Annotated in this window: 54 protein-coding genes and 2 pseudogenes (2 of these 56 running past the window's edge); 41 read left to right on the top strand and 15 right to left on the bottom strand. The window is 61.9% G+C overall.

The window, feature by feature from the left end:
• Nucleotides 1-1,095, top strand: partial view of a replication-associated recombination protein A gene (locus ACWTU7_RS23635; protein WP_127315873.1) — the 3' portion only. Its footprint begins 216 nt before the window's first position; the window shows 1,095 of its 1,311 coding nt (coding positions 217-1,311); its start codon lies beyond the left edge, outside the window; it ends in the stop codon at nt 1,093-1,095.
• Between the two features lie 7 nt (nt 1,096-1,102).
• Here ACWTU7_RS23635 and ACWTU7_RS23630 read toward each other — a convergent pair whose 3' ends face one another.
• The gene (locus tag ACWTU7_RS23630) at nt 1,103-1,513 is read right to left on the bottom strand and encodes a cupin domain-containing protein (protein ID WP_455840473.1); all 411 of its coding nucleotides are present in this window, start codon (nt 1,511-1,513) and stop codon (nt 1,103-1,105) included.
• Nucleotides 1,514-1,589: 76 nt separating this feature from the next.
• On the opposite strand from ACWTU7_RS23630, the gene ACWTU7_RS23625 reads away from it, so the two are divergent.
• The 6 genes from ACWTU7_RS23625 (at nt 1,590) to ACWTU7_RS23600 (ending at nt 8,070) form a co-directional block, all read left to right on the top strand.
• Complete coding sequence (locus ACWTU7_RS23625; RefSeq protein ID WP_455840474.1) at nt 1,590-2,507, top strand: LysR family transcriptional regulator; 918 nt, start codon at nt 1,590-1,592, stop codon at nt 2,505-2,507.
• 183 nt (nt 2,508-2,690) lie between these two features.
• Nucleotides 2,691-3,068 carry a fluoride efflux transporter CrcB gene (crcB, locus tag ACWTU7_RS23620; RefSeq protein WP_455840475.1) on the top strand — a complete coding sequence of 126 codons (378 nt, stop codon included), beginning with the start codon at nt 2,691-2,693 and terminating at the stop codon, nt 3,066-3,068.
• A gap of 132 nt (nt 3,069-3,200) precedes the next feature.
• Nucleotides 3,201-4,181 carry an RluA family pseudouridine synthase gene (locus tag ACWTU7_RS23615; RefSeq protein WP_455840476.1) on the top strand — a complete coding sequence of 327 codons (981 nt, stop codon included), beginning with the start codon at nt 3,201-3,203 and terminating at the stop codon, nt 4,179-4,181.
• A gap of 50 nt (nt 4,182-4,231) precedes the next feature.
• A complete protein-coding gene (locus ACWTU7_RS23610; RefSeq protein ID WP_455840548.1) occupies nt 4,232-5,107 on the top strand; it encodes a DMT family transporter in 876 nt (291 codons plus the stop codon).
• 11 nt (nt 5,108-5,118) lie between these two features.
• Nucleotides 5,119-5,910 carry an ATP12 family chaperone protein gene (locus tag ACWTU7_RS23605; RefSeq protein WP_455840549.1) on the top strand — a complete coding sequence of 264 codons (792 nt, stop codon included), beginning with the start codon at nt 5,119-5,121 and terminating at the stop codon, nt 5,908-5,910.
• Between the two features lie 270 nt (nt 5,911-6,180).
• Nucleotides 6,181-8,070 carry an MFS transporter gene (locus ACWTU7_RS23600; RefSeq protein WP_455840477.1) on the top strand — a complete coding sequence of 630 codons (1,890 nt, stop codon included), beginning with the start codon at nt 6,181-6,183 and terminating at the stop codon, nt 8,068-8,070.
• A gap of 86 nt (nt 8,071-8,156) precedes the next feature.
• Here the strand turns inward: ACWTU7_RS23600 and ACWTU7_RS23595 are convergent, their stop codons facing one another.
• Nucleotides 8,157-8,351 (bottom strand): DUF2735 domain-containing protein, encoded by a 195-nt coding sequence (locus ACWTU7_RS23595; protein ID WP_287339348.1) that lies wholly within the window; start codon nt 8,349-8,351, stop codon nt 8,157-8,159.
• Between the two features lie 317 nt (nt 8,352-8,668).
• Here ACWTU7_RS23595 and ACWTU7_RS23590 point away from each other — a divergent pair, with 317 nt between their 5' ends.
• Nucleotides 8,669-9,709 carry a glutamine synthetase beta-grasp domain-containing protein gene (locus ACWTU7_RS23590; protein WP_455840478.1) on the top strand — a complete coding sequence of 347 codons (1,041 nt, stop codon included), beginning with the start codon at nt 8,669-8,671 and terminating at the stop codon, nt 9,707-9,709.
• A gap of 169 nt (nt 9,710-9,878) precedes the next feature.
• Here ACWTU7_RS23590 and glnA read toward each other — a convergent pair whose 3' ends face one another.
• On the bottom strand, nt 9,879-11,288 hold the full coding sequence (gene glnA / locus ACWTU7_RS23585; RefSeq protein WP_455840479.1) for a type I glutamate--ammonia ligase: 1,410 nt from the start codon (nt 11,286-11,288) through the stop codon (nt 9,879-9,881).
• A gap of 54 nt (nt 11,289-11,342) precedes the next feature.
• Complete coding sequence (locus ACWTU7_RS23580; RefSeq protein WP_006205430.1) at nt 11,343-11,681, bottom strand: P-II family nitrogen regulator; 339 nt, start codon at nt 11,679-11,681, stop codon at nt 11,343-11,345.
• 398 nt (nt 11,682-12,079) lie between these two features.
• Between ACWTU7_RS23580 and ACWTU7_RS23575 the strand changes: the two genes are divergently transcribed.
• Together ACWTU7_RS23575 and ACWTU7_RS23570 are read left to right on the top strand one after the other, a co-directional pair.
• On the top strand, nt 12,080-13,612 hold the full coding sequence (locus ACWTU7_RS23575; RefSeq protein WP_455840480.1) for an NAD(P)H-hydrate dehydratase: 1,533 nt from the start codon (nt 12,080-12,082) through the stop codon (nt 13,610-13,612).
• The gene (locus ACWTU7_RS23570) at nt 13,609-15,612 is read left to right on the top strand and encodes a hypothetical protein (protein WP_455840481.1); all 2,004 of its coding nucleotides are present in this window, start codon (nt 13,609-13,611) and stop codon (nt 15,610-15,612) included. Before ACWTU7_RS23575 ends, ACWTU7_RS23570 begins: the two co-directional genes overlap by 4 nt.
• A gap of 34 nt (nt 15,613-15,646) precedes the next feature.
• On the opposite strand, the gene ACWTU7_RS23565 is transcribed toward ACWTU7_RS23570, so the two are convergent.
• Together ACWTU7_RS23565 and ACWTU7_RS23560 are read right to left on the bottom strand one after the other, a co-directional pair.
• On the bottom strand, nt 15,647-16,717 hold the full coding sequence (locus ACWTU7_RS23565; protein ID WP_455840482.1) for a M48 family metallopeptidase: 1,071 nt from the start codon (nt 16,715-16,717) through the stop codon (nt 15,647-15,649).
• A 7-nt stretch (nt 16,718-16,724) separates the two neighbouring features.
• Nucleotides 16,725-18,257 (bottom strand): acyl-CoA carboxylase subunit beta, encoded by a 1,533-nt coding sequence (locus tag ACWTU7_RS23560; RefSeq protein ID WP_455840483.1) that lies wholly within the window; start codon nt 18,255-18,257, stop codon nt 16,725-16,727.
• Nucleotides 18,258-18,644: 387 nt separating this feature from the next.
• On the opposite strand from ACWTU7_RS23560, the gene ACWTU7_RS23555 reads away from it, so the two are divergent.
• Entirely contained in the window at nt 18,645-20,048 is a 1,404-nt protein-coding gene (locus ACWTU7_RS23555; RefSeq protein ID WP_455840484.1) for a DEAD/DEAH box helicase, read from the top strand.
• Nucleotides 20,049-20,148: 100 nt separating this feature from the next.
• Here ACWTU7_RS23555 and ACWTU7_RS23550 read toward each other — a convergent pair whose 3' ends face one another.
• Entirely contained in the window at nt 20,149-21,123 is a 975-nt protein-coding gene (locus tag ACWTU7_RS23550) for an alpha/beta hydrolase (RefSeq protein WP_455840485.1), read from the bottom strand.
• Nucleotides 21,124-21,215: 92 nt separating this feature from the next.
• Nucleotides 21,216-22,037: an SDR family oxidoreductase gene (locus ACWTU7_RS23545; RefSeq protein ID WP_455840486.1), complete on the bottom strand. Its 822-nt coding sequence runs from the start codon at nt 22,035-22,037 to the stop codon at nt 21,216-21,218.
• A gap of 214 nt (nt 22,038-22,251) precedes the next feature.
• Here ACWTU7_RS23545 and ACWTU7_RS23540 point away from each other — a divergent pair, with 214 nt between their 5' ends.
• From ACWTU7_RS23540 to ACWTU7_RS23510, 7 genes are all read left to right on the top strand, one after another.
• A complete protein-coding gene (locus ACWTU7_RS23540) occupies nt 22,252-23,286 on the top strand; it encodes a cysteine synthase A (protein WP_455840487.1) in 1,035 nt (344 codons plus the stop codon).
• Nucleotides 23,286-24,029 (top strand): alanyl-tRNA editing protein, encoded by a 744-nt coding sequence (locus tag ACWTU7_RS23535; RefSeq protein ID WP_455840488.1) that lies wholly within the window; start codon nt 23,286-23,288, stop codon nt 24,027-24,029. Before ACWTU7_RS23540 ends, ACWTU7_RS23535 begins: the two co-directional genes overlap by 1 nt.
• Before the next feature lie 35 nt (nt 24,030-24,064).
• Entirely contained in the window at nt 24,065-24,922 is an 858-nt protein-coding gene (sseA, locus tag ACWTU7_RS23530; protein WP_455840489.1) for a 3-mercaptopyruvate sulfurtransferase, read from the top strand.
• Entirely contained in the window at nt 24,922-25,485 is a 564-nt protein-coding gene (locus ACWTU7_RS23525; protein WP_095494886.1) for a GNAT family N-acetyltransferase, read from the top strand. The genes sseA and ACWTU7_RS23525 overlap by 1 nt, the downstream gene beginning before the upstream one ends.
• A 98-nt stretch (nt 25,486-25,583) precedes the next feature.
• Nucleotides 25,584-26,141 (top strand): OmpA family protein, encoded by a 558-nt coding sequence (locus tag ACWTU7_RS23520; protein WP_455840490.1) that lies wholly within the window; start codon nt 25,584-25,586, stop codon nt 26,139-26,141.
• A gap of 247 nt (nt 26,142-26,388) precedes the next feature.
• Nucleotides 26,389-27,195, top strand: a complete 807-nt coding sequence (dapB, locus tag ACWTU7_RS23515) for a 4-hydroxy-tetrahydrodipicolinate reductase (protein ID WP_287331131.1) — start codon at nt 26,389-26,391, stop codon at nt 27,193-27,195.
• 77 nt (nt 27,196-27,272) lie between these two features.
• Complete coding sequence (locus tag ACWTU7_RS23510) at nt 27,273-27,740, top strand: DUF1203 domain-containing protein (RefSeq protein ID WP_455840491.1); 468 nt, start codon at nt 27,273-27,275, stop codon at nt 27,738-27,740.
• Between the two features lie 239 nt (nt 27,741-27,979).
• On the opposite strand, the gene ACWTU7_RS23505 is transcribed toward ACWTU7_RS23510, so the two are convergent.
• Both ACWTU7_RS23505 and ald read right to left on the bottom strand, forming a co-directional pair.
• Nucleotides 27,980-29,278, bottom strand: a complete 1,299-nt coding sequence (locus tag ACWTU7_RS23505; RefSeq protein WP_455840492.1) for an outer membrane protein — start codon at nt 29,276-29,278, stop codon at nt 27,980-27,982.
• A gap of 201 nt (nt 29,279-29,479) precedes the next feature.
• Nucleotides 29,480-30,595 carry an alanine dehydrogenase gene (gene ald, locus ACWTU7_RS23500; RefSeq protein WP_455840493.1) on the bottom strand — a complete coding sequence of 372 codons (1,116 nt, stop codon included), beginning with the start codon at nt 30,593-30,595 and terminating at the stop codon, nt 29,480-29,482.
• 160 nt (nt 30,596-30,755) lie between these two features.
• Between ald and ACWTU7_RS23495 the strand changes: the two genes are divergently transcribed.
• Entirely contained in the window at nt 30,756-31,229 is a 474-nt protein-coding gene (locus ACWTU7_RS23495; RefSeq protein WP_023675099.1) for an Lrp/AsnC family transcriptional regulator, read from the top strand.
• Here ACWTU7_RS23495 and ACWTU7_RS23490 read toward each other — a convergent pair.
• On the bottom strand, nt 31,226-31,828 hold the full coding sequence (locus ACWTU7_RS23490; RefSeq protein ID WP_287114255.1) for a 5-formyltetrahydrofolate cyclo-ligase: 603 nt from the start codon (nt 31,826-31,828) through the stop codon (nt 31,226-31,228). The genes ACWTU7_RS23495 and ACWTU7_RS23490 overlap by 4 nt on opposite strands.
• Before the next feature lie 264 nt (nt 31,829-32,092).
• Here ACWTU7_RS23490 and ACWTU7_RS23485 point away from each other — a divergent pair, with 264 nt between their 5' ends.
• Nucleotides 32,093-33,355, top strand: coding sequence for an NAD(P)/FAD-dependent oxidoreductase (locus ACWTU7_RS23485; RefSeq protein ID WP_455840494.1), 1,263 nt, complete (start codon nt 32,093-32,095; stop codon nt 33,353-33,355).
• A 161-nt stretch (nt 33,356-33,516) separates the two neighbouring features.
• Here the strand turns inward: ACWTU7_RS23485 and ACWTU7_RS23480 are convergent.
• Nucleotides 33,517-34,699 (bottom strand): annotated as a pseudogene (locus ACWTU7_RS23480) (class I SAM-dependent methyltransferase).
• 247 nt (nt 34,700-34,946) lie between these two features.
• On the opposite strand from ACWTU7_RS23480, the gene ACWTU7_RS23475 reads away from it, so the two are divergent.
• Nucleotides 34,947-35,081 carry a hypothetical protein gene (locus tag ACWTU7_RS23475; protein WP_455840495.1) on the top strand — a complete coding sequence of 45 codons (135 nt, stop codon included), beginning with the start codon at nt 34,947-34,949 and terminating at the stop codon, nt 35,079-35,081.
• A 106-nt stretch (nt 35,082-35,187) separates the two neighbouring features.
• Nucleotides 35,188-35,478, top strand: coding sequence for a Dabb family protein (locus ACWTU7_RS23470; RefSeq protein WP_029352314.1), 291 nt, complete (start codon nt 35,188-35,190; stop codon nt 35,476-35,478).
• 28 nt (nt 35,479-35,506) lie between these two features.
• Here ACWTU7_RS23470 and ACWTU7_RS23465 read toward each other — a convergent pair whose 3' ends face one another.
• The gene (locus ACWTU7_RS23465; RefSeq protein ID WP_455840496.1) at nt 35,507-35,695 is read right to left on the bottom strand and encodes a hypothetical protein; all 189 of its coding nucleotides are present in this window, start codon (nt 35,693-35,695) and stop codon (nt 35,507-35,509) included.
• 75 nt (nt 35,696-35,770) lie between these two features.
• On the opposite strand from ACWTU7_RS23465, the gene ACWTU7_RS23460 reads away from it, so the two are divergent.
• The 15 genes from ACWTU7_RS23460 to ACWTU7_RS23390 all read left to right on the top strand — a co-directional run bounded on the left by ACWTU7_RS23460 (nt 35,771) and on the right by ACWTU7_RS23390 (nt 48,994).
• Nucleotides 35,771-36,679: a VOC family protein gene (locus tag ACWTU7_RS23460; RefSeq protein WP_455840497.1), complete on the top strand. Its 909-nt coding sequence runs from the start codon at nt 35,771-35,773 to the stop codon at nt 36,677-36,679.
• Nucleotides 36,676-37,515 carry a 3-deoxy-8-phosphooctulonate synthase gene (gene kdsA / locus ACWTU7_RS23455; protein WP_455840498.1) on the top strand — a complete coding sequence of 280 codons (840 nt, stop codon included), beginning with the start codon at nt 36,676-36,678 and terminating at the stop codon, nt 37,513-37,515. The genes ACWTU7_RS23460 and kdsA overlap by 4 nt, the downstream gene beginning before the upstream one ends.
• A gap of 93 nt (nt 37,516-37,608) precedes the next feature.
• Nucleotides 37,609-37,812: a dodecin family protein gene (locus ACWTU7_RS23450; RefSeq protein WP_029352316.1), complete on the top strand. Its 204-nt coding sequence runs from the start codon at nt 37,609-37,611 to the stop codon at nt 37,810-37,812.
• A gap of 84 nt (nt 37,813-37,896) precedes the next feature.
• The gene (locus tag ACWTU7_RS23445; protein WP_029352317.1) at nt 37,897-38,262 is read left to right on the top strand and encodes a PRC-barrel domain-containing protein; all 366 of its coding nucleotides are present in this window, start codon (nt 37,897-37,899) and stop codon (nt 38,260-38,262) included.
• Nucleotides 38,263-38,664: 402 nt separating this feature from the next.
• The gene (gene eno / locus ACWTU7_RS23440; protein WP_287151778.1) at nt 38,665-39,939 is read left to right on the top strand and encodes a phosphopyruvate hydratase; all 1,275 of its coding nucleotides are present in this window, start codon (nt 38,665-38,667) and stop codon (nt 39,937-39,939) included.
• A 188-nt stretch (nt 39,940-40,127) separates the two neighbouring features.
• Nucleotides 40,128-40,451 carry an FtsB family cell division protein gene (locus tag ACWTU7_RS23435; protein WP_292310349.1) on the top strand — a complete coding sequence of 108 codons (324 nt, stop codon included), beginning with the start codon at nt 40,128-40,130 and terminating at the stop codon, nt 40,449-40,451.
• 171 nt (nt 40,452-40,622) lie between these two features.
• Nucleotides 40,623-41,669 carry a pyruvate dehydrogenase (acetyl-transferring) E1 component subunit alpha gene (pdhA, locus tag ACWTU7_RS23430; protein WP_029352320.1) on the top strand — a complete coding sequence of 349 codons (1,047 nt, stop codon included), beginning with the start codon at nt 40,623-40,625 and terminating at the stop codon, nt 41,667-41,669.
• 15 nt (nt 41,670-41,684) lie between these two features.
• Nucleotides 41,685-43,118 carry a pyruvate dehydrogenase complex E1 component subunit beta gene (locus ACWTU7_RS23425; RefSeq protein WP_287114236.1) on the top strand — a complete coding sequence of 478 codons (1,434 nt, stop codon included), beginning with the start codon at nt 41,685-41,687 and terminating at the stop codon, nt 43,116-43,118.
• A gap of 72 nt (nt 43,119-43,190) precedes the next feature.
• Nucleotides 43,191-43,415, top strand: a complete 225-nt coding sequence (locus ACWTU7_RS23420) for a DUF5076 domain-containing protein (RefSeq protein ID WP_455840550.1) — start codon at nt 43,191-43,193, stop codon at nt 43,413-43,415.
• 9 nt (nt 43,416-43,424) lie between these two features.
• Entirely contained in the window at nt 43,425-44,807 is a 1,383-nt protein-coding gene (locus ACWTU7_RS23415) for a pyruvate dehydrogenase complex dihydrolipoamide acetyltransferase (RefSeq protein ID WP_455840499.1), read from the top strand.
• Between the two features lie 142 nt (nt 44,808-44,949).
• Nucleotides 44,950-45,588: an SGNH/GDSL hydrolase family protein gene (locus ACWTU7_RS23410; protein ID WP_455840500.1), complete on the top strand. Its 639-nt coding sequence runs from the start codon at nt 44,950-44,952 to the stop codon at nt 45,586-45,588.
• 18 nt (nt 45,589-45,606) lie between these two features.
• Nucleotides 45,607-47,070 (top strand): dihydrolipoyl dehydrogenase, encoded by a 1,464-nt coding sequence (gene lpdA / locus ACWTU7_RS23405; protein WP_455840501.1) that lies wholly within the window; start codon nt 45,607-45,609, stop codon nt 47,068-47,070.
• A 96-nt stretch (nt 47,071-47,166) separates the two neighbouring features.
• Nucleotides 47,167-47,424, top strand: coding sequence for a GlsB/YeaQ/YmgE family stress response membrane protein (locus tag ACWTU7_RS23400; protein ID WP_029352334.1), 258 nt, complete (start codon nt 47,167-47,169; stop codon nt 47,422-47,424).
• A 133-nt stretch (nt 47,425-47,557) separates the two neighbouring features.
• Complete coding sequence (gene lipA / locus ACWTU7_RS23395; protein ID WP_029352336.1) at nt 47,558-48,523, top strand: lipoyl synthase; 966 nt, start codon at nt 47,558-47,560, stop codon at nt 48,521-48,523.
• Between the two features lie 12 nt (nt 48,524-48,535).
• Entirely contained in the window at nt 48,536-48,994 is a 459-nt protein-coding gene (locus tag ACWTU7_RS23390) for a type II toxin-antitoxin system RatA family toxin (protein ID WP_095520613.1), read from the top strand.
• On the opposite strand, the gene ACWTU7_RS23385 is transcribed toward ACWTU7_RS23390, so the two are convergent.
• The gene (locus ACWTU7_RS23385; protein WP_455840502.1) at nt 48,970-49,479 is read right to left on the bottom strand and encodes a CinA family protein; all 510 of its coding nucleotides are present in this window, start codon (nt 49,477-49,479) and stop codon (nt 48,970-48,972) included. The two genes, ACWTU7_RS23390 and ACWTU7_RS23385, sit on opposite strands and share 25 nt — an antisense overlap.
• Complete coding sequence (locus ACWTU7_RS23380; RefSeq protein ID WP_455840503.1) at nt 49,476-50,705, bottom strand: bifunctional 2-C-methyl-D-erythritol 4-phosphate cytidylyltransferase/2-C-methyl-D-erythritol 2,4-cyclodiphosphate synthase; 1,230 nt, start codon at nt 50,703-50,705, stop codon at nt 49,476-49,478. The genes ACWTU7_RS23385 and ACWTU7_RS23380 overlap by 4 nt, the downstream gene beginning before the upstream one ends.
• A gap of 237 nt (nt 50,706-50,942) precedes the next feature.
• Between ACWTU7_RS23380 and dusB the strand changes: the two are divergent.
• From dusB to ACWTU7_RS23360, 4 genes and pseudogenes are all read left to right on the top strand, one after another.
• A pseudogene (dusB, locus tag ACWTU7_RS23375) lies at nt 50,943-51,970 on the top strand (tRNA dihydrouridine synthase DusB).
• Nucleotides 51,967-53,109, top strand: a complete 1,143-nt coding sequence (locus ACWTU7_RS23370; RefSeq protein ID WP_029352343.1) for a two-component system sensor histidine kinase NtrB — start codon at nt 51,967-51,969, stop codon at nt 53,107-53,109. The pseudogene dusB and the gene ACWTU7_RS23370 overlap by 4 nt, the downstream one beginning before the upstream one ends.
• Nucleotides 53,106-54,566 (top strand): nitrogen regulation protein NR(I), encoded by a 1,461-nt coding sequence (gene ntrC, locus ACWTU7_RS23365; protein ID WP_029352345.1) that lies wholly within the window; start codon nt 53,106-53,108, stop codon nt 54,564-54,566. The genes ACWTU7_RS23370 and ntrC overlap by 4 nt, the downstream gene beginning before the upstream one ends.
• 175 nt (nt 54,567-54,741) lie before the next feature.
• Nucleotides 54,742-55,394: the 5' end (the start) of an ATP-binding protein gene (locus ACWTU7_RS23360; protein ID WP_455840504.1), read on the top strand. 1,678 nt of this gene lie beyond the right edge of the window; 653 of the gene's 2,331 nt are visible here — the first part of the coding sequence; its start codon is at nt 54,742-54,744; the stop codon falls past the right edge of the window.

The raw sequence follows: 55,394 nt of genomic DNA, 5'->3' as shown, positions 1-55,394 counted from the left end.
CTTGCCGGCGAAACCAGCCTTGCCTTCCAACAGATATCGGCGGTGTTTTCCGGTGTCGCCGACCTGAAGAAAGTATTCGAGGCGGCAAAGCTGCGCCGCACCAACGGCCGTCAGACGCTGCTCTTCGTCGACGAGATTCATCGCTTCAACCGGGCCCAGCAGGACAGTTTTCTGCCTGTGATGGAAGACGGCACAGTCGTGCTGGTTGGCGCCACCACGGAGAACCCGTCCTTCGAGCTGAACGCGGCGCTTCTATCCCGCGCGCGCGTGCTGGTCTTCCATTCGCTCGGTGAGGACAGCATCGCAAAACTGCTGGTGCGTGCCGAGGAGACCGAGGGCAGGGCGCTGCCGCTCGACGATGAGGCGAGGGCGATGCTCATCCGCATGAGCGATGGCGATGGCCGCGCGGCGCTGACGCTGGCCGAAGAGGTCTGGCGCGCCGCCAAGTCAGGCGAGGTGTTCGGCGCCGAGGGCCTGCAGCGCATCGTCCAGCGCCGGGCGCCGATCTACGATAAGGGCCAGGACGGCCACTACAATCTGATATCGGCGCTGCATAAATCGGTGCGCGGCTCCGACCCGGACGCCGCCCTCTATTATCTCGCCCGCATGTTCGACGCCGGCGAGGATCCGCTCTATCTCGGCCGCCGGCTGGTGCGCATGGCGATGGAGGATATCGGACTGGCAGACCCGCAGGCGCTGGTCATCGCCAATGCCGCCAAGGATGCCTACGACTACCTGGGCTCGCCAGAGGGCGAGCTCGCCTTCGCCGAGGCCACCGTCTATCTCGCCAGCGCGCCCAAATCCAACGCCGTCTACACCGCCTTCAAGGCCGCCACTCAGGCGGCGAAGGAGTTCGGCTCGCTGCTGCCGCCCAAACACATCCTCAACGCGCCGACCAAGCTGATGAAAGAAGAAGATTACGGCGCCGGCTACCGTTACGACCACGACGAGCCGGACGCTTTTTCCGGACAGGATTATTTTCCGGAAAAGATGGGCCGCCGCACATTCTATGATCCTCCGGAGCGCGGTTTCGAGCGTGATATCAGGAAACGGCTCGACTATTGGGCGAAGCTGCGCGGTGAGCGGAACAAATAAGCTCGCTTCATTCGGCCGGATCGGCAAACGGCATGTTTGGATCACTGACATAGAACAGAATCATGCGCGCCGTCTGCCGCGGGTCCAGGTTCCGTCCGGTCATTTTGACCAGCGGCGGTTCGACAAAAATCTCTCCGGCTTTCACCGTGACCGCTTCACGCCCGTCCAGTTCCAGAGTGAAAGTACCCTCCAGCATGTAGACCGTTACCGGAAAGCGATGCGAATGATAGGGTGTGCAATCGCCGGGCTCGAGCGTGGCCAGAAGCACGCGTATTTCCTGGTCGGACGTTTTGGGCATTGCTGCGGTTGCTTCCCGGTGCAGCACCTGCAATTTGGCGGCGCCCGTTTCCCGCGCCGAGATGGTGACGCCGACCGTGAGGCCGGAGATCGCCGAACCGACTTCCGCCGTCTTGTGCATCGCCGTTCTCCATTTCACCAGGCTGAGCTTAGTACCGGTACTGTGCGAGCGGCAGCAGCAAGGTTGCGGAGCGAGCATGCAAGGATGCATAACATCGGCGATGTTCGACTGGAGCGACCTTCGCTATTTCCTGGCCGTCGCGCGCCATGGCAGCACACTTGCCGCCTCAAGGGCGCTCGGCGTGAATCAGTCGACGGTGCATCGGCGCATCGCCGAGCTTGAGCGGCGCATCGGCGGCCCGCTCATGTTGCGCTACCCCGCCGGTTACCGGTTGACGGAGTTCGGCGAGGCGCTGCTTCCGGCGGCCGAGGCCATCGAGACGTCCGTGATGGCACTCGAACGCCGGATCGTCGCCTATCGCAGCGACCTGGCTGGAACCATTCGGCTGACCGTTCCGGAACCACTCGTTTCACGCATTGTCGGTTCGACGCTGCTCGACATGTTTCATGCGCGCTACCCGGCATTGCGCATCGAATTTGTGATGAGCGACCGCTATCTCGATCTGTCCAAGGGGGAGGCCGACATCGCGCTCAGATCCGGTGAGCCCGCTGACGAAACCCTGATTGGCCGGAAGATCGCCGACTCCATCTGGGCTGTCTATGGCAGCCGCTCCTATGTCCAGCAACACGGCGCACCGCAACGTATCGAGGATGTTGGGCGTCATGCAATCGTCGGTTTTGACGGCATGCTGATCAATCACCGAGCGGCAAAGTGGCTCGCGGCGATAGCGCCAGGCGCCAATATCGCGGCGCGCAACAACAGCGTGCTGGGTGTCCTGCATGCCGTCAAATCGGGGATCGGCATTGCGCCGCTGCCGACAACGATCGCCGATATGGACGACGATCTGGTCCGGATCCTGCCGCCAGTGCCGGAACTGACAAGGGGTTGGTATCTGCTGACCCACCCAGAGCTTCGGCAAACTCCACGCATCCGCGCATTTTTCGATTTCGTCGTCGAAAAGCTGGACATGGTCCGCCCGATCCTGATGGGATGATGGACGACCTGCTCGACAGGCCTGCGCACGGATCTGCGGCGAAGCGTCCGAAGCGGTTGCGGTCTCCGCTCACACCACTGTGATGTGCAGGGTGGAGCGCATTCGACGATTTGTGCATCCGCCAACTCCGAGTGCACGCGGCAGGGATTGACCGAGAAGGCCCCGTAAGGGCAGTAGACGGCGATGATTGATCTCCTCCTCGTTGCCGCGGGCGGCGCTATTGGTGCGGGGCTGCGCCACGTCGCCAATTTCGTCGCGCTGCGTCTTGTCGGCCCGAGTTTTCCCTGGGGCACGATGGCGATCAACATTGTCGGCTCCTTTGCGATGGGTCTGTTCATCACGACCCTGGCGCGGCGCTACGGCGGATCCAACGAGCTTCGGCTGTTCGTCGCCACTGGCATTCTTGGCGGTTTCACCACCTTCTCCGCCTTTTCGCTCGATTTCGCGACGCTGTGGGAGCGTGGCGCGACGCTGCCGGCGTTCGGATATGCCCTTGCCAGCCTCATTGGCGCGATCATTGCGCTGTTTCTGGGCCTTTGGCTCGCAAGAAGCCTGCCTTAATGCTATTGCCCCCGCTTACATCGCCGCGTGTCCCTTAGGACGCGCAAAGGACGCTGTAGCATTTTGATTTTGCGCATGACCTTTCCGAAAAACGATTTCAGGTCATGCGCTGGAAACGGGTAAAACGAGACAATGGCAGGCGTAGAACAGATCACGGTGGAGGCCGGCGAGGCGGGCATGCGGCTCGATCGCTGGTTCAAGACCCATTTTCCGGGTCTCGGCTTCGGCCATCTGCAAAAGCTGCTGCGCTCCGGCCAGATCCGAGTCGATGGTGGCAGGGTGAAGGCTGATACCCGCGTCGAGCCGGGCCAGACGGTTCGGATCCCACCGCTCGAAGTGGACAAGAAGGGCGAGAGCCCGCTCACCGGTCACTCGATCCGCAATCAGGGCGACGCTGACGTTCTCGCCCAAATGCTGATCCATGAAGATCCGAAAGTCTTCGTCTTCAATAAGCCTGCAGGCCTTGCCGTTCAGGGTGGCTCGGGTGTCACCCGCAATGTCGACGACATGCTGGAAGCCTGGCGCAACCAGAAGGGCGAGAAACCGCGTCTGGTGCACCGGCTCGACCGCGACACGTCAGGCGTGCTGGTCGTCGCCCGCACCAGGCTCGCCGCCATGAAGCTTGCCGAGGCGTTCCGGGCGCGTGAGACCAAGAAGACCTATTGGGCGCTGGTCAAGGGCGTGCCGCCGAAGCGCGAGGACAAGATCTCGACCTGGCTGATCAAGGAGCCGACGCCCGACGGCGACCGCGTGCGCGTTGCCAAGCATGGCGAAAAGGGCGCGGACCACGCGGTGTCTTATTACCGGATCGTCGAACAGGCGGCGCAGACCCTGTCCTGGCTGGAAATGGAACCCTATACCGGCCGTACCCACCAGCTTCGCGTCCATGCCGCTCACATCGGCTGCCCGATCATCGGTGACCCCAAATATTTCGAGGCCGACACCAATTGGGATTTCCCCGGCGGCATGCAGAACCGCTTGCATCTGCACGCGCGCCGCATCGTCATCCCGCATCCCGACAAGGGGTTTATCGACGTTACCGCACCGATGCCGCCGCATATGCGCCAGAGCTGGAACCTGATCGGCTTCGACGACGCCAGCGCGGAGGACTAGGTCCAGTGGGTATTGCTACCGATACACTCGACCGCCGCGACAGGGTCGACATGGCGGCGGCCGCCATTATGGTTGGGCTGACCTTTTCCTGGGGGCTGAACTACGTCGCCGCCAAAATCTCCTATGCCGGCTACGATCCCGTTTTCCTGTCGATCGCACGGTCGGTCATTGGCGGGCTGTGCGTGCTCGTCTGGTGCCGCTGGCGCGGCATTGTGCTTTTTACCCGCGACGGAACGCTTGTCGCCGGCATTCTGGCGGGCGCGCTTTTTGGTCTCGAGTTCCTGTTTCTCTATGTCGGGCTCGAACAGACGACCGTGGCGCGCAACACCTTGCTGGTCAACACCATGCCGTTCTGGGTGCTGGTCGGCGGGCATTTCCTGCTGAACGAACGCATCACCGCGCGCCGGCTCGTCGGACTTCTGCTCGCATTCGCTGGATTGGTCGCGGTGTTCTCCGACCAGCTGAGCGCGGATAATGGTGCGACACTGACCGGTGATCTGCTCAGTCTCGGCGCTGGCATTCTCTGGGCCTTGACCTACATCGTCATTAAGCGGACGAAATTGGCGGAAACGAGCGCCGAGAAATTGCTGCTCTATCAACTGGCCGGCGCTGCCGTGGTCGGCGCCTTGGTGCTGCCTTTCGCCGGGCCGTCTGTCCGCGACTTCGCCGCTTTGCCGACCTTGGCCCTGCTTTTCCAGGCTGTCTACATCGTCGCCTTCACCTATGTGCTGTGGTTCTGGCTGCTCAGGCGCTATCCGGCATCGGGCCTGTCGAGCTTCACCTTCCTGTCGCCGGTGTTCGGCGTGCTGTGCGGCGCCATCTTCTTGAACGAGCCGCTGACCATTCGTATTTTCCTGGCACTCGGCCTCATCGCAGCCGGTCTGATCATTGTGAATCGGCCGGCCCGAAAACAGATCCCCGGATGAAAGGCTCCGGCATGCGCGATATTCTCAACGACCTCGAAGCGGGAAAGCAGCTTTCCGATCCGGATCCGGTGCGCCGTGCCCAGATCCAGATGAAGACGCACCTGCCGAAACGCTTCTACAAAGCCGTCTCGGTCGTATCGGCCGAAGCTGGTTTCGCCGTTCATCTCGATGGCAAGCCGGTCCGCACGCCGGGCAAGGCGCTGCTGGTCCTGCCGACCGAAAAAGCCGCTGCTCTGGTCGCCGACGAGTTCGCTGCGCAAGGTGAGACCATTGACCCGGTGACGATGCCGGTCATGCGTCTGGCCAATACGGCCATCGACGGTGTCGCCAGTGACCCGCAAGCGGTGCTGGAGGACATCCTGCGCTTCGCCTCGTCCGACCTGCTCTGCTATCGCGCCGACGCCCCGCAGGGGCTGGTCGACCGGCAGAACGAATATTGGGATCCCATCATCGATTGGGCGCGGAGCGCGCTCGGCGCCCGGTTTCACCTCGCCGAGGGGGTGATCCATGTCGAGCAGCCGCGCGAGAGCATCGCAGTGCTCGGTGTTCATCTTGCCCAGCGTGCCGACCCGCTACGGCTGGCGGCCATCCACGTGATGACATCGCTGACGGGGTCGGCCCTGCTGGCGCTGGCCGTCGATTTCGGCGAGATCCACGGCGAGGCAGCCTGGGCCGCCGGCCATGTCGACGAGGACTGGCAGGCCGAGCACTGGGGCCATGACGCGGAGGCCGTCGCTCGCCGTGCCCACCGCAAGCGCGATTTCGTGGCGGCCGTCGGTCTTCTCGAGGCGCTCAAAGCCTAATCGCAACGCCGCCCGCGTTGCACGTTAGGGCGACATGCGTCCAGTTGGACGCACAAAGTACGCTCTAACACTTTGAATCAATGCATCGGCCCGAAGATCGATTCCGATCTTCGGGCCGATGCATTGGACCAAAGTCATAATCCCAAAGGCGGGCTGCCTCTGGGCGGCGCTTTCTGTCATTTCTCGCGGCGATTGCTGTCCGAGTTCGTGTCCAGAGGCACGACACGGCGCAGCATCAACTACAGCGAGATGTCACGGGAGGACGAATTCATGGCAATGGCAGCGACCGCCGGCAGAGCAAGCCGCGGCATGACGCGGGAAGAGAAGAAAGTCATCTTCGCTTCCTCGCTCGGCACCGTTTTCGAATGGTACGATTTCTATCTCTACGGCGCATTGGCGGCCGCGATCGGCTCGACATTCTTCAACTCGTATCCGGAAGCGACGCGCAACATCTTTACGCTGCTGGTTTTCGCCGCCGGCTTCCTCGTGCGCCCGTTCGGCGCGCTGGTGTTTGGCCGCATCGGCGATCTCGTTGGTCGCAAATACACCTTTCTCGTCACCATCCTGATCATGGGCCTGTCGACTTTCCTGGTCGGCCTGCTGCCCGGTTCGGCAAGCTGGGGAATTGCAGCGCCCATTATCCTGATTGCGCTGCGCATGCTGCAGGGCCTGGCGCTCGGCGGTGAATATGGCGGTGCGGCGACCTATGTGGCCGAGCATGCGCCCGACGACCGTCGCGGCTTCTATACATCGTGGATCCAGACGACGGCGACGCTCGGGCTGTTCCTGTCGCTGGTCGTCATCCTTATCGTGCAGAATTCGCTAAGCAAGGAGGATTTCGCGGATTGGGGCTGGCGCATTCCGTTCCTGCTCTCAGCGATCCTGCTCGGCATTTCGGTCTGGATTCGCCTGTCGCTCGCCGAATCGCCGACATTCCAGCGCATGAAGGACGAAGGTAAGGGTTCCAAGGCGCCGCTGACGGAAGCATTCGGCCAATGGAAAAATGCCAAGATCGCCATTCTGGCGCTTCTCGGCCTTACTGCCGGCCAGGCCGTAGTCTGGTACAATGGCCAATTCTACGCGCTGTTCTTCCTGCAGAACGTGCTCAAGGTCGACGGCCAGTCGGTCAACATCATGATCGCCATCGCGTTGGCGCTCGGCACGATCTTCTTCGTCGTGTTTGGCTGGCTCTCCGACAAGATCGGCCGCAAGCCGATCATCATGGCGGGCCTGGCGCTGGCGATCGTCACCACCTTCCCGCTGTTCAAGGCGCTGACCTGGGCAGCCAATCCGGCGCTCGCCACCGCGCAGCAAAACACCCGTGCGACGATTACCGCTGCGCCTGGCGACTGCAAATTCCAGTTCAATCCGACCGGAACGCGCAAGCCTCTGACGTCGTGCGATATTGCGACGGACTTCCTTGCCAAGAGCTCGGTGCCCTATGACATCGTCACGACAGCGACACCGGGGACTGCGGCCAGTGTCAAGATCGGCACCGCAAATGTGGCGTCCTATGACGCCGTGGCAGCCGCAGACAACGCAACTTCAAGTGACGCCGCGTTTAAAACGGCAATCAACATTGCGTTGCGGGACGGCGGCTATCCGCTGAAGCGTGCTGCGGCCAAGGTCGCCGACCAGAAGCTTGACGCCTTCGTCGCGGCCAATCCGGAACTGAAGCTTGACGCCGCCGCAATCCGCGCCGGCGACAAGATGACGGTTGCGGCCGACCAGGCGATCAAGGACAAGCTGCTGACGGCCGATGAGGCCGCGGCGGGAGCGCCCGAAATCACCGTCTACAGCGTCCCGGGAGCAGGCGCCTTTGCGATGTTTGCCGACCCTGAACAGGTCAGCTGGGCAAAGGTTATCGGCATCCTGTTCATCCTGGTGCTTTACGTGACCATGGTCTACGGACCGATCGCTGCGATCCTGGTCGAGATGTTCCCGACACGCATCCGCTATACCGGCATGTCGTTGCCCTATCACATCGGCAATGGCTGGTTCGGCGGCCTGCTGCCAGCAACGGTGTTCGCGCTCAGCGCCTATAAGGGTGATATTTATTATGGCCTCTGGTATCCGGTGGTGATCGCGGCGATGTCGCTGATCATCGGTATGATCTTCGTCAGGGATACGCTGGGAACGAACTTGCACGCCAAGACCTGATCTTGGCTTGATAGCAAAAATGAAAAGCCCGGCGCGAGTGATCGCGCCGGGTTTTGCAATTCGTCAGAAGCGGTGGGAGGGAAGGGTTAGCTCTTCCTGTCCTGTTTCGCTTCCTCGATGGCCGCTTCGTGATACCAACCGCTTCCGAAATCCGTACGGTTGCGCAATGAGGCAAGTTCTGCCGCGAACTTAGCCTTTCCGCTTAAATTTGAGGCAGAGGCGCGCGCCGCCACCGGGAACATCAGGATTTTGGCCGACTGACGGGTAGGAGTGATTTCCATTGTCGGTCTCCTTTCTTCTGCAGAGCCTTGCCGATTCAATCTTGCCCGAAGATAGGTTCTGCAATCGAGTTAGGCAATATGATTACAAAAAGATCAGTGTCTGCCTATTATTTATACAAAACATGCTTGTGATTGTTCCGGACGCATTGCGGTGACGGCACGACGAATTTGTCGGGATTCGACGTCAGTTTTGTCGCATCCTTCGCTGGTGAGAATGGCACACGAATTGCTTTTTAGTAATCCGGCAGGTCGGCTGCAGGGTGGCTGGCACGCCGGCGCCGTCCAGGGTTCGGTGATCAAAGCAACGAGAGGCTAGAATGACGAAATACAAGCTCGAGTACATTTGGCTCGATGGATACACCCCGGTTCCCAACCTTCGCGGAAAGACGCAGATCAAGGAATATGCCGAGTTCCCGACGCTCGACCAGCTTCCGTTGTGGGGCTTCGACGGTTCTTCGACGATGCAGGCTGAAGGCCACAGCTCCGACTGCGTACTGAAGCCGGTCGCCATCTATCCGGATCCCGCGCGCACCAATGGCGTGCTCGTCATGTGCGAAGTGATGATGCCGGACGGCGTGACGCCGCATGTTTCCAACAAGCGCGCCACCATCCTCGATGACGAGGGCGCCTGGTTCGGCTTCGAGCAGGAGTATTTCTTCTACAAGGATGGCCGCCCGCTCGGCTTCCCCGAAAGCGGTTACCCGGCGCCGCAAGGCCCGTACTACACCGGCGTTGGCTATTCGAACGTCGGCTCCGTCGCCAGGCAGATCGTCGAGGAGCACCTCGACCTCTGCCTTGCCGCCGGCATCAACCACGAAGGCATCAACGCCGAGGTCGCCAAGGGCCAGTGGGAATTCCAGATTTTCGGCAAGGGCTCCAAGAAGGCCGCCGACCAGATGTGGATGGCCCGCTACCTGATGCAGCGCCTCACCGAGAAATACGGGATCGACATCGAATACCACTGCAAGCCGCTCGGCGACACCGACTGGAACGGTTCCGGCATGCACGCCAACTTCTCGACCGCCTATATGCGCGAAGTCGGCGGCAAGGACTATTTCGAGGCGCTGATGGCTGCCTTCGACAAAAACCTGATGGATCACATCGCCGTCTACGGGCCGGACAACGACAAGCGTTTGACCGGCAAGCATGAGACCGCGCCATGGAACAGGTTCAGCTATGGCATCGCCGACCGCGGCGCCTCGATCCGAGTGCCGCATTCTTTCATCAACAATGGCTATAAGGGTTATCTCGAGGATCGCCGCCCGAACTCGCAGGGCGACCCCTACCAGATCGCCTCGCAAATCCTGAAGACGATCGCCTCCGTCCCGGCCAGCGCAGAGGTTTCGGCTGCCGCTTGAGCATGCGTTCACGGCGTAGACCTGAGTGTCTGCGCCGTGTCTCGCTCTCGTCGCGTCGGCGTTTTGCCAAGGGCGACTACACCAACTGCTCGATTTGTATTCTCCATCCCAAACAAAAAACCCCGCCGGATCGCTCCGGCGGGGTTTTGTTGTCCTTTAGCCGATCCGGTCAGACCGAATAATACATGTCGTATTCGACCGGATGCGGGGTCATTTCGAAGCGCATCACTTCGGCCATCTTGAGCTCGATGTAGCTGTCGATCTGGTCGTCGTCGAAGACGCCGCCGGCCTTCAGGAAGCCGCGGTCCCTGTCGAGGTTCTGCAGCGCCTCGCGCAGCGAGCCGCAGACGGTCGGGATCTTCTTCAGTTCCTTCGGCGGCAGGTCGTAGAGATCCTTGTCCATCGGCTGTCCCGGATGGATCTTGTTCTTGATGCCGTCCAGGCCGGCCATCAGCATGGCGGCAAAGGCGAGATAGGGGTTCGCGCCCGGATCGGGGAAGCGGACCTCGACGCGCTTGGACTTCGGCGACGAGCCGAATGGTATGCGGCAGGAGGCAGAGCGGTTGCGGGCCGAATAGGCGAGCAGCACCGGCGCTTCATAGCCCGGCACCAGGCGCTTGTAGGAATTGGTCAGCGGGTTGGTGAAGGCGTTGATCGCCTTGGCGTGCTTGATGACGCCGCCGATGTAAAACAGGCAGCTCTCCGAGAGACCGGCATATTCATTGCCGGCGAAGGTCGGCTTGCCCTCCTTCCAGATCGACTGGTGGACATGCATGCCCGAACCATTGTCTCCGAAGACCGGCTTCGGCATGAAGGTGGCCGTCTTGCCGTAGGCGTTAGCAACCTGATGCACGACATACTTGTAGATAAGCATCTTGTCGGCGTTGCGGACCAGCGTGTCGAACTTGATGCCGAGTTCGTGCTGGGCGGCGGCCACTTCGTGGTGGTGCTTTTCGACACGCACGCCCATTTCGGCGAGCACGGTCAGCATTTCAGAGCGCATGTCCTGCGCCGAGTCGATCGGCGGCACCGGGAAATAGCCGCCCTTGATGCGCGGGCGGTGGCCGAGATTGCCGGTCTCGTAGTCGGTGTCGTCGTTGGACGGCAATTCGGTGGAGTCGAGCTTGAAGCCAGTGTTGTACGGATCGGCCTTGTACTTGACGTCGTCGAACACGAAGAACTCGGCTTCCGGGCCGACGAAGATCTGATCGCCGATGCCTTCCGCCTTCATGTAGGCTTCTGCCTTCTTGGCGGTGCCGCGCGGGTCGCGGTTGTAGGATTCTCCGGAGATCGGATCGAGGATGTCGCACAGGATAACCATGGTCGACTGTGCGAAGAACGGATCCATATGCACTGTCTCGGTATCGGGCATCAGCACCATGTCGGACTCGTTGATCGCCTTCCAGCCGGCGATGGAAGATCCGTCGAACATGACGCCGTCGGCAAACATGTCTTCCTCGACCTCAACGACATCCATCGTCACGTGCTGCAGCTTGCCCTTCGGATCGGTGAAGCGCAGGTCAACGAATTTCACGTCGTTGTCCTTGATCTGCTTCATGATGTCTTTGGCTGTCGTCATGTCATGTTTCCCTGTGTGATGACGTTTCGAGGAGATGATCTGAAATCAGAAAGCTCAGACCGCGTCCATCCCTGTTTCCCCGGTGCGGATGCGTACAACTTCCTCGATGTTGGAGACGAAGATCTTGCCGTCGCCGATGCGGCCGGTCTGGGCGGCCTTGCGGATGGCTTCGATCGCGCCTTCGACCGCGTCGTCGCCGAGCACGACCTCGATTTTCACCTTGGGCAGAAAATCCACGACATATTCAGCGCCGCGATAGAGTTCGGTATGGCCCTTCTGGCGGCCAAAACCCTTGGCTTCCGTAACGGTGATGCCTTGCAGCCCGGCCTCCTGAAGCGCTTCTTTCACTTCGTCTAGTTTGAACGGCTTGATGATCGCTTCGATCTTTTTCATGTAAAAAGTGGCCTCCACTGCCAAAAAGACGGGTTGTGAGCCCCGCTTGCGCCTCCTTCAAGCACGAACTGTGCCAATTTGAGGGGATTCGAAGCGGTATCACGCGATTTCGATGCCATGCCGCGTTGGGGGATAAATTCGCGTCATTCGCCGTGTTGGATGCGTCATGGATACTGGGAACCTACACATTGTCGGCGCTTCCGTCCGCACAATAATTGGGCAGACAGAGCATTTCGCGAGCATTTGTGCTTCGAAGAAGCCATTGTCCCTAACGATGTGCTTATAGATCGTGCCCTCTCATCACCGTTTGCTTCGAACCGAAAACTGGACAATGTTTGACCACAGGGATCGGGGTTTGACCACAGGGATCGGGCTTGAGCCAATGCGGATCGGCATCCATGAACAATGAAATTTTGTCTCCGGCCGAAATGGCTGAGGCCGACTGGTTGACGATTTCCGCCGGACCACTCAACGGCATTGGCCTGATGCGCAATGCAGGTGCCGCGGTCGCTGCGGTGGTGCTCGCCCGTTTTCCGGCTGCCAGACGCGTACACGTACTGTGCGGGCCCGGGAACAATGGCGGCGACGGATATGTCGTCGCCCGCATTCTTCAGGACAGCGCCGTCGACGTCTTGATGTGGGCATCCGGCTTCCCCAAAGCCGGCAGCGACGCGGCGCTCGCCGCTTCGGAATGCCCGGTCAGGCCTCGGCCACTGTCGGAATTTGCCGCCGAGGCAGGAGCGATCCTGGTCGACGCGCTCTATGGGGCAGGGCTGTCCAAGCCGCTGTCCGGCGATGCCGCCAAGGCGGTCGAGGTCGCGACAGAGCTGAACCTGCCTGTCGTTGCGGTCGATCTGCCCTCAGGTGTGTCAGGCGAGAGCGGCCAGGTTCTCGGCCAGGCATTCCACGCCCGGATCACGGTGACGTTTGCGCGAAAAAAGCCCGGCCATCTGCTGTTGCCTGGGCGCGAGATGTGCGGCGAGTTGGTGCTTGCCGATATCGGCATCGGCGACGGGATCGTTGCGCAGCTTGAACCGCGAACCTTTGAGAACACCCCGCCGCTTTGGATAGGGAATTTCCCGGTTCCGACCGTCGACGCCCATAAATACAAGCGCGGCCATGTCGGTGTCTTTTCCGGTGGGCCGAATGCGACGGGCGCCGCACGGCTGTCGGCGCTGGCCGGGGCGAGAAGCGGGGCAGGGGCGGTGACCGTACTCGCGCCCGCGAACGCCATGCACGTGAACGCCGCGCATCTGACCTCGATCATGCTGCACAAGAGTGACAGCGTTGCGGACGTACAGGCATTCATCGGCAGCCGCCGGCCGTCGGTCTTCGTCCTCGGCCCCGGATTTGGCGTCGGCGAAAAGACACGGGATTTTGCCCTTGGCGTGCTGGCCAACAGGCAGCGGCAAGACGGCAGGGTCGACGGGCTGGTGCTCGATGCCGATGGCATCACTTCGTTTCGCGATGCGCCGAACGCTTTGTTCGACGCCGCCCGTCGTTCGAACGCGCCGACGCTGGTGCTGACGCCGCATGAGGGCGAATTCGCCAGGATATTTACGGACATCGCCGGGGACAAGAATCTGTCCAAGCTGGCCAAGGCGCGCACTGCCGCCGAGCGCGCCGGCGCCATCGTCGTCTACAAGGGCGCGGACACGGTGATCGCGGCATCCGATGGCAGAGCAGCGATCAATGGCAATGGCGCGCCATGGCTGGCCACCGCCGGTTCGGGCGACGTGCTGTCGGGCATCATCGCCGGCTTCCTGGCGCAAGGCATGCCGGCTTTCGAAGCCGCCTGTGCGGCGGTCTGGATTCATGCCGAGGCCGGCAGCCGTTTCGGACCAGGGCTGATCGCCGAAGACCTGCCGCTGGCGCTGGTGCCGGTGCTGCGCGAGCTTGCCGAATGTCGCAACGAGGTGACTGCTCGATGAACCGCGGGTTTGCGCTGTTTGCCGCAGTCTTCGTCGCCGTTTTCCTGGCGCACACCGCGCACGCCGAAGGTCCCGTGACCATCGTCGACGATCCGGCCGTGCTCGCCGCCCTCGACGCTAGAGGTTTTGGCTTCGACGATATTTTCGGCGTCGATGGCAAGGGTGACCTGAGGACGCTCTATGACAAGGCGCCGGCCTATCACCAGATCGTCGAAACGATTGCGAACGACGTCGCCGCGCTGCGGGCAGAGATGAAGGCTGGCGGGCGGCCGCTCTATGAAGTCACCGACGGCAATGTCGGCCGCGTCATGGACATGCGCTGGCTGAAGACCGACGCCGCGCGCTTCCGGCTGGTCGGTGTCGTCAATAGGCTCGATCGGCGTGATTTCGCCGAAATACGAGGCGACGGGCGCTGCGGCGAGGTGCGTTTTATCTACCGCCTTGCCTACAGCTTCAAGAAAAACGGCAGGGTTCTGGCCTCGCGCCTGCCGTTCAACTTCAATGCCATCTACAGCGCCGCGCCGGACGCCGACGGCGGCTGCGTCGGCGTTGCCGGGCGCTGGACGCCGCAGCTCGACGAGACCGTCGATACCGGCTGGCTCATCGGCGGGCCGCTGGAGAAGGCCGGACTGAGCTTCAAGCAGCTCGAGCTCAACGCCCAGGTGGTGCGCTTTCCCTCCGGCCAGGAGACCGAATTCGGCGGGCAGGCCGCCTATCTCATGCGGATTTTTGGCATCGATGGAGAGACGGTCAGCGAAAAGTCGCTGGAAAACACGCCCGACGCGGCGCGGCTTGCCGACGACGCCGCGCTGAAAGCAAAACTCGCCGACTATATCAGCGCCAATCTCGCGGCGGTCGATCTCGGCGTCTACGAAATCCCGCATGAATTCTTGGCGAAGAAGGTCATCTCGTGGTCGACTTTCGGCAGCGCAAGGCAGGCCAATCACCCGTTCACGCCGCTATTCCAGCCCGCGGATTTTTCTGGGCTCGACTATTCCGCGCTGAAGCTGGTGCGCACGCCGGAAGCGCTGGTCGAGCGGCTCGACAATGGCGCCTGCCAGGGTTGTCATCAAGCTGGTTCGACCGCTGGTTTCCATTTCATCGGCCTCGATGACAAGACGACCTCGCCGCTGAACCGCATCGAGGTCGGTATCTCGCCGCATCTTCATGCCGAGATGCCGCGACGCGAGGCATGGCTGCGCGCGACCGCAGAGGGCAAGGAGCCGAACCGATTCCGCCCATTGTCCTTCGCGCCGCCGGCTGCATGGAAGGACGCGGACGAGGTCGCCTATCTGCCGGCCGAGGTGGCGATGCCGTGTCTGATGCCGGAGGATGCGGCCGGCTTCGGCACGACCTGGCAATGCGACGGCGGCACCATCTGCACGGCGCTGGCGACTGCATCCGGCGTGCGGACGAAGCAGGCGCAATGCTTGTTGCCCAAGGACAGCGAAAAGATGTTTTCCGGCCATCCATGTCTGACCGGCTCGATCACCAGCAACCCGGGGCAGCCTTTCAATGACCGCTACAGCATATCAGGCCAGTTCGCGGCCTTCGCGACCGACATTTCGCGCGCCGCCTACACCTGCCGGCCGCCGAAGATCGGCGTGCCGGCCGGCATTGCCTATCGCGGCTGCGACGACAAGGATCGTGCCTTTGCCGCCTTCAAGCCGGGCAAGCCGATGCCGAACGAGATCTGCGGGCTGGTTGGCGGGAAAAAATTCGACATTTGCGTGGCGACCAACAATTTCGACCAGTGCCTAGGCGGCGCGGTCAACCGCGGCAACCGGCCGGCCTGCTCGGCCGATCATTTCTGCCGTGAGGATTATATGTGCCAGTCGCTACCGCCCGATACGCCTGGTATCGGCAGGGTGAAAGGTATCGGCTTCTGCTCGCCGACCTATTTTATCTTCCAGATGCGCATCGACAATCATGCCACGCCGTGGTCGGGCGCCGTCCGCGCGACGATGGGCGCGGGGTTCGGCGCGGCGGAAGCGGAGTGACCGGTAGCTCGTCGCAAAAATCCAAATGGATCGGCTACCGATCGAGATAATCGGCGATTTTCGATGTCCATTCACTGTCGAAATGGCGAACCCGCTCTGCGACCATTTCATTGCTCAGCAGGCTCGACAGGGCAGGAACCAAAACCGGCTCTACCGTTGGAACGGAGCTATATCCAAGAGCAGTCAGACGTTCCGACCATCGTGGATGGTCCGCGTTCTCGTTATCGGGGGCGTCCCAGGCCTTCAGTGCATATTCTTGCAGAAGGCTCGTGCTCGACAAATCGCTGCACACCGCCAGAACTCTATCGAGCGGCGGGCGAGGCGGTGCCATCGCGCCAAGCAACTCACGCTTGAGCGGATTGTAGACCCGATCATCGAGGAACTTATCGGCTGCGGCGATCAGGAGCAGGGCGCGCGCCGCTTCGTGCGAATCGCCTGACATTGCCGCATGACGATCGGCATCGATTTCCGCTCGTCGCGATAGCCGTATTCCTTCGCGTTCCAGAGAGTACGACAGCGGACCCAGCATCCAGTAAAACAGGCTGCCGGAAACTGTTTTTCCGGGAGGAGCATATTCGAAAATCAAATCGAAGCTTTTGTCGAGTTCGGCAAGATTGAGACCGCCGTTTGTGTCCCTGTTTTTCAGATGAGCGTTTTCGTGAGCAAGGATTGCCGAAAATGCCTTTTCGTCGGTCACGGCAAGCAACGGGATACCGACGGTCAAGATCGCCCGACGCCCAAGAAGACCCAGAAACGGGCGCTCTTCCCCAATGCTGGCGTTCAGATCACTGCTTAGCACAATCGTCGTCTGGCTGGCGCGATGTTTGCCAGCCACGCTTTCCCACACTGCCCACAATTTTGGCGCCGAGTCCCGAGTAATACCTTCCACCCTGCTAGGCCGAAAACCGACAAACAATGCTCCAATTAACAGAACGAAAGCCAGCATTGCAGCCGGTACGGCAATAACACCGCCCGCGATAGCCGCGAGCGGATGCCGGTCAACGAGCAGCAGCCAGAGGAGCACCGGGCAGAAAAGCGGCAGAACAAAAAGCAGGACGGCAAACCTGCCGAAGTGCTCTCCCGTGTAGAGGACCAGGCGCGACATCAGCGTCTCACAACGGAATGTTGTCGTGCTTCTTCCAGGGGTTCTGCATATCCTTGTTGCGCAGCATGCGGAGCGCGCGCGCAATGCGGCGGCGGGTCGAATGCGGCATGATCACCTCATCGACATAGCCGCGCTCGGCGGCGACGAAGGGCGACAAGAAGCGATCCTCGTAAGCCTTTGTATGCGCTGCGATCTTCTCCGCATCGCCGATGTCCTTGCGATAGATGATCTCGACCGCGCCCTTGGCGCCCATCACCGCGATCTGCGCCGTCGGCCAGGCATAGTTCATGTCGCCGCGCAGATGCTTTGACGCCATCACGTCATAAGCGCCGCCATAGGCCTTTCGGGTGATGACGGTGATCTTCGGGACGGTCGCTTCGGCATAGGCGAACAAAAGCTTGGCGCCGTGCTTGATCAGCCCGCCATATTCCTGCGCGGTGCCGGGCAGAAAGCCTGGAACGTCGACAAAGGTGACGATCGGAATCGAGAAACAGTCGCAGAAGCGCACGAATCGCGCCGCCTTGCGGCTGGCGTCGGAATCGAGCACGCCGGCCAGCACCATCGGCTGGTTGGCGACGAAGCCCACCGTGCGGCCTTCGACGCGGCCGAAGCCGGTGACGATGTTTTTCGCAAAACTCTGCTGGATCTCGAAGAAGTCACCCTCGTCGGCAACTTTAAGGATCAACTCCTTGATGTCGTAGGGTTTATTGGCGTTGTCGGGGATCAGCCGGTCGAGCGACAGATCGTGATCGGTGACCGACTGGTAGCATTCGATCTCGGGGATATCAGCCGTATTGGAGGCAGGCAGCAGATCGACCAGCCGGCGCATCTGCAGCAACGCCTCGACGTCATTGTCGTAGGCGCCGTCGGCGATCGAGGACTTTGTCGTGTGGACGGAGGCACCGCCGAGGCTCTCGGCGGTGACTGTCTCGTTGGTGACGGTCTTCACCACGTCCGGCCCGGTGACGAACATGTAGGACGTGTCGCGCACCATGAAGATGAAGTCGGTCATGGCAGGCGAATAGACGTCGCCACCGGCGCAAGGGCCCATGATCAGTGAAATCTGCGGGATAACGCCGGAGGCGAGCACATTGCGCTGGAATATCTCGGCATAACCGCCAAGTGCTGCCACGCCTTCCTGGATGCGGGCGCCGCCGGCGTCGTAGAGGCCGATGATCGGTGCGCGGTTGCGCAGCGCCATCTCCTGCACCTTGACCACCTTTTCGGCGTGGGCCTCGGACAGCGAGCCGCCGAACACGGTAAAGTCCTTGGCGAAGACATAGACCGGGCGGCCATTGACGGTGCCCCAGCCGGTGACGACGCCGTCGCCGGCGATTTTGGTCTTCTCCATGCCGAAATCGGTCGAGCGGTGCTCGACATACATGTCGAACTCCTCGAACGAGCCCTCGTCGAGAAAGACGTCGATGCGTTCACGCGCGGTGAGCTTGCCCTTCTTGTGCTGAGCGTCGATGCGGGCCCGGCCGCCGCCCATGCGCGCCATGTCGCGGCGGCGCTCGAGTTCCTTCAGCACGTCCTTCATCGCTCGATACCCAAAAACGGAAAGCCTGATTTGTGGTAATCATGGCAGCAGGGCAGCGCAAGCGCCGCTTCGCCATGGCTTTCGCTGCGCTGCAACATAACGCCCCTTGCATTTCGCGGCTAACTGGGCCATATGCGGCGACATAGGCGCTTGGGCCGGGACTATCCGGCCTTCTCGACGTATGAGACTGGTTGCGTCTGTTTTCCCTCTTTCCGAGATCGGCAAGGCGGCGAAAAAGCCCCGCGGCATGATGCATGCGGGCACGACAGCGCAGCCGCGCGGACGATTATGTCCGCCGCCTGTCGTTCCATGAGAATTTTTCGACGGCAGGTTGCGCCCTGCCGCCACTGATGTTTGCGGCCAGGAGCCGCGTGAAAGAAGAATATTTTGACCAACGAAAACACTTTGGCCTGTAAGGACACTGGGGAACTTTCGGGTTTCGCAGCACTTGGAATTACCGGCGCGCTGCTCAAGGCCACCCACGGCGCCGGCTTCACTGATCCCAAGCCGATCCAGGCCCAGGCGATCCCGCCGCAGCTGGAAGGCCGTGACATTTTCGGCATCGCCCAGACCGGTTCGGGCAAGACCGCGGCGTTCGCGCTGCCGATCTTGTCGAAGATCATCGGGCTCGGCACCAAGCGCCGGCCGAAGACCGCTCGTGCGCTGATTCTCGCGCCGACGCGCGAACTGGCCGTGCAGATCGAAGATACCATCAAGATCCTGGCCAAGGGCGCGCATGTCTCGACCGCGCTGGTGCTGGGCGGCGTCTCGCGCTTCAGCCAGGTGAAGAAGGTTGCCCCCGGCGTCGACATCCTGATCGCCACGCCTGGCCGGTTGACCGACCTGGTGCGCGAGGGCGACCTCGTGCTTGCCGACACCAAATGGCTGGTGCTCGACGAGGGCGACCGCATGCTCGACATGGGCTTCATCAACGACGTCAAGCGCATCGCCAGGGCAACCGCGCCGGACCGTCAGACGGTGCTGTTCTCGGCGACCATGCCGAATGAAATCGCCGAGCTGGCGAAAGGCCTGCTGAAGAATCCGATCCGCGTCGAGGTCGCGCCGCAGAGCACAGCTGCGGCCGAGATCGTGCAGGGCGTCGTCTTTGCCCGCACCAAGCAGAAGCGCCAGGTGCTGTCGACGATGCTGGCCGACGAGGCAATGAAGTCCGTCATCATCTTTTCGCGCACCAAGCATGGCGCCGACAGGGTGACCAAGGACCTCGAGCGCGACGGCTTCAAGGCCGCCGTCATTCACGGCAACAAGTCACAGAACGCTCGCCAGAAGGCGCTGAACGATTTCCGCGAGGGTTCGGTGCGCATTCTTGTGGCGACTGATATTGCAGCGCGCGGTATCGACGTGCCCGGCATCAGCCACGTGGTGAATTTCGACCTGCCGGACGAGGCGGAGAGCTATGTCCACCGCATCGGCCGTACCGGCCGCAACGGCATGGACGGCATCGCCATCACGCTCTGCGATCCGTCCGAGAACAGCAAGCTGCGCCAAGTCGAGCGCATCATCCGCACCAAGCTGCCGATCGTTGCCGACCATCTCGGCAGCCCCGACCCGCAGCGCAATCCCGCCGAAAAGAACGAGCGCAGCTTCGAGCCGGCCAACGACCGCAATGGCCGTCGCGACGGCAGGCGGCCAGGTGGCCAGAACAACGGCTTCGGCAAGAAGCGCTTCGGCGAGGCCTTCGCCGGCGAGCGTAAGCCGGAAGGCGCCAAGCCGTTCAAGGGCAACAACAAGCGTCGTTTCGGCGGCAAGCGGCCAGCAGCGCGGGCTGCGTAATCAGATAGTGCATCCGGCCGAGCCTGTCGGGCTCGGCTCGGCTGCTCACAATTGAAAAAGGCGATCGGACGATGCTTCGGTCGCCTTTTTCGCCTGAGATCTACTTCACCACCGCCTCTACCCACACAACAATGCGCTGCGCGAGGAAAGCCGTGGTTGCTGGCGACAGCGCGTCACCGGCGATAACGTGGTTGTCCCGATCGCCGGTATCATCGACCGGCACCAGTTCGCGCGCGGTGCCCCAGCGCCCGGCAATTTCGCGGGTGCGGTCGGACCGCACGATCTTGTCCGAATCCGAAAAGATGAAGAGGGCAGGGATGGTCGCCTTCTCTACCGGCGCGCCGTAGGCAAGCTCAGTCAGCGCCACCATCGGCAGGGTCGCCGCGATCGGATAGCGGTAGGTCCAGAATTTCTCGTGCAGGGCATTGCGTGGCACGAAGCTGCGCTGCTTGCCGGCGACCAGCTCGGCGATCTCCTGGCCCCACGGCATGGTCAGGAGTTCGGCGCCGGAAGCCTTGACGCCGAAATTCGGCGAGATGAACGCGATTGCCGCAACCCCGTTCGAGGCGCCCGGCTGCGTCGCAGCCCAGGCTGCCAGCGAGCCGCCGGTCGAGGTGGCGATGACGATCACCTTGTCGCCGATCGCCCGGCCAATGGCGAGCGCTTCCTCGTAGTCGTTGATCCAGGCGTTGACGCTGCCTTCGGCCATCGCGGCACCGCCCTGTCCGTGGCCGGTGAGGCGGGTGTAGTAAAGATTGGCATCGAGCTGGTCGGCCACCTCGTCCGGCAGCGGACGAACCTCGCCCTTCGACGCCGAAAAGCCGTGGATATAGACGATTGACAGCGGCGTCCTGGCATGAACTATCGGATTGGCCCAGATGATTTCCTTTTCCAGCCCGTCGTAGATGCCCGGTACGGCAGCCTCCTTGCCTGCCAGATAGGCTTGCGGGTCATCGCCGATCACAGAAGGATCGAAGCGGATCGTGGTGTCGGCTTGGACGCGCGGGCCAAGCACGAAGGCAAGAAAAAGAATGATGGCGAGACCCAACACCGCAAGCACGATTCGTCGCCCCATCGCAGACTCCACGCAACAATTCTCAACCTAAGGCCGCGATGGCAAACAGGCAACGACGTCCCGCCCGCGGGATCGCCAACTTGATGGCCGGGCTATTCGCTGGGCGGCTTGCGGTCGAAATTCAGCGGACGCGCCTTCCAGCGGGTCGCGGTGCTGATGACCCATCGGCAGAACGGTCTCGGCAGGATTCTGAGCAGCTTCAGGCCCCAGCTCAAGCGGCGCGGGAAGGTGACTTCGAAGCCGCCGGAATCAATGCCGCGCGCCATGCGGCGCGAGGCGCGATTGACGGGCATCAACCCGGGCATCGGCAGCAAATTCTTCTCGGTCAGCGGGGTGTCGACGAAGCCCGGATTTATCACCTGGATGCGGACGTTCATCTTGTCGAAATCGTATTTCAGCGACTCTGCGAGGATACTGATCGCCGCCTTGGTGCCGCCATAGGCGGCCGTGGTCGGCCAGCCGAAATAAGCGGTGACCGAACCGACCAGGACGATATGGCCGCGGGCGCGGACGCGCATGCGTTCGATGACCGGCACCAGGCCGTTGATGATGCCGAAATAATTGACATCGAAGGACTGGCGAAATCCACGGACGGTAAGGTCTTCGCCGGCGGTCGCAATATAGCTCCCGGCATTGAAGACGGCCAAGACGATCGGGCCAAGATCCTCCTCGATCGCTGCGACCGTCTTTGCCATGCGTCTCTCATCGGTGACGTCGCAAGGATAGGCCGTGACATGGCCCGGCATCTGCGCCGTCTCGACAACAAGCGTGTCGATCGGATCCTCGTCGAGCGCCGTCACCGCGACGGCATAGCCTTGCGCCGCAAGGTCCTTGGCCAGTGAACGGCCGATGCCGCTGCTGCCGCCCGTTATCCAGGCGACGCCGTGCTTCGGGTTCGCCCGATAGAGTGTCATGCTATGCCCTGCGACATTTCTTAGCCTGTGCTCTAGCGGTGAAGAAATCGGATTAAAAGAGCGCTTTTCAATGGGGAGCTTCAATGAATGGCGGAACGCAAGGTCTATTTTAGGAGATTGCAGCCCTGAAATGCCGCTGGACCAGGCAAATTCTTGCCTTGAAACCGAAGCTTCGGGTTTCTAGGGTTCCGCCGCAAAGCATAAAGGAATCTCCATGCCCCGTTCTGTGATCGAAGCGATCGGCAATACGCCTCTGATCCACCTCAAAAGAGCCTCGGAAGAAACCGGCTGCGAGATCCTGGGCAAGGCCGAATTCATGAATCCGGGCCAGTCGGTCAAGGACCGTGCCGCGCTGTTCATCATCCGCGATGCCGAGCAGCGCGGGCTCTTGAGGCCGGGTGGGGTCATCGTCGAGGGGACGGCCGGCAACACCGGCATCGGATTGACGCTGGTTGCCAAAGCGCTTGGCTACCGCACCGTGATCGTCATCCCCGAGACGCAAAGCCAGGAGAAGAAGGACACGATCAAATTGCTCGGCGCCGAGCTGATCGAGGTGCCTGCCGTTCCCTACAAGAACCCCAACAATTATGTGAAACTGTCGGGCCGTCTGGCCGAGCAGATGGCCCGGTCCGAGCCGAACGGCGCGATCTGGGCCAATCAGTTTGACAACGTCGCCAACCGTGACGGCCATACCCGCACCACAGCGGAAGAAATCTGGGCCCAGACCGGCGGCAAGGTCGACGGTTTCGTCTCGGCGGTCGGCTCTGGCGGAACACTGGCCGGCATCGCTTTCGGGCTTAAGTCCAAGAGCAAGGACGTCAAGATCGCGCTCGCCGATCCGCTGGGTGCGGCGCTCTATAGTTTCTACACCAGCGGAGAGCTGAAATCCGAAGGCAGCTCGATCACCGAAGGCATCGGGCAGGGGCGGGTCACCGCCAATCTGGAAGGGTTCACGCCGGATTTCTCCTTCCAGATTCCGGACGAGGATGCACTGCCGATCGTCTTCGACCTTATCCAGGAGGAGGGTCTGTGCGTCGGCGGCTCGACCGGCATCAACATTGCCGGCGCGATCCGGTTGGCGCGTGAAATGGGCCCCGGCCACACCATCGTGACCGTGCTTTGCGACTACGGCACGCGGTATCAGTCGAAATTGTTCAACCCGGAATTCCTGCGCCAAAAGAAGCTGCCGGTACCGGGCTGGATGGAACAGCGGAGCACAATTTCGGTGCCGTTCGAAAAGGTCGCGTGATGGCTTACAGGACGGAAGCGCTGTTTCGCGACGACGCCTATCTCAGGACGGCTGACGCCACGATTGTAGCCGTCAACGATCGTGGCGGCATAATACTGGACCGGACGATCTTCTATGCCACGTCGGGCGGGCAGCCGGGCGATACGGGCACCCTCGAACGCGACGACGGCAGCCTGATCGCTGTTGCCGCCACCATCACCGGTCAGACCAAAGATGAGATCATTCATGTGCCGCAGCCTGAGCAGGCGGTGCTTGAGGTCGGCGAACCGATAAAGCTCGCCGTCGATTGGGAGAGGCGGCATTTGCTGATGCGCATGCACACAGCCTGCCATTTGCTCACCGTCGTCTGCCCGTTCCCGATCACCGGCGCCTCGGTTTCCGAGGACGACAGCCGTGTCGACTTCGACATCCCGGATGCCGGCTTCACCAGGGAAGACGTGACGGCCAGGTTGATGGAACTGGTGCGGGCCGACCACCCGGTCTTTGTCAGGCTGATCACCGACGAGGAACTGGCGGCCAATCCGGCGCTGGTGAAATCCAAGAATGTTCGGCCACCCGCCGGCACGGGCAAGATCCGCCTGGTCTGCATTGGCGAGAACGCCTCGATCGACAGCCAGCCTTGCGGCGGCACCCATGTGATGAGCACTGGAGAAGTCGGCGAGATCCATATCGGCAAGATCGAGAAGAAGGGTCGCGAGAATCGACGCTTCCGAATACGCTTTGGACCGATGCCGCCGGCCTGATAAACAGATTGTCAAAGGCGGGCAGGAGAAGAAGAATGGCCGAAGACAGCCCTTTCACCGTCGATGCGGACTGGTTGCAGAAGCGCCTCGGCGAGCCTGGCCTGACCATCGTCGACGCGTCCTGGTATCTGCCGGCGCAGAAGCGCGACGCGCGCGCCGAATATGACGCAGCGCACATTCCAGGCGCCGGTTTCCTGGATCAGGATGCGATCTCGGATCCCGATTCCCCACTGCCGCACACGCTGCCGTCGCCGCAGCATTTCGCCCAATATGTCGGCGCCATGGGTATTTCGGCCGACGACACCATCGTGGTCTATGACGGTCCGGGCTTCTTCTCGGCGCCGCGCGCCTGGTGGATGTTCCGTGTCATGGGGGTGTTCGAGGTCTACGTGTTGGACGGCGGCTTCGACCGCTGGAAAGCGGCTGGACGGCCGGTGACGGCGGAGCCGACGAAGATCGCGCCTTGCGTGTTTCATGCCGACTTCGATGCCGCCCGCGTCGCCAGCCTGGCCGACATGCGCCGTATCGTCGAGACCGGGAAAAGCCAGATCGCCGACGCGCGCTCGCCTGGCCGGTTTGCCGGTACCGAGCCGGAGCCTCGCGCCGGCGTCCGCTCAGGCCATATGCCCGGCGCGCACAACGTGCCGTTTTCGGCGCTTGCCGAGAACGGCGAGTTGCTGTCGAAAGATCGACTGCGCAAGGTGATCGAGGACGCCGGCATCGACCTGTCGAAGCCGGTCGTCACCTCTTGCGGCTCAGGCGTCACTGCGGCGGCGATCACGCTGGCGCTCGAGACGCTTGGCCATACCGACAACAGGCTCTACGACGGTTCATGGACGGAATGGGGTGGGCTTAGCGATACGCCCGTCGTGACGGGCAAGGATCGACAGTGATGGAAAACGGAGCGCTTGAAGACATCGAGGTCACGGTGACGTTTCTCGAAATGCATGTGCCGCCGGCCTACTCGCCGCCGGTGCCGTACAACCGCCAGATCGCATTGCTGAAGACCAAGGACATTCCGCTGCATTTCTACCGCTACCTGATGGATCGGGTAGGCCGCAAATGGCACTGGGTCAACGTGCTGAGGCTGAGCGACGAGGAGCTTTCTGCAGGCATCCATCGCGAGGACCGCGACATCAGGGTGCTGTATCTCGATGGGTCGCCGGCCGGTTTCTTTGACCTAAAGCCGCATCTGCCGGAAGAAGTGGAACTTGCCTATTTCGGCATGATGGAGCACGCGACCGGCCAAGGTATCGGCCGCTGGTTCCTGGGTGCGGCGATCGCCGCCGCCTGGTCGCACGGTCCAAGGCGGGTGACGGTGCAGACCTGCACGCTCGACCATCCGGCGGCATTGCCGCTCTACCAGAAGCTCGGCTTTGCACCGGTCGCGCAAAAGAAGGAGATCGTGCATCCAATGACTTTCGCCGAGCGTGCGGCCAGTGTCATGCGGCCATGATTTTCTCCGCAAACTGAACCTATTGTTCATCAATGCTTCAGCTTGTCTTCGCCATCTTGCCGGCACCATCAATGCGGCCGAGGCCGAAGCAGAAAATCATGCTGACCCGACGCACATTTGCCGCCGCGCTGGTTGCGGCCCTCGCCATGCCGACCCTTGCCGCCGCTCAGGCAACCACGCCTTCGGCGGCGACGATCGAGCGTCAGCTCGAGGCCGCGCCCCGCGTTAAGCTGCGCCCGAACCAGCGCGTCACCATCCGCGAATTCAAGAGGCGGCCGGACCTGCGGCGCATGGCCCGTTCGATCGATATCCAGTCGATCAATTTCGCCTTTGGCTCGGCGGCCATCTCCGAATCGCAATATGGCAAGATCGAAAACATCGCCGATGCGCTTCAGCGCATCCTGCGGCGCGACCCCGGCGCCCGCGTGCTGATCGAAGGCCATACCGACGCGGTTGGCGCCTTCCAATCGAACCAGATCCTGTCCGAACAGCGCGCCGCCTCGCTGAGGCGCACCTTGGTGCGCGAATTCGGCGTGCCGGGCTATACACTGGAAACCGTCGGCTACGGCGAGGAATTCCTGCTCGTGCAGACGCAGGACGAGAATTGGCGCAATCGCCGGGTGACGCTCCGCCGCTTCGACGACTTCATCCGCTGAGCCTGTCCGAAATCCGCATTGGCGGCCATCTGAAGGCGTCTTCTGCGCTTCCGGTGCTCACGGACCTGAATGTCCGCTCCGCTCCGGTTCTCGAAGACACCATCATCTGACTCGCCACTGCGATTTTCGAATCAGGCTCAGTCACTGCGGTCTGGATCAACACCCGGAAAAGAGCCGGGCTTGAATGAGCCGCGGTCTTTACATATCGCTGTCGGTCAAAGCTCGATGGTGATGGAGGACCCAAACGATGACGATACGGGTGGTGATGGCCGGTGCGACCGGCTGGGTCGGCAAGGCGCTGGTTCCGGCGATCGGGGCGCAAGGCGACATGGCACTGGCCGGGGCTGTGTCACGCAGCAGCGCGGGGCAGGATTCCGGCCTCCTGGTTGGCATGCCGGCCAACGGCATCACCGTTTCCGCCTCTTTGGCCGAGGCGCTGGAGGTGCCGTCGGACGTGCTGGTCGACTACACCAAGCCGCATCTGGTGAAAGACCATGCGCTGCTGGCCATAGAAAAAGGACGGCACGTTGTGATAGGCACGTCGGGGTTGGGTGCGACCGATTTCGGCGAGATCGACGCTGCAGCACGCGCCAATCGTGTCGGCGTCATTGCAGCCGGCAATTTTTCAATCACCGCCACGCTGATGAAGCGGTTTGCCCTGATGGCGGCGAAATACGTGCCGGATGTCGAGGTGATCGACTATGCGAGCGCCAAGAAACCCGACGCGCCGTCCGGCACCGCGCGCGAGCTTGCCGAAGCGCTGGCCGATGTCCGCAAGGCTTCGACCGCGCGGCCGGTCTCGGAGGTCTCGGGTGTGCCGGGAACCCGCGGTGCGGCGGTCGGTTCGGGCGAGGGGGTGCAGGTGCATGCGCTGCGTCTGCCTTCCTACATCCTGTCCTGTGAGGCGCTGTTCGGCCTGCCCGACGAGCGGTTGACCATTCGTCACGACGCCGGCTCGTCCGCTGCTCCTTACGTGGCCGGCACGCTGCTCGCTATCAGGCGGGTACAGGAGATCACAGGGCTGGTGCGCGGTCTCGACGCCTTGATGGACTGATCCAAATTGGCAGGAATCGGGTGGGAGACGCTGGCGCAGCGGCGTAATTTTCGGTCGACGACACCGGAGATTTCGCCATGACCATCCAGTTCAAAGCCTTGCCCACGGAAGATGTCAGAGCCTTGCAGCGCGGCGCGCCGGACGCCTATGGCCTGATACCAGAGCGGAAAATATCCGACGGTGACGGCGTGCCTTGCCGCCACTGCCTGAAGAACGTGGCCGCTGGAGAAGCCTATCTCGTCCTGGCTTACCGGCCATTCCCGGAATTGCAGCCCTACGCCGAGACCGGTCCGATCTTTCTGCATGCCGAAGAATGCGAGCGCGCTGCCGAAGCGGAGGTGCTTCCAGAAATGCTCGAAAGCGCCGACTACATCTTGCGCGGCTACGGCAGGGACGACCGCATCGTCTATGGCAGCGGCGGCGTCATTCCGACGGGCGCCATCGCGGCGCGGGCCGAGACCTTGTTCGAACGCGACGAGATCGCCTATGTGCATGTCCGCTCGGCGCGCAACAATTGCTACCAGTGCCGTATCGAGCGCGCGTGACGATTCGGGCGGTATTCATCGATCGCAGCTGTCGTACGCCTGTCGCATTGTCGCGTTACGGAATTGATTGTCGATCGATTTGCCGACCGCGGATGAACCGGCGGGAAGTCTCGACATCAGAGGAAGCGGGGCTTTGGCTCCGCTTTTTTGTTGCCCGCGCTGTCCGCCCCGCATTTCTTCCGCCCAAAGAAAAAGCCCGCCGGAATGACCGGCGGGCTTTGACTGTTGTCTGGGCGGTTCTAGTTGAACTTGTACTTCGCGCCGATGCGGACGGTATGGAACGAAGGCGTGGAGGTGAGAGTATCGTCCGGCAGGCCAAGATCCGACGAAAAATCCTTCTCGGAGAACTGCGAATAGCGGTACTCGAGGCCGACGGTCACGTTGCTGGACATGGCCGTTTCCAGACCACCACCCACCGAGAAGCCGCTGGAGTCCCAATCGAGGATATCGCCGATGGGTGAAGACGCGTTCAGATCGAAGTGCTGCCAGCTGTAACCACCGAGCACGTAGGCGAGGGTTGATTCGTTGACTTTCATACCGACACGGGCAAGTACATCGAAACCGTAATCTGTATCCAGATTGATCGATCCGCCCGGAACTTCCAACTCCGAAGTCATGCCGGAGTAGCGGGCATCCACCATGACGCCTGCGACCCAGCTGCCGAAATCATGGTCGTAGCCGACGTTCAATTCGCCGAACACGCCTTCGCCACCGATCCCGTTGAACTCGAGGTCGCCAGCCGGCGGAACGTCGATCTGATGCACCGACGCACCCGCGCCGGCGGCGCCGCCGACGTAGAAGCCGGTCCAATTATAGGCAGGAGCCTCAAAAGAGGCGACGCCACCGTTCTGGGCGCCAAAGCGATAGTTGGCCGCAACCTGGAACGTATGCCGCGACGTATCCGTGTCGAGGACGCCGTCCGGTATACCGAACTCGGAAAGAATGTTTTCAGTACCGAAGCGGGTATAGCGATATTCTGACTTGATGGTCCAGTTACTGTTGATGGCCGTTTCAACGCCAGCTCCGACGAAGTAGCCGCTCTGGTCCCAATCGAAATCAAAACCAGCGTTCGTGTCGAATTTGTATTTTTGCCAGGAATAGCCGCCGAGCACATAGCCCAAAGTGTTTGGCGTGAAGAGGTAACCAAGCCGCAAACCAGCGTCGAAACCGTAGGTCTCGCGGACCGAAGCATCGAAACCAGCAACATCGAGCGTGGTTTCAATGTTGCCGGCATGGGCATCCAAAAGTCCGCCGATCAGGAAGCGCGGCGACACCATATAGTCGTACCCAACGGTCAGTTCACCGTATACGCCTTCACCACCAATTCCGTTGAACGAGAAGCCAGGAACCAGATCGCTGCTGAGCTCGTGGACATTGGCGCCGGCGCCAACGCCAAATCCGACATAGATGCCACTCCAGTTGAAGGCCGACGTCTCGACGACCGGCACGACCGCGTCGGCGGCATGAGCAACCGATCCGAGTGCCAGGACGGAAACTGCGCCAAGAAGAAGAGATTTTGCTAATCGTTTGCTGGTCATTGCCCCAACCTTTTTGAAAAACCCACCAGCCGTCTAGCACCTGCCCTTGCTGGCGGCTGTAACAAAAAAGCCACAGGAAAGACACATTGCAAGCAAGACGGGCAAAGCCGCTCAGCTAATCGCAAACCGTGAAATTTGCTTGTGAAAAAAGAGCCGCCGGGGGCGTCGGCGGCTCGGTCGGGAGAGGATTGAGCGGCGGGTTCAGGCGGCGAGAACGGCCTTCGGCTCGACCAACTCATAGCCGAGTGCTTCGGCCACCGCGCGGTTGGTGATCTTGCCCTTATGGACATTCAGGCCGTTGCGCAAATGATGATCGTCGATCAGCGCCTTCAAGCCCTTGTCGGCGAGCTGCAGGCCGTAATGCAGCGTTGCGTTATTGAGCGCGTGGGCCGAAGTAACCGGCACTGCACCCGGCATATTGGCGACGCAATAGTGAATGACGCCGTCGACCTCATAGGTCGGCACGGCATGAGTTGTGGCGTACGAGGTCTCGAAGCAGCCGCCCTGGTCGATGGCGACGTCGACCAGCACCGAACCTTTCTTCATGCCCGACAGCATCTCGCGGGAAACGAGCTTCGGCGCGGCGGCACCTGGAATCAGCACGGCGCCGACGACGATGTCGGCCGAAAAACATTCCTCTTCCAGCGCCTCGACAGTCGAGTAGCGGGTGTGGACGCGGCCGCCGAAGATGTCGTCGAGCTGGCGCAGGCGCGGGATCGAGCGGTCGATGATGGTGACGTCGGCGCCAAGGCCGACCGCCATCCGGGCGGCATGCAGACCGACGACGCCGCCGCCGAGCACAGTGACCTTGCCGGGCAGCACGCCGGGCACGCCGCCGAGCAGCACGCCGCGACCGCCATTGGCCTTCTGCAGCGCGGTGGCGCCGGCCTGGATCGACAGGCGGCCGGCGACTTCCGACATCGGCGCAAGCAGCGGCAGGCCGCCGCGGTCGTCGGTGACGGTCTCGTAGGCGATGGCGCTCACGCCCGAGGCCAGCAGGCCCTTGGTCTGCTCCGGATCCGGCGCGAGATGGAGATAGGTGTAGAGGATCTGGCCGTCACGGAGCTGAACCCATTCGTCGGGTTGCGGCTCCTTGACCTTGACGATCATGTCGGACTTGGCAAACACGTCGGCGGCCGTCTTGGCGATGGTGGCGCCGGCTGCGCGATAGGCGTTGTCGTCGGCGCCGATGCCGGCGCCGGCGCCGGTCTCGACCAGCACTTCGTGGCCATGCGCGACATATTCGCGGACCGAGCCCGGCGTCAGGCCGACGCGGTATTCGTGGTTCTTGATTTCCCGGGGGCAGCCGACGCGCATCTTCTTCTCCTCCTGATCCGGCCCTTTTGAGGCAGGTTCCCTGTTTAGAGATAGTGAACCACGAATCGTCCCGTAAGTGTTTGCGAATGCGCTTGCGCAGAAGGGCACGGCTCGATAATCGTTGCGCAAAATAGCTGGATTGTCGCAGGAATCCCGGAAAATGCCGCTCGACAGGATCGATATCGCCATTCTCGAAACGTTGCAGAAGGATGGACGGATACCCAACGCGGCGCTTGCCGAGAAAGTCGGCCTGTCGCAGTCGGCCTGCTCGCGGCGACTGGACAATCTGGAGAAATCCGGAACCATCCGCGGCTATCACGCCCGGCTTTCCAATGCCGCTCTTGGCCACCAGATGACGGCGATCGTGCATATATCGCTGTCGGGGCAATTCGAGAAGACGCTGTCGGATTTCGAGGCGGCGATAAAGCGCTGCCCGAATGTCCTGTCCTGCCACCTGATGTCGGGCGAATACGATTATATCCTGCGCATCGCGGCAAAAGACCTCGTCGACTATGAGCGCATCCATAAGGAATGGCTGTCGGCGATGCCGCATGTGACGAAGATCAATTCATCCTTCGCCTTGCGCGAGATCGTCGACCGGACGGCGGTGGGGATGAAGCCGGAACTGGCCTAGGCCTTGAACGCCTCCGTCACCACCCGGTCCATCGGGATGTCATGCGGCTGCGGGTAGATGGTAGCGATGCGCTGCAGTTCGTAGCCGACACCGATGACCAGCGGCTTGAACGGCATCGCCGCCAGTGTGCGGTCGAAGAAGCCACCGCCATAGCCCAGCCGGTACTGTCTCGGATCGATGCCGACGATCGGTGAAATGACGACCTCGGGCAGCACCGGGTCGCCTTCAGCAGGGATCGGAATGTTCCAGACGCCCTTCTCCAGCCGGTCGCCCGGTGCGTAAGCGCGAAAGACAAGAGGCTGGCCTTTCTCGACGACAACAGGCAGTGCGGTACGGCCGCCGCGCTCATTGACGGAAGCCATCCATGGGCGCAGATCCGGCTCGCCCCGGAACGGCCAGTAGAGGCTGACCATGCGGCCGGCGATGTCGCCGATCAACGTGTCGAGGCTTTCGCCGATGCGCTGCGACATTGCCGCCCGCGCGTCAGCCGAGATAGCGAGGCGCGCCGCAATCAGCCGCTCGCGCTCGGCCTTGCGCCATCGTTTCACGTCGGTCCAATCGGATAGGGGCGTCCGGAATTCCGGGTCGAGCTCATGCATGAAGCAAGGCGGCGAGGAATATTGACCCGGACAGTCGTCATGATCGCTATTCAAGTTCCACTCCTGTCGTCAGCTTCAATGAAATTATACTCGGCGGCAGGATAGAGCATGTACATTCGCGACATCTTACGGCGGGCAGTCAGCAAGTCGGATGTTGTTGCGGTGCACAAAAGTATCTACATCAGCCTTGGTGAAATTGCTCTCAAGCCTGCTCTCCCGGCCAACCTGCTCTCCCGGCCAACCTGCTCTCCCGGAGTGAATGAGATGAAGGAATCCAGTCACCATGTCGTCGTCGTCGGGGCGGGCTTTGGGGGGCTCGAATTTACCCGCGCGCTTGACGGTGCGCCGGTGCGCATCACCATGATAGACAAGCGCAACCATCATCTCTTCCAGCCGCTGCTCTATCAGGTGGCGACCACAGCGCTGGCGACCTCGGAAGTCGCCTGGCCAATCCGCCATCTCCTGCGCAAGCGCAAGGACGTGACCACGCTGCTCGCCACCGTCGCCGGCGTCGACCGCATCGGCAAACGCGTGCTGTTCGATGATGGCGGCGCGGTCGCCTACGATACGCTGCTGCTGGCCACCGGCGCCCGCCACGCCTATTTCGGCCATGACGAATGGGAGCCTTTCGCACCGGGGCTGAAGACGCTGGAGGACGCCACCACCATTCGGCGGCGCATTCTGCTCGCCTTCGAGCAGGCCGAGCGGGAGACCGATCCCGCCAAGCGCCAAGCGCTGTTGACGCTGGCGATCGTTGGTGGCGGACCGACCGGCGTGGAACTGGCCGGCACCATTGTTGAACTGGCGCACGACATGCTGCGCGGCGAGTTCCGCAACTTCGATACGCGGCTGACGCGCGTGGTGCTGATTGAGGCCGGTGACCGCATCCTTCCCAATTTCGCGCCGGAACTTTCCGACTATGCCAGCAAGGCGCTCGAGCGGCTCGGCGTGACGGTCGAACTCGGTCGGCCCGTTACACGCTGCGACGCCGAGGGTGTCGTCTTCGGCGACACGCAGCTGCCGGCCAGGACTATTCTGTGGGCAGCAGGCGTCGCCGCTTCGCCGGCCGCCGAATGGCTGGGGGCGGCAGCGGACCGTGCGGGCAGGGTGCTGGTCGAGCCCGGCCTGACCGTGCCGGGCAGCCCGGAGATTTTCGTCGTCGGCGACGCTGCACACGTCCTGCGGGCAGATGGCCGCATGGTGCCCGGCGTAGCACCCGCCGCCAAGCAGCAGGGCCGGCATGTCGCCGCGACGATCAAGGCCCGGCTGGCCGGCGACGCAACCCCGCGCCCTTTCCGCTACAAGCATGACGGCGATCTGGCGACGATCGGTAAGCGCGCTGCCGCGATCGATTTCGGCTGGATCAAGCTCACCGGCCGGCTGGCCTGGTGGCTGTGGGGCCTCGCGCACATCTATTTCCTGATCGGCTTCCGTAACCGGCTTGCGGTTTCGCTGAGCTGGCTATGGATCTACGTGACCGGTCAGCGCAGCGCGCGGCTGATAACCCAAGGCGACGACAGGAGCTGATGTCTCCGCCCCGCACATTCATTCACGTCATCTGTTCCTGATGGACTCGCTTGCTTCGGGCAGGACTTGGCACGCGCTGTTGAAGGCTGGCACGTCGTTGAAGGCTGATATGTCGAACAGGAGAAACCCTAAGCCGTGTAAACCACCTGCCGGACATCGATCTAGCTGGCGCGGAAGCCGGCTTCGCAGTAGTGCAGGTAAAATTCCCAGAGCTGCTAGAAGCGGTCGTCGAAACCGAGCGGGACGATCTTTTCCCAGGACGCCCAGAAGCGGTGGCGCCATTCGGCGAGCGTGCCGGCATAGTCATCCGGGAAAATGCGCTCGCCCAGATGAGCAAGTCCATGGTCTTTGCCGAGCGCTTTCAGGATCGACGGCGTCGGCAGCATGCCGCCGGGAAAGACGTAACGCTGGATGAAATCCGGCCGGGCGCGATAGGTGTCGTAGGCTTTTCGTGATGGTGACGATCTGCAGGCCGGCGGTGCCGCCAGGCCGCAGGCAATCCTTCATCTCGCGGAAAAACACAGGCCAGTATTTTTCGCCGACCGCCTCGAACATCTCGATCGAGGCGATGCGGTCGTAGGATCCGGTTTCGTCGCGGTAGTCCTGCAGCTTGATGTCGATCTTGTCGGCATGTCCAGCCTTATGGACGCGTTCTCTGGCGAAATCATGCTGCTCGCGGCTGATCGTCAGCCCGGTGACGCGGCAGCCGATCTCGCGTGCGGCGAATTCGGCAAAGCCGCCCCAGCCGCAACCGATTTCCAGCAGGTGGTCTTTCGCGCCGATGCCCGTGTCCTTGGCCAGCGCGCGATATTTGGCGGCTTGCGCGCTTTCAAGATCGTTGGCGCCAGCAACATAGAGCGCCGGACGAATAGGTCATGCTCGGATCCAGCCATTCCTTGTAAAAGGCGTTGCCGAGATCGTGATGCGCCGAAATGTTGCGCTTCGAGCCGGTGCGGGTGTTTTGGTTGAACCAGTGGCGGACACGCTGGACGGCGTTGACCAGCCAGCTGGCGCCGCCGGCGATGCTCTCTCCGATTTCAGAATTGACCACTAACAGTCCAGGAAACTGGTCTCGTCGGGACTGTCCCAATCGCCGTCCATGTAGGATTTGGCGATGCCGATGGTGCCGCCGTTGAAGGCGCGGCCGGGCAAGCGCCAGTTCTTGAGCACCAGTTCGGCGTCCGGACCCATCCTCACCTTGAGCGAGCCACGCGGCAGGTTCATCGCCGCCGACAGCACCATCCGCGCCTTGGCCGACAGGCCTTTAGCGGTTTCGGTGAAATTGAATTCGTCCAACCTGACCGCGTCGCCCGATGCAACGCCGGTGTCTTCCTTGTGAGCCATGTCACGCCCCCGGGACTTCTGCGGCGCCGGCGAAAAATGGCCGGTTTCCACACACTCTTGCAGTTCATTCGCCAGGGCGCGAACGCCGCCTCCCGATGAATCCCCGCAGCAATCTTTGATGCCATCAAAGGGAACTTCAAGAGCCAAGGCAGGCGAACACGGATCAATGGATAGATTTTGGGGGGAGGGCGCTGCTCAACGCCGGAATCACTATGGTTGCAGCCACCCAGATGCAGTAGTTTCACGCATGCGTTATGTCATCGTCATCTGCGCCGTCACGTTCTTCCTGATCTGGGACGGACTCTACAATCAGGGCCGCTATCTCGACACCACGGTCGGGGAGATAACGCGCATCGTGCGCTACATCGCTAGTATGGTCTAGGTTTCTTTCCCCCGCCCAACGCGTTGTCGCCGCGACATCGTTGCCGGTTGACGCGAGCGTTTTGCCCACACAAAACACGCTTGCACATCGATCGAGGAGGCTGGGGTTGATCCGGCATATCGTTTTCTTCAGCGCGCGGCACAAAGAGGATGTCGAGGCCGTACGCAGGGGCTTGCTGGCGCTGGGCAACATCCCCCATTCCCGCCTTTTCGAGGTGACGCTCAACACCAAGGTTGACCCGCTTTCGGACGAGATCGACGTGGTCGTTTATGCCGAGTTCGAGGATGATGCCGCTCTGGCCGCCTACAAGGCGCATCCGCTCTATGCCGAGACGACCAGCCAGGTCAAACCGCTGCGCGAATTGCGATATTCGGCGGATGTTGTGGCTGCAACCTGAAGAGAAATTGACCGAAGCAGGAGCTACATCACTCTGCCTGAGCGGCGGTCGGTTCGGTCGGATCGGCGCCCGGCCGCTTTGGCGCGTCCCAGACCAGCATGGCGAGAACAGCCATCGCTACGACCGCTGCCGTTATGAACAGGATCTTTCTCATTTGGGTGACGTAGTTGGTTTCCGGCAGCGGCAAGTATTCCGGAGGCTCGCATAATGCCGCCACGATAGGCCGCCGGATCTTCGCGGCGTCAGGTGAGGCTCTTGAACCAAATTCCGGAATGATGCACACCGCGCCGGCATGACCGAGACGATGACAGAAGGCCCTTGTCCGCCAGGCCCTTATCCGCTTGACCATCTTGTGCTGCCGACCGCGAGCCTCGACGTGGCGCGGGCGCGGCTGGTTTCGCTTGGCTTTGTCGTGGCGCCGACCGGCGTCCATCCTTTCGGGACGGAAAACTGCTGCGTCTTCCTTGAGGACGGCACCTATCTCGAGCCGCTGGCGGTGGGCAACGGGCAAGCGGTGGCGAAAGCGATCGCGGACGGCAACGTCTTCGTCGCGCGCGATCGTGCCTATCGCGACAGGTGCGGCAGTGAGGGATTTTCCGCCCTTGTCTTGGGCACCGAAAATGCGGATGCCGATCACGCGCGCTACATCGAAGCCGGCCTGTCTGCCGGAGACATGCTGGGCTTTTCGCGCGCCTTCACCGACGCGGCGGGAAAGAGCGACACGGTATCGTTCAAACTGGCCTTCGCCTCCGGCACCGGGGCGACGGACGCATTCCTGTTCGCCTGTGAGCGGATCAATGCGCCGAAAGTAGACCGCACCGCGTTGCAGATCCACCCCAATGGCGCAACCGGCATCATCGAAGTCGTGGCGGTCAGCAACGAGCCACCCAAACAGCACCGATTGATTTCGATCGCGACGCGCAGTCCGGCGACCGGACAGGGGAGCAGCACTGCGTTTGGCCTGCCGAACGCAACCTTGGCCCTGCTTGACCCCGTCGCTTTCGAGACGCGCTTCGGCATACCTGCCGGCGCGCCATCGGAACTCCGCTTTGCGGGGATCGTCTTTTCGGTTCGTTTCGCTGACACGGTCGCCAAGCTGTTTGCAGCCAGTTCCGTCAAACACGAAATACGCGGCGATGATATTGTCGTCCGGCCGGCATCCGGGCAGGGTGCGGCCTTCATTTTCCGGGAGAAAGCATGAGCAAGCCCAATTCGTCCGTAACCGTCGGCAACGTCGTCTTCGGCAACACCGCGCCGCTGTCGCTGATTGCCGGCCCGTGCCAGCTTGAATCGCGCCAGCACGCCTTCGACATGGCTGGCGCACTGAAGGAGCTGAGCGGGAAACTAGGGCTGGGCCTCGTCTACAAGACCAGTTACGACAAGGCCAACCGCACCTCGCTTGGCGGCACGCGCGGCGCCGGGCTCGACGCGGCGCTGCCCGTCTTCGACGATTTGCGCAAGGCGTTTTCGCTGCCGATCCTGACCGATATCCACACCGAGGAACAGTGCGCGCTTGTGGCGCCGCACGTCGATATCCTGCAGATCCCGGCTTTCCTCAGCCGCCAGACAGATCTGCTGATCGCGGCGGCAAGAACCGGCAAGGTCGTCAACGTGAAGAAGGGCCAGTTCCTCGCACCGTGGGACATGAAGAACGTTGCCGCCAAGATCACCGGTTCCGGAAACGCCAACGTGCTGGTCACCGAGCGCGGCGTGTCTTTCGGCTACAACACGCTGGTGTCCGATATGCGCGCCCTGCCGATCATGGCCAAGATCGGCGCGCCGGTGATTTTCGACGCCACGCATTCGGTGCAGCAGCCGGGCGGGCAGGGCGGCTCCTCGGGTGGCGATCGGCGCTTCGTCGAGACGCTGGCGCGCGCTGCGGTTGCGGTCGGTGTCGCCGGCGTCTTCATCGAGACGCATCAGGATCCCGACAATGCCCCCTCCGATGGTCCCAACATGGTGCCGCTGAAGGACCTTCGGGCGCTGCTTGAAAGGCTGATGGCATTCGATCGCGTCGCCAAGGGCTGGGCAGTTTAGGGCTCCGGCCCTAAGTCCCGACCCCCTAAACTTGTAGTCAACAGGTGCCGGTTGTACGCTGCCCAGGCAACCGAGTGCCTGGAGGAGGAAGCCATGTCCGTCGCCCGCGTCACCGAAATCACATCATCGTCGAATAAGAGCTTTCAGGACGCCATCGAAGTGGGGATTGCGCGCGCCGCAAAAACCCTAAAGAACGTCGAAGGCGCCTGGATCCAGGATCAGAAAGTCGTCGTCGAGGACGGCAAGATCTCCGCCTACCGCGTCAACATGAAGGTTACCTTTATCCTCGCTGAGTGATCATGCCGCATGGATAAAAGTCGGGAACCTTCGCAGCCCTCTCCTCATTGTCCAACCTGAAGTGAACGACAAGAGGAGCACACCATGACAACCCAGACAGGACACACTGAAGCCATCGCCGCTTCGCGGGTTATCGGCACATCGGTTTATAACACGGAAGGCACGCACATCGGCGACATCGAGGATGTCATGCTCGACAAGTTGTCGAACGGAATCATGTTTGCCGTGATCGGCTTTGGCGGATTTCTCGGCATCGGCGAGAAGTACCACGCCATTCCGTGGGCGAGCCTCGACTATGACGAGGACAAGGGCGGCTACGTCGTGCCGTTCACGAAGGAGCAACTGAAGGCTGCTCCCGCCTATTCGATCAACGAACTGACGGGCGCCGACGGCGAGGCCGCGCGTGATGCCTCATACAGTTACTACAAGGTCGAGCCTTATTGGCATTGACCTTGCTCTGCCGGAATCAGAAAGGCCCCCGGTTGGACCGGGGGCCTTTTTGCAGGATATCTACTCCGCCGCAAGGGTCGACAACTCTACCGCGCCCTGTTGAGGCTGCTGAGTGTCACACGACGTCAAAAACGCCGCCGCGATCAGGAACAAACTCACAATACCGCTCAACTGAGACATGGCGAAACTCCTCCTGTTTCGCCCCGCGCAGCGCGAGCATAAACCAGAAAGCCGCATGCCGCCAAGACTTATGGCTGACATGACTTATGATGACAGCAATTTGTGCTTTGTGAATCGATGTAGCGGAGGTGGCGGCAATATTTGCGGACGCCCCGATTGCGTTTTGCAGCACTTTGGCTAAGACGTGCCCGACGCTTCGTCAGATCAATCGGGGACATCGCAATGACTGCCATCATCGACATTGTCGGGCGTGAAATCCTGGACAGCCGCGGAAACCCGACCGTTGAGGTCGACGTCGTCCTCGAAGATGGCTCGATGGGCCGCGCTGCGGTGCCCTCCGGCGCGTCGACCGGCGCGCATGAGGCGGTCGAACTGCGCGACGGCGGCGCCCGCTACCTCGGCAAGGGGGTCCTGCGAGCGGTAGAGGCCGTCAATGGCGAGCTGTTCGAGGCGATCGGCGGTATGGAAGCCGAGAACCAGATCCACATCGACCAGACCATGATCGAACTCGACGGCACGCCCAACAAGAGCCGGCTCGGCGCCAACGCTATCCTCGGCGTCTCGCTGGCTGTGGCCAAGGCTGCGGCGGAAGCGGCCGGCCTGCCACTCTACCGCTATGTCGGCGGCACCAAGGCGCACGTGCTTCCGGTGCCGATGATGAACATCATCAACGGTGGCGCCCATGCCGACAACCCGATCGATTTCCAGGAATTCATGATCCTGCCGATCGGTGCGCCGACACTGCGTGACGGCGTGCGCTGGGGCTCGGAAATCTTCCATACGTTGAGGAAGAAGCTGAAGGGCGCCGGCCACAACACCAATGTAGGTGACGAGGGCGGCTTCGCTCCTAACTTGAAAAGCGCGCCCGCCGCGCTCGATTTCATCATGGAATCGATCGAGAAGGCTGGCTTCAAGCCGGGCGAAGAGGTTGCGCTGGGCCTCGATTGCGCCGCGACCGAATTCTTCAAGGACGGCAACTACGTCTACGAAGGCGAGAAGAAGACCCGCGATCCGAAGACCCAGGCCAAATATCTGGCCAAGCTTGCGGCGGATTATCCGATCATCACGATCGAGGATGGGCTGGCCGAGGACGACTGGGACGGCTGGAAAACGCTGACCGACCTCATCGGCAAGAAGACCCAGCTGGTCGGCGACGATCTGTTCGTCACCAATACCGCGCGGCTGCGCGACGGCATCCGCATGGGCGTCGCCAATTCTATCCTGGTCAAGGTCAACCAGATCGGCTCATTGACCGAAACGCTCGACGCCGTCGAGACCGCGCACAAGGCCGGCTACACCGCGGTAATGTCGCACCGCTCGGGCGAAACCGAAGATTCGACCATCGCCGATCTCGCCGTCGCCACCAATTGCGGGCAGATCAAGACGGGCTCTCTGTCGCGCTCGGATCGCATGGCCAAGTACAACCAGCTCATCCGCATCGAGGAAGAGCTTGGCAAGCAGGCGCTCTACGCCGGCAAGTCGATCGTGAAAGGCTGAGCCCACAGAAGATATCCGGAATGAAAAGGGCGGGGGCATTCCTCGCCCTTTTTGTTTCAACACCGCCAAATCCGGACATCCGTAACCGTCCATTAAGCACAATCGGGCGAGAAAGGGCTAGGTCGCAGAGTGTTAGAGCGTCCTTTGCGCGTCCAAGCCGACGCGCGCCGCTCTAAGGGATTTGGATCATGTGGACACGTCAGCACAAGCAGAGAAACACCGGTCGGCTGATCATTCCCTCGCTCTGCGTGGCATTCCTGGCCTATTTCGGATTCCACGCCTATCATGGCGAATTCGGCATCTATTCCAAGTATCGGTTGGAAGCCGAAGCCGTCGATCTGCAAAGTGAGCTCGATGCCGTCAAGGCGCGCCGGGTCGACCTGCAGCGGCGCGTTCAGCTGATGCATCAGGGCACGCTGGAGAAGGACATGCTCGACGAGCAGGCGCGCAAGGCGCTCAATATGTCCCATGCCGACGAAATCACCATCATGTTGCCAGCTACGGCAAGATAACCAAATTCAAGTTAATCGACGATATTTTCAATGATTTTAATCGCTTAGATGCATGTCAGCCATGCATTTTTCAGCATGGCGAAACGCTTTCCCGCGTGTTAGCCTCCCCAAATCGGTGGGGAGAACTGATCTCCCTCAGTGTCCGCAAGAGACGCCAACAGGGAGTGATGCATGGCCACCGCCGCCAGAAAAGCGCCTGCCAAATCCAAATCCAGATCCGACGGCAAATCGGCGGGGGTTTCGGCCCCCAAACCTGTCGACTTCACCAAAGACGAGGAGCTTGACGCCTACCGGCGCATGCTGCTTATCCGCCGCTTCGAGGAAAAGGCCGGCCAGCTCTACGGCATGGGCTTCATCGGCGGCTTCTGCCATCTCTATATCGGCCAGGAAGCAGTTGTCACCGGCATGAAGATGGCGCTGGTCGATGGCGATCAGATGATCACCGCCTACCGCGATCATGGTCACATGCTGGCGATGGAACTGTCGCCGCGCGGCGTCATGGCCGAGTTGACCGGGCGCCGCGGCGGCTTGTCCAGGGGCAAGGGCGGCTCCATGCACATGTTCTCCAAGGAAAAGCATTTTTACGGCGGCCACGGCATTGTCGGCGCGCAGGTTTCGCTCGGCACCGGCCTCGCCTTCGCCAATCGCTATCGAGGCAACAACAATGTAACGCTGACATATTTCGGCGACGGCGCCGCCAATCAGGGCCAGGTCTATGAAAGCTTCAACATGGCCTCGCTGTGGAAGCTGCCGGTGATCTACATCATCGAGAACAACCGCTATGCCATGGGCACCTCGGTATCGCGTTCGTCGGCCGAGACGGATTTTTCGCAGCGCGGCGCCTCCTTCAAGATCCCCGGTATCCAGGTCGACGGCATGGACGTCCGCGCGGTCAAGGCAGCCGGCGATCTCGCAACTGAATGGTGCCGCGCCGGCAAGGGGCCGCTGATTCTCGAAATGCAGACCTACCGCTATCGCGGCCACTCGATGTCCGATCCGGCAAAGTACCGCTCCAAGGAAGAAGTGCAGAAGATGCGCTCCGAGCGTGACCCGATCGAGCAGGTCAAGGCGCGCCTGCTCGACAAGAAGTGGGCTGATGAGGACGAGCTCAAGGCCGTCGACAAGGAGGTCCGGGACATTGTCGCCGACGCCGCCGAATTTGCCCAGAACGACGCAGAGCCGGATCCGTCCGAGCTCTGGACCGACATCGTATTGTAACGAGAGGGCAAGGACATGCCGATCGAAATTCTCATGCCCGCACTCTCGCCGACCATGGAAGAGGGCAATGTTTCCAAATGGTTGAAGAACGAGGGCGACAAGGTCGCCGCCGGTGACGTTATTGCCGAGATCGAGACCGACAAGGCGACGATGGAAGTCGAAGCGGTCGACGAAGGCACGCTCGGCAAGATCCTGGTCGCCGAGGGTACCGAAGGCGTGAAGGTCAACACGCCGATAGCGGTGCTGCTGCAGGACGGCGAGAGCGCCGCCGATATCGGCAAGGATGCCAAGGTTGCACCGGCTTCCACCCAGGATGCGATTTCAGACGGCGGGCAGCGCACCGACGCAGCCGAGGAAGGCTCGAAGTCCGCGCCGCAGGATGCCGGCGAGGCGCCGAAGGCGTCCGTTCCCGCTGCCCCCGCCATGAAGGCCGCCGCCGATCCTGACATCCCGGCCGGCACAGCAATGGTCTCGACCACTGTGCGCGAGGCGCTGCGTGACGCGATGGCCGAGGAGATGCGTCGAGACGGCGACGTCTTCGTGATGGGCGAGGAGGTGGCCGAGTACCAGGGCGCTTACAAGATCACGCAAGGGCTACTGCAGGAATTCGGGCCGAGGCGCGTCGTCGACACGCCGATCACCGAGCACGGTTTTGCCGGCGTCGGCGTCGGCGCGGCGATGGCCGGCCTGAAACCGATCGTCGAGTTCATGACCTTCAACTTCGCCATGCAGGCGATCGACCAGATCATCAACTCCGCCGCCAAGACGCTCTATATGTCCGGCGGCCAGATGGGCGCGCCTATCGTCTTTCGCGGGCCGAACGGCGCGGCCGCCCGTGTCGCCGCCCAGCATTCGCAGTGCTATGCCGCCTGGTACAGCCACATTCCCGGCCTGAAAGTGGTGATGCCCTACACCGCCGCCGACGCCAAGGGGTTGCTAAAGGCCGCGATCCGCGACGCGAACCCGGTCATCTTCCTCGAGAACGAGATCCTTTACGGCCAGTCCTTCGACGTGCCGAAGATGGACGATTTCGTGCTGCCGATCGGCAAGGCGCGCATCCACAAGTCAGGCAAGGATGTCACCATCGTCTCTTTCGGCATCGGCATGACCTACACGGTGAAGGCCGAGGCCGAATTGCGCGGCATGGGCATCGATGCCGAGATCATCGACCTCAGGACCATCCGCCCCCTCGATTTCGACACCATCATCGCCTCGGTCAAGAAGACCAATCGGCTGGTGGTGGTGGAGGAAGGATTCCCGCAGAGCTCGGTCGGCGACCATATCGCCAGCCAGGTGTCGCAGCGCGCCTTCGATTTCCTCGATGCGCCGGTCATCACCATTGCCGGCAAGGACGTGCCGATGCCCTACGCGGCAAACCTCGAAAAGCTGGCATTGCCCAATGTCGCGGAAGTCATCGAGGCGGTGAAAGCCGTGACGTACCGGGGTTAACGAGATGTCGCGCGAACTAGAAGTTCCCGCGGTGGTCGTCGAGAATAGCGAATTCGATGAAATACTCCGCGTCTGGATTGGTTCGGACGCGGCCGTCACGATGCAAGACCTCTTGGACCAAACGCTCACAACTGGGGCATGGTGCTCGCTGATGTCGGCATGCACATAGCCAGGATGAGACTGGAACAAGATGGCATCCCTGAAATCGAGACGCTTCAGGCATTGGAAGAAGGCTATCGAGGCAGAATGTCGGAGCAGTTCAATATCCAGCACCGTTCGCTAACCGGGCGGAACTGAGGAGGAAAAATGCCGATCAACATCACCATGCCGGCCCTGTCGCCCACGATGGAAGAAGGCAATCTTGCCAAGTGGCTGGTCAAGGAGGGCGACAAGGTTTCGCCGGGCGATGTGATCGCCGAGATCGAGACCGACAAGGCGACGATGGAAGTCGAAGCCGTCGATGAGGGCACGGTGGCCAAGCTGGTGGTTCCGGCCGGCACCGAAGGCGTCAAGGTCAATGCGCTGATCGCCGTGCTCGCCGCCGAAGGCGAGGATGCGGCGGCTGCCGCCAAAAGCGGTGACGGCGCTGCCGCTCCGGCAAAAGCCGAGGCACCAAAAACAGAAGCCCCCAAAACTGAAGCACCAAAGGCGGAAACCCCAAAGCCGGAAGCGCCGAAACCTGCGGCCGCACCGGCGCCCCAGGCGGCTCCGATTGCCAATGGTCATGCAAGCGGCGAACGTGTCTTCGCCTCGCCGCTTGCCCGTCGCATCGCCCGGGAAGCCGGTGTCGATGTCTCCGCGGTGAGCGGCTCCGGCCCGCATGGCCGCGTGGTCAAGGCCGATGTCGATGCAGCGATTTCCGGTGGCGGCGCCAAGGCGGCACCAGCCGCGAAAGCCGCACCTGCCGGCGCTCCGGCTCCGGCTGTCGCGCTAAAGCCAATGTCGGACGACCAGGTGCTAAAACTGTTTGCGGAAGGCTCCTACGAGCTTGTCCCGCATGACAATATGCGCAAGACCATTGCGCGCCGGCTGGTCGAGGCCACGACCACCATCCCGCATTTCTACCTGACGCTCGACTGCGAGCTCGACACGCTTCTGGCGCTGCGCACGCAGATCAACGCGGCCGCCCCGATGAAGAAGACCGACAAGGGGGAGGCGCCGGCCTACAAGCTGTCGGTCAACGACATGGTCATCAAAGCGATGGCAATGGCGCTGATGGCGGTGCCGGATGCCAACGCGTCATGGACCGAGAGCGCAATGGTCAAGCACAAGCATGCCGATGTCGGTGTCGCCGTGTCGATCCCTGGCGGGCTGATCACGCCGATCATCCGGCGCGCCGATGAAAAGACGCTGTCGGTCATCTCCAACGAGATGAAGGATCTCGCCAGCCGTGCCCGCAGCCGCAAGCTGAAACCGGAGGAATACCAGGGCGGCACCACGGCGGTGTCCAATCTCGGCATGTTCGGCATCAAGGACTTTGCCGCCGTCATCAACCCGCCGCATGCGACGATTCTGGCGGTCGGCGCCGGCGAAGAGCGCGCGGTGGTCAAGAACGGTGAGATCAGAATAGCGACCATCATGTCGGTGACGCTGTCGACCGATCACCGCGCCGTCGACGGCGCGCTCGGCGCCGAACTGCTCGTCGCCTTCAAGCGCATGATCGAAAATCCGATGGGCATGCTGGTCTAGAAGGAAGAAGGGCGGTGCGGAAATTCTTCATCAGCCTTGTTGCCTTCAGTCCTTCCGGCGTCGCAACGATCATGTGCAATGGCTGTTGGTGCGCTGGCGGGTGAGGCGCGCGGGCAGATTTCAGCAGGAGGGGGGCAAACGCATGAAAACAGTCCTTTGCTACGGCGACTCGCTGACCTGGGGTTATGATGCAGCAAGTCTGGATCGCCACCCGCTCAAGGACCGCTGGCCGAGTGTGCTGCAGGCGATGTTGGGAGGCGATATCCAGGTCATCGCCGAAGGCTTGAACGGCCGCACAACGGCTTTCGACGACCATCTGGCCGGCGCCGACCGTAACGGCGCTAGAGTGCTGCCGACGGTGCTGATGACACATGCGCCGCTCGACCTGATCGTCATCATGCTCGGCTCCAACGACATGAAGCCGTGGATCCACGGCAATCCGGTGGCGGCCAAGCAAGGCATCCAGCGCCTGATCGATATCGTGCGCGGCCACGACTACCCGTTCGACTGGCCGGCGCCGCAGATCCTGCTCGTCGCGCCGCCCGCGGTCAGCCGTACCGACAACGCTGAGTTCAAGGAAATGTTCGCCGGCGGCGACGAAGCTTCGAAGCGGCTGGCGTCGCAATATTCCGCCCTTGCCGACGAGGCCGGCTGCGGCTTTTTCGATGCCGGCACGGTGGCCGAGACCACGCCGCTCGACGGTGTCCATCTCGACGCGGAGAACACGCGGAAAATCGGGCAGGCATTGGCGCCAATCGTGCGCGTCATGCTGGAACTCTAGAGAATCAGGGAGAAATCCGTGGCTGAGAACTACGACGTCATCATCATCGGCTCCGGCCCCGGCGGCTACGTCACGGCGGTGCGTTCCGCCCAACTCGGCTTCAAGACGGCGATCGTCGAGCGTGAGCATCTCGGCGGCATCTGCCTCAACTGGGGCTGCATCCCGACCAAGGCGCTGCTGCGTTCGGCCGAGATCATGCACTATTCCGATCATCTGAAGGACTACGGCTTGAAGATCGACGGCAAGGTCAGCGTCGATACCGCTGCCGTGGTCGACCGCTCGCGAAAGGTCTCGCTGCGGCTCAACGGCGGCGTCGCCTTCCTGATGAAGAAGAATAAGGTCGACGTCATCTGGGGCGAAGCCAGGCTCTCCAAGGCGGCTTCCGGCGATAAACCGGGCGAGATCGTCGCGTCGAACTCGTCGAAGAAGCCGATGGAGCCGCAGCCGCCGGCGCCCAAGGGCGTCAAGGGTGAGGGCACTTATACCGCCAAGCACATAATCCTGGCGACCGGCGCCAGGCCGCGAGCGCTGCCCGGCATCGAGCCCGACGGCAAGCTGATCTGGACCTATTTCGAAGCGATGGTCCCGAAGGAGATGCCTAAATCGCTGCTGGTGATGGGTTCGGGCGCAATCGGCATCGAGTTCGCCTCATTCTACCGCACCATGGGCGCGGAGGTGACTGTGGTCGAGTTGTTGCCGGCGGTAATGCCGGTCGAGGACGCCGAGGTCTCGAAATTCGCGCAAAAGCAGTTCGAGAAGCAAGGCATGAAGATCATCCTCGAGGCCAAGGTGACCAAGGTCGAGAAGGGTGCGAACTCGGTCACCGCGCATGTCGAGATGAAGGACGGCAAGGTTGAGAAGATCACCGCCGACCGGATGATCTCGGCCGTCGGTGTGCAGGGCAATATCGAGAATCTCGGCCTCGAAGCGCTCGGCGTGAAGACCGAACGCGGCTGCGTCGTCGTCGACGGCTACGGCAACACCAATGTGGCCGGAATCTATGCCATCGGCGACGTTGCCGGCCCGCCTATGCTCGCCCACAAGGCCGAACATGAAGGCGTGGTGTGCGTGGAGAAGATCGCCAATTTCCCCGGCGTGCATGCCACTGACAAGCTGAAGATCCCGGGCTGCACCTATTGCAACCCGCAGGTTGCCTCCGTCGGCTTGACCGAAGCGAAAGCGAAGGCCGAGGGCAAGGACATCCGCGTCGGCCGCTTTCAGTTCGCCGCCAACGGCAAAGCCATCGCGCTCGGCGAAGACCAGGGTTTCGTCAAGACCATCTTCGACAAGAAGACCGGCCAGTTGCTCGGCGCGCATATGGTCGGCGCCGAAGTGACCGAGCTGATCCAGGGCTTTGTCGTGGCGATGAACCTAGAGACCACCGAGGAAGAACTGATGCACACCATCTTCCCGCATCCGACGCTGTCGGAGATGATGAAGGAAAGCGTCCTCGACGCCTATGGCCGCGCGCTGAACGCGTGATAAATTGACCGCGTGAGACTCGACACGTGAAAGCCAAGGAACTCAACGGCAAGGTAATTCGTTTCCGGATGCATTCATCACACAAGGAGAGGGCATATGGACGTGAATGGCGTGGGCTGGATCGCAGCCATCATCATCGGCGGTTTGGCAGGGTGGCTTGCCGAGATGTTCATGAAAAGCAACATGGGCATCTTGATGAACATCATTCTTGGCATCGTCGGCGCGATCGTGCTGAATGCCATCCTGCAGGCGCTCAACATCGGCGCCTTCGGCGCTGGCTGGATCGCTTATCTGATCACCGGTTTCATCGGCGCCTGCCTGCTGATCTGGGTAGGGCGCATGGTGCGCCGTTAGTTGCTGAACTCTTGCCATGCGAAAACGGCTGTGGCGGCATGCGCCGCCGCGGCCTTTTTCTTTGCAGCGAAAAGTCCTAGATGACTTGTGAAAGCGACCGCCGGAAGGCAATCGCGAATGAACTGGATTTCTGATGGTCACCGTCCTCGACACGATCGCCAATGCGCCGCGCCTGAGGCATCCTGAAAAGGCGCACAAGCCTGACCAGGATGTGCTGCGCAAGCCCGACTGGATCCGCGTCAAGGCGCCGATGTCAAAAGGCTATGCCGAGACGCGCGAAATCGTGAAGTCGCACAGACTGGTGACGGTGTGCGAAGAGGCCGGTTGCCCCAATATCGGTGAGTGCTGGGAAAAGAAGCACGCCACCTTCATGATCATGGGTGAGATCTGCACGCGCGCCTGTGCCTTCTGCAACGTCGCCACCGGCATTCCGACAGCGCTCGATCCCGATGAACCGGCGCGCATCGCCCATGCGGTCAAGCAAATGGGTCTGAGCCATGTCGTCATCACCTCAGTCGACCGCGATGATCTCGCCGATGGCGGAGCTCAGCACTTTGCCGAGGTCATCCGCGCCATCAGGGCGGCAACGCCTTCGACGACGATCGAAATCCTGACGCCCGACTTCCTGCGCAAGGAGGGTGCGTTGGAGATCGTGGTGGCGGCGAAGCCGGACGTGTTCAACCACAATCTGGAGACCGTACCGTCGAACTATCTGACGGTCCGGCCCGGCGCCCGCTATTTTCATTCGATTAGGCTCCTGCAGCGGGTCAAGGAACTCGACCCGTCGATCTTCACCAAATCCGGTATCATGGTTGGCCTCGGCGAGGAGCGGAACGAGATACTGCAGTTGATGGATGATCTGCGTTCGGCCAATGTCGACTTCATGACCATCGGCCAGTATCTGCAGCCGTCGAAGAAACACCACCCTGTGATCCGTTTCGTCACGCCGGAGGAATTCAAGTCCTTCGAGACGATCGGCAAGACCAAGGGCTTCCTGCTGGTGGCATCGAGCCCGCTAACGCGTTCGTCGCATCACGCCGGCGACGATTTCGCCAAGCTGCGCGCGGCACGGGAAGCGTTTCTCAGGAAGTCCGCCTAACACACTGGTTTCATGCCACAATTCGAAGCCCACCGCCGCGTTGCGCATACGCCGGAACAGATGTTCGCTCTGGTCGCCGATGTCGAATCCTATCCGCAATTCCTGCCGCTTTGCGAGGCGCTGACGGTTCGCTCGCGCAAGGAACGCGACGGACGCACCCTGCTCGTCGCCGACATGAGCATCGGCTACAAGGCGATCCGCGAGACTTTCACCACGCAGGTGCTGCTAAAACCTGGCGAGAAGGCCATCGACGTCAAATACATCGACGGTCCATTCAAATATCTGAGCAACGCCTGGCGTTTCGAGCCGGCCGACGGCGGTTGCAATGTCTGCTTCTTCATCGACTACGAATTCAAGAGCCGTATTCTGGGTGCGGTGATGGGAGCGATGTTCGATCGCGCCTTCCGCATGTTTTCCGAGGCGTTCGAGAAGCGCGCCGACGTCATCTATGGCGCAACGCCGGCAGCCTGATCCGCAGCGAGTGCGCGCAAGCCCAGTTCAAGCGCATGCCTGACCGTCTCCCGGCGGATGAAATTGCGGCCTTTGTCGGCGAACAACTGACATTCGCTGACGACCGGCCGGCCAGTCAAGGCGATACCGAACCAGACCAGGCCGACGGGCTTTTCCGCCGAGCCGCCGCCCGGACCGGCAATGCCGGTAACAGCAAGGGTGAGTCCGGCGCCCGAATGCGCCAACGCGCCGGCCGCCATCTCGACTGCGGTTTCCCGCGAGACCGCGCCGTGCGTCTCAAGCGTGGCGGCGGAAACGCCGAGCATCTCAGTCTTGGCCTCGTTGGAATAGGTGATGAAACCCCTGTCGACCACCGTGGAAGAGCCGGCGATGTCGGTAAGGGCGGCGATGATCATGCCGCCTGTGCAGCTTTCGGCCGTCGCCAGCATAATGCCACGCTGTCGGCAGGCCTGAAGCAGGGCATCTGCGAGATCGCTGTTGCTCATTCGGGGACATCCCCCGGAAACACGACGCTGGCGGTCGCGATAGCCGCTATGCCTTCCTCGCGTCCGACAAAGCCGAGCTTTTCGTTGGTTGTTGCCTTGATAGAGATACGGTCCCGGGAAATTGCCAGCATTTCCGAAAGGATTTCGGTCATTGCTTCGCGATGTGGGCCGACCCGGGGCGCCTCGCAGATCAGCGTGATGTCGGCATTGGCGATGCGCCCGCCGCGCGCACGCACCAGTCTTGCCGCATGTTCGACGAAGATCCGCGAGGCCACGCCTTTCCACTGCGGATCCGACGGCGGGAAATGCGTGCCGATGTCGCCGGCGCCGCAGGTGGCGAGCAGCGCGTCGGTCAAGGCGTGCAGGCCGACATCGGCGTCCGAATGGCCGGCCAGTTTCTTGTCGTGCAGGATGGAGACGCCGCACAGGACGACATGGTCACCGGGCTCGAAGGCATGGACGTCGTAGCCATTGCCGGTGCGGATGTCCGGAAAACGCAGCCGCTCGCCGGAAAGCCGCTGATCCGCCATCGAAATATCCCTTGCCCAGGTGAGCTTGACATTGTCCGGCGAGCCCGGAACGATTTTCACCGGAATATGCGCCCATTCGGCAATCGCGGCATCGTCGGTGAAGTCCGCCTTGCCCAAGCGATGGGCCTTTTCGTGGGCGGCCAGGATCGGCCAGAACGGGAAGCCTTGCGGCGTCTGGGCGGCATGAAGCCCGTTCCTGGAAACCGTCTCGCCGATCATGCCGGCGGCCGACTCACGTTTCAGCGTGTCGGCGACGGGTAAGGCAGGCAGCGCTCCCTGGCGCTCGCCGATAGCGGCGATCGTACGGTCTATCAATTCGGCGTCGACGAACGGGCGAACGGCATCATGGACCAGAACCTGGCTCGGTGCATGGCCTCTCAGCGCAAGCAGCCCGAGCCGGACGGAGTCCTGCCTGGACGCGCCACCGGTCACCGTGATGACTCGATCGGCGTTGGCTCCGGCGGCGCTGCGAAAAAGCGCGCTGTCGTCGGCGTGGATGGCGACGACGACGGGACCGATTCTGGGATGCGCCAAAAACATATCCAATGTGCGCGCGATAACGGCATGGCCACCGATCCTCTGGTATTGCTTCGGGCCGTCGGCCTGACCGGCGCGCGCGCCGCGGCCGGCGGCGACGATAACCACGGCAACCCTAGAGTCCGTAGCCAAAGCTGGCATTTCGCTTGCATCTGTCATGCCGAGACGCTTAGCGCATGATCCCGAAAAGTGGAATCGCTTTTCGGAAGAGATCATGCGCAGATGCAAACTGCCAAAGGGTCCTTTCCTAAAGACGTACGCCGCTTAGGGCGCGGGTATGGGCCGAAGGCCAGCATTTTTCCCAAATGCGCCTTAATGTGACGTCATTGCGCGTTGCACATTGCTGCCTTTCTGGCTAGAGATTGTGCAGCAACTGAAGATGCTTGGTTTTTGTGCATGTTTGACCTCACCAAATTGGCTTCGCCGCTGGACGTGGGCAGTGTGAGAATCCGCAATCGCGCTTTTCTCGCGCCGATGTCGGGCATAACCGATGAGCCGTTCCGGCAGCGTGCCTATGCGCATGGCGCCGGATTGGTCGTGTCGGAGATGGTGGCTAGCGGCGAGCTTGCCAGGGGCAGGGCCGGTTGTGGCCTTCGTATCCGCCATTCCGGGCTGCCTGTGCACATGGTCCAGCTTGCCGGCCATGAGGCGGCGCATATGGCCGAGGGCGCTCGACTCGCCGCGGGCGAGGGCGCCGACATCATCGACATCAACATGGGCTGCCCGGCCAAGAAGGTGACGGGCGGCTATGCCGGTTCGGCGCTGATGCGCGATCTCGATCACGCTTTGTCGTTGATTGAGGCGGTGGTCGGCGCCGTCGAGGTGCCGGTCACGGTAAAATGCGGCTCGGCTGGGACGAAAGCGCGCTCAACGCGCCGCTGCTGGCGCGCCGCGCCGAGCAGGCGGGCGTCCAGATGGTGACGGTGCATGGCCGCACGCGCTGCCAGTTCTACCAGGGCAAGGCCGACTGGCGCGCCATCGCACGAACAAAACAGGCCGTGTCGATCCCGGTCGTTGCCAATGGCGATGTCGGATCGCCGGCGGAGGCGGCAATGATCCTCGACCAGTCGGGCGCCGACGCGGTGATGATCGGCCGCGCGCATTATGGCGCGCCCTGGACGGCAGGCAGCATCGCGGCAGCCGCGGCAAAAGATGCGGCGCCCGGCGTGCCGGAAAGTCCGCAAGCGCTGGCCGACTACATCGTTGCCCACTACGAGGACATGCTGATGCTCTACGGCATCGAAAGCGGCGTGCGCCAGGCGCGCAAGCATCTTGGCTGGTATCTCGACCGCCACGCTGTTGGCGTCGTTGATGAGCAGCGAAAGGCGATCCTCACCTCCTTCGAGCCCGTCCGCGTCGTTGCCGCGTTGCGCGAGGTGTTTTCACGCGCTGCCGAGGCGATGAACCTGCGGAGCGCAGCATGAACGCCACGGTTGCACAGAGCATGGATATGGCGGACGCCGCCCACATTGTGCTCAACACCATCCGCCGCCCAGTGATCATGGTCGATGCGGACGGGTTCATCACCTTCGCCAATGCCGATGCCGAGGATTTCTTCCGCTCGAGCGCGACCATGCTCGCCCGCAATACACTACCCAAGCTCATTCCCTTCGGCAGTCCGCTGCTGACGCTTGTCGACCAGGTGCGCGAGCGCCGGGCACCCGTCAACGAATACCGGGTCGACGTATCGTCGCCGCGCCTCGGCATCGAGAAGGTCGTCGATCTCTATGTCGCGCCGGTGTCGGAATTCCCGGGCTCCGTCGTGGTGATGTTCCAGGAGCGATCGATGGCCGACAAGATCGACCGGCAGATGACGCACCGCGGTGCGGCACGCTCGGTAACCGGCCTTGCCGCGATGCTCGCCCACGAGATCAAGAACCCGCTATCCGGCATCCGGGGTGCTGCCCAGCTGCTCGAACTGTCGGCTTCCGACGAGGATCGCGCGCTGACCCGGCTGATCACCGACGAGACCGACCGCATCGTCTCGCTGGTCGATCGCATGGAGGTGTTTTCCGACGAGCGGCCCATCGATCGCTATCCGGTCAACATCCATGTCGTGCTCGACCATGTGAAGGCGATTGCCAAGAACGGTTTTGCCAAGAGGATCAAGATATTGGAGGATTATGATCCATCATTGCCTCCGGTTTTCGCCAACCGCGATCAGCTCATCCAAGTGTTCCTCAACCTGGTCAAGAATGCGGCCGAGGCCATTGGCGGCGATCCGCAAGGCGAGATCACTCTGTCGACCGCATTCCGGCCGGGCATCCGTGTTTCCGTTCCCGGAACGCAGGGCCGCGTGTCGCTGCCGCTGGAATTCTGCGTGCGCGACAACGGTTCTGGCGTTTCCGAAGATATCCTGCCGATCCTGTTCGATCCCTTCATCACCACCAAGCCGAACGGGTCGGGGCTTGGTCTGGCGCTGGTCGCGAAAATCGTCGGCGAGCATGGCGGCATCATCGAATGCGATTCGACGCCGCGCGCAACCACCTTCCGCATCCTGATGCCAGCCTGGAAAGAAACGCCGTTCGGCACAGACGATGATGGCGAAGGAGACCGCAAATGATGGTTCGCGGCAATATTCTCGTCGCCGACGACGACGCGGCGATCCGCACGGTCCTCAATCAGGCGCTTTCGCGCGTCGGCCACGAGGTGCGCGTGACGTCCAACGCCTCGACGCTATGGCGCTGGGTGGCGGCCGGCGAGGGCGATCTCGTCATTACGGACGTGGTCATGCCGGACGAGAACGCTTTCGACATGCTGCCGCGCATCAAGAAGGCGCGACCGGAACTGCCCGTCATCGTCATGAGCGCCCAGAACACGTTCATGACCGCGATTCGTGCCTCCGAAACCGGGGCCTACGAATATCTGCCGAAACCGTTCGACCTGACCGAGCTTCTCAACATCGTCAACCGAGCGCTTTCCGAGCCCCGACGGCCGAAGATCGATGCGCGGGCCGACGAGCCGCCGGAAACGATGCCGCTGGTCGGCCGCTCGGCCGCCATGCAGGATATCTACCGCATGCTGGCGCGTATGATGCAGACCGACCTAACGGTGATGATTTCAGGCGAATCGGGCACCGGCAAGGAACTGGTGGCGCGCGCGCTGCACGAATATGGCCGCCGCCGCGGCGGCCCCTTCGTCGCGATCAACATGGCGGCGATCCCGCGCGACCTGATCGAATCGGAACTGTTCGGGCATGAGAAAGGCGCCTTCACCGGTGCGCAGAACCGCTCCACCGGCCGTTTCGAGCAGGCCGAAGGCGGCACGCTCTTCCTCGATGAGATCGGCGACATGCCGATGGAAGCGCAGACGCGCCTGCTGCGTGTCCTGCAGCAGGGCGAGTACACCACTGTCGGCGGCCGTACGCCGATCAAAACCGACGTCCGCATCGTCGCCGCCACCAACAAGGATCTGCGCACGCTGATCAATCAGGGACTTTTCCGCGAGGATCTGTTCTATCGCCTGAATGTCGTGCCGCTAAGGCTGCCGGCGCTACGCGAGCGGTCCGAGGACGTTCCGGATCTCGTCCGGCACTTCTTCAAGCTCGGCGCCAGCGAAGGGCTGCAGACCAAGCGGATCTCCACCGGCGGCATCGAGCTGATGAAGCGCTATCCGTGGCCAGGCAACGTGCGCGAGCTCGAAAATCTTGTCCGCAGGCTTGCCGCACTCTATTCGCAGGATGAGATTTCCGCCGAAATCATCGAGGCGGAACTGAAGACCGGCGAGAGGCCGGTCGTTCCCGGTGGCGGCAACCTCATTCCCGACGATCTCTCCATCGGCCAGGCGGTAGAACATTTCCTGCAGCGCTATTTTGCTTCCTTCGCAGGCGATTTGCCGCCCGCCGGCCTCTATCAGCGCATTCTCTCCGAGGTCGAATATCCGCTGGTGCTGGCCTCGATGACGGCAACCCGCGGCAACCAGATCAAGGCTGCGGAACTCCTGGGCCTCAACCGCAACACGCTGCGCAAGAAAATTCGCGAACTCGGCGTCAACGTCTACAAATCGACCAGGCAGGCTTAGAGCGACGTGCGTCCGTTCTGACGTACAAAGTTCTCTCTAACACTTTGAGCTTTGCGCATCGTGCTTTCCGAAAAATCGATTCCGTTTTCGGGCCGGTGCGACAGAGCGAAGCTTTTCGGGGGATCGAACGCCGAAACATTTCCGTCCAGGTCACACTTGTTGCATAATCGCCACAATGCGTTGCATACATCCGACGCAATCAGTGGCTCTAGACGGCGACATGGCTCCACAGGCACCGACACCGAGCGAAACGCTTTTCAGCGAACCTGGCACACGGGACGGGCGTCGGCTGCTTGCGCTGCCGGGCGTGGTGGCAATTGTCGGTGCGCTGGTTACGGCGGCGATCTCCTTCGCCATCCTCGTCGGCGCCACGCCGATCACGCCGGACGAGAGGACGACGCTGGCGCTTATCGCTCTCAATGCGGCGTTCATATTGTTCCTGATCGCGCTGGTCGGCCGCGAAGTGCATCGTATCGTGATGGCGCGCCGGCGCGGCAAAGCGGCGTCGCGGCTGCATGTGCGGATCGTGGCGATGTTCGCACTGGTCGCCGCGATTCCCGCCATCATGGTGGCGATCATCGCCTCGATCACGCTCGATATCGGCCTTGATCGCTGGTTCGAGATCCGTACCAAGACGATCGTCAATTCGTCGCTGTCGATCGCCGATGCCTATGTGCAGGAGAACGCGCGCAATCTCCAGGGAACGACCCTGTCGATGGCCTACGATCTCGACGCCTCCCGTGCACTCTACGGCCTCGATCGAACCGGCTTCCTCGATCTCATGAACAAGGAAGCCGTCGGACGCTCGCTGGCCCATGCCGCACTGGT

This window comes from Mesorhizobium sp. BHscii (assembly GCF_053848065.1).
Note: the sequence above shows the minus strand (reverse complement) of the source record. Positions and strands in the feature narration are given on the sequence as shown.

Excerpts from the sequence above, each read along its gene's own strand:
- ACWTU7_RS23630 (WP_455840473.1), bottom strand. The coding sequence starts at position 1,513 with ATGCACAAGACGGCGGAAGTCGGTTCGGCGATCTCCGGCCTCACGGTC.
- ACWTU7_RS23625 (WP_455840474.1), top strand. The coding sequence starts at position 1,590 with ATGCAAGGATGCATAACATCGGCGATGTTCGACTGGAGCGACCTTCGC.
- crcB (WP_455840475.1), top strand. The coding sequence starts at position 2,691 with ATGATTGATCTCCTCCTCGTTGCCGCGGGCGGCGCTATTGGTGCGGGG.
- ACWTU7_RS23615 (WP_455840476.1), top strand. The coding sequence starts at position 3,201 with ATGGCAGGCGTAGAACAGATCACGGTGGAGGCCGGCGAGGCGGGCATG.
- ACWTU7_RS23610 (WP_455840548.1), top strand. The coding sequence starts at position 4,232 with ATGGCGGCGGCCGCCATTATGGTTGGGCTGACCTTTTCCTGGGGGCTG.
- ACWTU7_RS23605 (WP_455840549.1), top strand. The coding sequence starts at position 5,119 with ATGCGCGATATTCTCAACGACCTCGAAGCGGGAAAGCAGCTTTCCGAT.
- ACWTU7_RS23600 (WP_455840477.1), top strand. The coding sequence starts at position 6,181 with ATGGCAATGGCAGCGACCGCCGGCAGAGCAAGCCGCGGCATGACGCGG.
- ACWTU7_RS23595 (WP_287339348.1), bottom strand. The coding sequence starts at position 8,351 with ATGGAAATCACTCCTACCCGTCAGTCGGCCAAAATCCTGATGTTCCCG.
- ACWTU7_RS23590 (WP_455840478.1), top strand. The coding sequence starts at position 8,669 with ATGACGAAATACAAGCTCGAGTACATTTGGCTCGATGGATACACCCCG.
- glnA (WP_455840479.1), bottom strand. The coding sequence starts at position 11,288 with ATGACGACAGCCAAAGACATCATGAAGCAGATCAAGGACAACGACGTG.
- ACWTU7_RS23580 (WP_006205430.1), bottom strand. The coding sequence starts at position 11,681 with ATGAAAAAGATCGAAGCGATCATCAAGCCGTTCAAACTAGACGAAGTG.
- ACWTU7_RS23575 (WP_455840480.1), top strand. The coding sequence starts at position 12,080 with ATGAACAATGAAATTTTGTCTCCGGCCGAAATGGCTGAGGCCGACTGG.
- ACWTU7_RS23570 (WP_455840481.1), top strand. The coding sequence starts at position 13,609 with ATGAACCGCGGGTTTGCGCTGTTTGCCGCAGTCTTCGTCGCCGTTTTC.
- ACWTU7_RS23565 (WP_455840482.1), bottom strand. The coding sequence starts at position 16,717 with ATGTCGCGCCTGGTCCTCTACACGGGAGAGCACTTCGGCAGGTTTGCC.
- ACWTU7_RS23560 (WP_455840483.1), bottom strand. The coding sequence starts at position 18,257 with ATGAAGGACGTGCTGAAGGAACTCGAGCGCCGCCGCGACATGGCGCGC.
- ACWTU7_RS23550 (WP_455840485.1), bottom strand. The coding sequence starts at position 21,123 with ATGGGGCGACGAATCGTGCTTGCGGTGTTGGGTCTCGCCATCATTCTT.
- ACWTU7_RS23545 (WP_455840486.1), bottom strand. The coding sequence starts at position 22,037 with ATGACACTCTATCGGGCGAACCCGAAGCACGGCGTCGCCTGGATAACG.
- ACWTU7_RS23540 (WP_455840487.1), top strand. The coding sequence starts at position 22,252 with ATGCCCCGTTCTGTGATCGAAGCGATCGGCAATACGCCTCTGATCCAC.
- ACWTU7_RS23535 (WP_455840488.1), top strand. The coding sequence starts at position 23,286 with ATGGCTTACAGGACGGAAGCGCTGTTTCGCGACGACGCCTATCTCAGG.
- sseA (WP_455840489.1), top strand. The coding sequence starts at position 24,065 with ATGGCCGAAGACAGCCCTTTCACCGTCGATGCGGACTGGTTGCAGAAG.
- ACWTU7_RS23525 (WP_095494886.1), top strand. The coding sequence starts at position 24,922 with ATGGAAAACGGAGCGCTTGAAGACATCGAGGTCACGGTGACGTTTCTC.
- ACWTU7_RS23520 (WP_455840490.1), top strand. The coding sequence starts at position 25,584 with ATGCTGACCCGACGCACATTTGCCGCCGCGCTGGTTGCGGCCCTCGCC.
- dapB (WP_287331131.1), top strand. The coding sequence starts at position 26,389 with ATGACGATACGGGTGGTGATGGCCGGTGCGACCGGCTGGGTCGGCAAG.
- ACWTU7_RS23510 (WP_455840491.1), top strand. The coding sequence starts at position 27,273 with ATGACCATCCAGTTCAAAGCCTTGCCCACGGAAGATGTCAGAGCCTTG.
- ACWTU7_RS23505 (WP_455840492.1), bottom strand. The coding sequence starts at position 29,278 with ATGACCAGCAAACGATTAGCAAAATCTCTTCTTCTTGGCGCAGTTTCC.
- ald (WP_455840493.1), bottom strand. The coding sequence starts at position 30,595 with ATGCGCGTCGGCTGCCCCCGGGAAATCAAGAACCACGAATACCGCGTC.
- ACWTU7_RS23495 (WP_023675099.1), top strand. The coding sequence starts at position 30,756 with ATGCCGCTCGACAGGATCGATATCGCCATTCTCGAAACGTTGCAGAAG.
- ACWTU7_RS23490 (WP_287114255.1), bottom strand. The coding sequence starts at position 31,828 with ATGCATGAGCTCGACCCGGAATTCCGGACGCCCCTATCCGATTGGACC.
- ACWTU7_RS23485 (WP_455840494.1), top strand. The coding sequence starts at position 32,093 with ATGAAGGAATCCAGTCACCATGTCGTCGTCGTCGGGGCGGGCTTTGGG.
- ACWTU7_RS23475 (WP_455840495.1), top strand. The coding sequence starts at position 34,947 with ATGCGTTATGTCATCGTCATCTGCGCCGTCACGTTCTTCCTGATCTGG.
- ACWTU7_RS23460 (WP_455840497.1), top strand. The coding sequence starts at position 35,771 with ATGACCGAGACGATGACAGAAGGCCCTTGTCCGCCAGGCCCTTATCCG.
- kdsA (WP_455840498.1), top strand. The coding sequence starts at position 36,676 with ATGAGCAAGCCCAATTCGTCCGTAACCGTCGGCAACGTCGTCTTCGGC.
- ACWTU7_RS23450 (WP_029352316.1), top strand. The coding sequence starts at position 37,609 with ATGTCCGTCGCCCGCGTCACCGAAATCACATCATCGTCGAATAAGAGC.
- ACWTU7_RS23445 (WP_029352317.1), top strand. The coding sequence starts at position 37,897 with ATGACAACCCAGACAGGACACACTGAAGCCATCGCCGCTTCGCGGGTT.
- eno (WP_287151778.1), top strand. The coding sequence starts at position 38,665 with ATGACTGCCATCATCGACATTGTCGGGCGTGAAATCCTGGACAGCCGC.
- ACWTU7_RS23435 (WP_292310349.1), top strand. The coding sequence starts at position 40,128 with ATGTGGACACGTCAGCACAAGCAGAGAAACACCGGTCGGCTGATCATT.
- pdhA (WP_029352320.1), top strand. The coding sequence starts at position 40,623 with ATGGCCACCGCCGCCAGAAAAGCGCCTGCCAAATCCAAATCCAGATCC.
- ACWTU7_RS23425 (WP_287114236.1), top strand. The coding sequence starts at position 41,685 with ATGCCGATCGAAATTCTCATGCCCGCACTCTCGCCGACCATGGAAGAG.
- ACWTU7_RS23415 (WP_455840499.1), top strand. The coding sequence starts at position 43,425 with ATGCCGATCAACATCACCATGCCGGCCCTGTCGCCCACGATGGAAGAA.
- ACWTU7_RS23410 (WP_455840500.1), top strand. The coding sequence starts at position 44,950 with ATGAAAACAGTCCTTTGCTACGGCGACTCGCTGACCTGGGGTTATGAT.
- ACWTU7_RS23400 (WP_029352334.1), top strand. The coding sequence starts at position 47,167 with ATGGACGTGAATGGCGTGGGCTGGATCGCAGCCATCATCATCGGCGGT.
- lipA (WP_029352336.1), top strand. The coding sequence starts at position 47,558 with ATGGTCACCGTCCTCGACACGATCGCCAATGCGCCGCGCCTGAGGCAT.
- ACWTU7_RS23390 (WP_095520613.1), top strand. The coding sequence starts at position 48,536 with ATGCCACAATTCGAAGCCCACCGCCGCGTTGCGCATACGCCGGAACAG.
- ACWTU7_RS23385 (WP_455840502.1), bottom strand. The coding sequence starts at position 49,479 with ATGAGCAACAGCGATCTCGCAGATGCCCTGCTTCAGGCCTGCCGACAG.
- ACWTU7_RS23380 (WP_455840503.1), bottom strand. The coding sequence starts at position 50,705 with ATGACAGATGCAAGCGAAATGCCAGCTTTGGCTACGGACTCTAGGGTT.
- ACWTU7_RS23370 (WP_029352343.1), top strand. The coding sequence starts at position 51,967 with ATGAACGCCACGGTTGCACAGAGCATGGATATGGCGGACGCCGCCCAC.
- ntrC (WP_029352345.1), top strand. The coding sequence starts at position 53,106 with ATGATGGTTCGCGGCAATATTCTCGTCGCCGACGACGACGCGGCGATC.